The 44,401-nt window shown below is 64.1% G+C and carries 38 protein-coding genes and 1 pseudogene (1 of these 39 cut by a window edge); 28 read left to right on the top strand and 11 right to left on the bottom strand.

Going from position 1 to position 44,401, the window contains the following annotated elements:
* The 8 genes and pseudogenes from garD to dnaJ form a co-directional block, all read left to right on the top strand.
* Nucleotides 1-240 (top strand): annotated as a pseudogene (garD, locus tag AC1DEK_RS14035) (galactarate dehydratase); the annotation flags it as partial.
* Between the two features lie 95 nt (nt 241-335).
* Nucleotides 336-1,331 (top strand): Bug family tripartite tricarboxylate transporter substrate binding protein, encoded by a 996-nt coding sequence (locus AC1DEK_RS14030; RefSeq protein ID WP_478125826.1) that lies wholly within the window; start codon nt 336-338, stop codon nt 1,329-1,331.
* 128 nt (nt 1,332-1,459) lie between these two features.
* The gene (gene asd, locus AC1DEK_RS14025; RefSeq protein WP_478125825.1) at nt 1,460-2,308 is read left to right on the top strand and encodes an archaetidylserine decarboxylase; all 849 of its coding nucleotides are present in this window, start codon (nt 1,460-1,462) and stop codon (nt 2,306-2,308) included.
* Between the two features lie 183 nt (nt 2,309-2,491).
* Nucleotides 2,492-2,839 (top strand): winged helix-turn-helix transcriptional regulator, encoded by a 348-nt coding sequence (locus AC1DEK_RS14020; protein ID WP_478125824.1) that lies wholly within the window; start codon nt 2,492-2,494, stop codon nt 2,837-2,839.
* Between the two features lie 90 nt (nt 2,840-2,929).
* Nucleotides 2,930-3,280: an FKBP-type peptidyl-prolyl cis-trans isomerase gene (locus AC1DEK_RS14015; protein WP_478125823.1), complete on the top strand. Its 351-nt coding sequence runs from the start codon at nt 2,930-2,932 to the stop codon at nt 3,278-3,280.
* 131 nt (nt 3,281-3,411) lie between these two features.
* A complete protein-coding gene (grpE, locus tag AC1DEK_RS14010) occupies nt 3,412-3,978 on the top strand; it encodes a nucleotide exchange factor GrpE (RefSeq protein WP_478125822.1) in 567 nt (188 codons plus the stop codon).
* 103 nt (nt 3,979-4,081) lie between these two features.
* Nucleotides 4,082-6,016: a molecular chaperone DnaK gene (gene dnaK / locus AC1DEK_RS14005; RefSeq protein ID WP_478125821.1), complete on the top strand. Its 1,935-nt coding sequence runs from the start codon at nt 4,082-4,084 to the stop codon at nt 6,014-6,016.
* A 100-nt stretch (nt 6,017-6,116) separates the two neighbouring features.
* On the top strand, nt 6,117-7,247 hold the full coding sequence (dnaJ, locus tag AC1DEK_RS14000) for a molecular chaperone DnaJ (RefSeq protein WP_478125820.1): 1,131 nt from the start codon (nt 6,117-6,119) through the stop codon (nt 7,245-7,247).
* Nucleotides 7,248-7,526: 279 nt separating this feature from the next.
* Here dnaJ and AC1DEK_RS13995 read toward each other — a convergent pair whose 3' ends face one another.
* The 3 genes from AC1DEK_RS13995 to AC1DEK_RS13985 form a co-directional block, all read right to left on the bottom strand.
* Complete coding sequence (locus tag AC1DEK_RS13995; RefSeq protein WP_478125819.1) at nt 7,527-8,231, bottom strand: molybdate ABC transporter substrate-binding protein; 705 nt, start codon at nt 8,229-8,231, stop codon at nt 7,527-7,529.
* The gene (locus tag AC1DEK_RS13990) at nt 8,228-9,223 is read right to left on the bottom strand and encodes a tripartite tricarboxylate transporter substrate binding protein (RefSeq protein WP_478125818.1); all 996 of its coding nucleotides are present in this window, start codon (nt 9,221-9,223) and stop codon (nt 8,228-8,230) included. The genes AC1DEK_RS13995 and AC1DEK_RS13990 overlap by 4 nt, the downstream gene beginning before the upstream one ends.
* Nucleotides 9,224-9,404: 181 nt before the next feature.
* Entirely contained in the window at nt 9,405-10,076 is a 672-nt protein-coding gene (locus tag AC1DEK_RS13985; protein WP_478125817.1) for a FadR/GntR family transcriptional regulator, read from the bottom strand.
* Between the two features lie 120 nt (nt 10,077-10,196).
* Here AC1DEK_RS13985 and AC1DEK_RS13980 point away from each other — a divergent pair, with 120 nt between their 5' ends.
* The 5 genes from AC1DEK_RS13980 to AC1DEK_RS13960 all read left to right on the top strand — a co-directional run bounded on the left by AC1DEK_RS13980 (nt 10,197) and on the right by AC1DEK_RS13960 (nt 17,336).
* Nucleotides 10,197-11,069: a fumarylacetoacetate hydrolase family protein gene (locus tag AC1DEK_RS13980; protein WP_478125816.1), complete on the top strand. Its 873-nt coding sequence runs from the start codon at nt 10,197-10,199 to the stop codon at nt 11,067-11,069.
* Nucleotides 11,070-11,096: 27 nt separating this feature from the next.
* Nucleotides 11,097-12,068: a tripartite tricarboxylate transporter substrate binding protein gene (locus tag AC1DEK_RS13975; protein WP_478125815.1), complete on the top strand. Its 972-nt coding sequence runs from the start codon at nt 11,097-11,099 to the stop codon at nt 12,066-12,068.
* Between the two features lie 518 nt (nt 12,069-12,586).
* Nucleotides 12,587-14,509, top strand: coding sequence for a PrkA family serine protein kinase (locus tag AC1DEK_RS13970; RefSeq protein WP_478125814.1), 1,923 nt, complete (start codon nt 12,587-12,589; stop codon nt 14,507-14,509).
* A gap of 29 nt (nt 14,510-14,538) precedes the next feature.
* The gene (locus AC1DEK_RS13965) at nt 14,539-15,822 is read left to right on the top strand and encodes a YeaH/YhbH family protein (RefSeq protein WP_478125860.1); all 1,284 of its coding nucleotides are present in this window, start codon (nt 14,539-14,541) and stop codon (nt 15,820-15,822) included.
* Nucleotides 15,708-17,336: a SpoVR family protein gene (locus tag AC1DEK_RS13960; RefSeq protein ID WP_478125859.1), complete on the top strand. Its 1,629-nt coding sequence runs from the start codon at nt 15,708-15,710 to the stop codon at nt 17,334-17,336. Before AC1DEK_RS13965 ends, AC1DEK_RS13960 begins: the two co-directional genes overlap by 115 nt.
* A gap of 9 nt (nt 17,337-17,345) precedes the next feature.
* Here AC1DEK_RS13960 and AC1DEK_RS13955 read toward each other — a convergent pair whose 3' ends face one another.
* Both AC1DEK_RS13955 and aroQ read right to left on the bottom strand, forming a co-directional pair.
* Nucleotides 17,346-17,981 (bottom strand): DNA-3-methyladenine glycosylase I, encoded by a 636-nt coding sequence (locus AC1DEK_RS13955; protein WP_478125813.1) that lies wholly within the window; start codon nt 17,979-17,981, stop codon nt 17,346-17,348.
* Nucleotides 17,981-18,436 (bottom strand): type II 3-dehydroquinate dehydratase, encoded by a 456-nt coding sequence (gene aroQ / locus AC1DEK_RS13950; protein ID WP_478125812.1) that lies wholly within the window; start codon nt 18,434-18,436, stop codon nt 17,981-17,983. The genes AC1DEK_RS13955 and aroQ overlap by 1 nt, the downstream gene beginning before the upstream one ends.
* Here aroQ and AC1DEK_RS13945 point away from each other — a divergent pair.
* The 8 genes from AC1DEK_RS13945 (at nt 18,435) to AC1DEK_RS13910 (ending at nt 28,505) form a co-directional block, all read left to right on the top strand.
* Entirely contained in the window at nt 18,435-18,974 is a 540-nt protein-coding gene (locus tag AC1DEK_RS13945) for an RbsD/FucU family protein (protein WP_478125811.1), read from the top strand. The genes aroQ and AC1DEK_RS13945 overlap by 2 nt on opposite strands.
* A gap of 2 nt (nt 18,975-18,976) precedes the next feature.
* The gene (locus AC1DEK_RS13940; RefSeq protein WP_478125810.1) at nt 18,977-19,813 is read left to right on the top strand and encodes an amidohydrolase family protein; all 837 of its coding nucleotides are present in this window, start codon (nt 18,977-18,979) and stop codon (nt 19,811-19,813) included.
* A gap of 43 nt (nt 19,814-19,856) precedes the next feature.
* Entirely contained in the window at nt 19,857-20,963 is a 1,107-nt protein-coding gene (locus AC1DEK_RS13935; protein WP_478125809.1) for an S-(hydroxymethyl)glutathione dehydrogenase/class III alcohol dehydrogenase, read from the top strand.
* Nucleotides 20,964-20,997: 34 nt separating this feature from the next.
* Nucleotides 20,998-21,864, top strand: coding sequence for an S-formylglutathione hydrolase (fghA, locus tag AC1DEK_RS13930; RefSeq protein ID WP_478125858.1), 867 nt, complete (start codon nt 20,998-21,000; stop codon nt 21,862-21,864).
* A gap of 12 nt (nt 21,865-21,876) precedes the next feature.
* Nucleotides 21,877-22,485, top strand: a complete 609-nt coding sequence (locus tag AC1DEK_RS13925) for a 3'-5' exonuclease (RefSeq protein ID WP_478125808.1) — start codon at nt 21,877-21,879, stop codon at nt 22,483-22,485.
* Nucleotides 22,486-22,601: 116 nt separating this feature from the next.
* The gene (locus AC1DEK_RS13920) at nt 22,602-25,808 is read left to right on the top strand and encodes an efflux RND transporter permease subunit (protein ID WP_478125807.1); all 3,207 of its coding nucleotides are present in this window, start codon (nt 22,602-22,604) and stop codon (nt 25,806-25,808) included.
* 4 nt (nt 25,809-25,812) lie between these two features.
* Nucleotides 25,813-27,021 carry an efflux RND transporter periplasmic adaptor subunit gene (locus AC1DEK_RS13915; protein WP_478125806.1) on the top strand — a complete coding sequence of 403 codons (1,209 nt, stop codon included), beginning with the start codon at nt 25,813-25,815 and terminating at the stop codon, nt 27,019-27,021.
* Entirely contained in the window at nt 27,021-28,505 is a 1,485-nt protein-coding gene (locus tag AC1DEK_RS13910) for an efflux transporter outer membrane subunit (RefSeq protein WP_478125805.1), read from the top strand. Before AC1DEK_RS13915 ends, AC1DEK_RS13910 begins: the two co-directional genes overlap by 1 nt.
* Here AC1DEK_RS13910 and AC1DEK_RS13905 read toward each other — a convergent pair.
* Nucleotides 28,456-29,550 carry a PA0069 family radical SAM protein gene (locus AC1DEK_RS13905; protein WP_478125804.1) on the bottom strand — a complete coding sequence of 365 codons (1,095 nt, stop codon included), beginning with the start codon at nt 29,548-29,550 and terminating at the stop codon, nt 28,456-28,458. The genes AC1DEK_RS13910 and AC1DEK_RS13905 overlap by 50 nt on opposite strands.
* Nucleotides 29,551-29,682: 132 nt before the next feature.
* Between AC1DEK_RS13905 and AC1DEK_RS13900 the strand changes: the two genes are divergently transcribed.
* Together AC1DEK_RS13900 and AC1DEK_RS13895 are read left to right on the top strand one after the other, a co-directional pair.
* Nucleotides 29,683-30,039, top strand: coding sequence for a DOPA 4,5-dioxygenase family protein (locus AC1DEK_RS13900; protein WP_478125803.1), 357 nt, complete (start codon nt 29,683-29,685; stop codon nt 30,037-30,039).
* Between the two features lie 179 nt (nt 30,040-30,218).
* A complete protein-coding gene (locus tag AC1DEK_RS13895; RefSeq protein ID WP_478125802.1) occupies nt 30,219-35,981 on the top strand; it encodes an autotransporter-associated beta strand repeat-containing protein in 5,763 nt (1,920 codons plus the stop codon).
* 44 nt (nt 35,982-36,025) lie between these two features.
* Here the strand turns inward: AC1DEK_RS13895 and AC1DEK_RS13890 are convergent, their stop codons facing one another.
* The gene (locus AC1DEK_RS13890) at nt 36,026-36,682 is read right to left on the bottom strand and encodes a glutathione S-transferase (RefSeq protein ID WP_478125801.1); all 657 of its coding nucleotides are present in this window, start codon (nt 36,680-36,682) and stop codon (nt 36,026-36,028) included.
* Nucleotides 36,683-36,797: 115 nt separating this feature from the next.
* Between AC1DEK_RS13890 and AC1DEK_RS13885 the strand changes: the two genes are divergently transcribed.
* Complete coding sequence (locus AC1DEK_RS13885; RefSeq protein ID WP_478125857.1) at nt 36,798-38,015, top strand: polyhydroxyalkanoate depolymerase; 1,218 nt, start codon at nt 36,798-36,800, stop codon at nt 38,013-38,015.
* A 35-nt stretch (nt 38,016-38,050) separates the two neighbouring features.
* Nucleotides 38,051-39,115 (top strand): adenosine deaminase, encoded by a 1,065-nt coding sequence (gene add / locus AC1DEK_RS13880; protein WP_478125800.1) that lies wholly within the window; start codon nt 38,051-38,053, stop codon nt 39,113-39,115.
* 1 nt (nt 39,116) lies between these two features.
* Here add and AC1DEK_RS13875 read toward each other — a convergent pair whose 3' ends face one another.
* Entirely contained in the window at nt 39,117-39,557 is a 441-nt protein-coding gene (locus AC1DEK_RS13875) for a CBS domain-containing protein (RefSeq protein WP_478125799.1), read from the bottom strand.
* Between the two features lie 137 nt (nt 39,558-39,694).
* Here AC1DEK_RS13875 and AC1DEK_RS13870 point away from each other — a divergent pair, with 137 nt between their 5' ends.
* Together AC1DEK_RS13870 and AC1DEK_RS13865 are read left to right on the top strand one after the other, a co-directional pair.
* Entirely contained in the window at nt 39,695-41,005 is a 1,311-nt protein-coding gene (locus tag AC1DEK_RS13870) for an O-acetylhomoserine aminocarboxypropyltransferase (RefSeq protein WP_478125798.1), read from the top strand.
* Nucleotides 41,005-41,811, top strand: coding sequence for an alpha/beta fold hydrolase (locus AC1DEK_RS13865; protein ID WP_478125797.1), 807 nt, complete (start codon nt 41,005-41,007; stop codon nt 41,809-41,811). The genes AC1DEK_RS13870 and AC1DEK_RS13865 overlap by 1 nt, the downstream gene beginning before the upstream one ends.
* 33 nt (nt 41,812-41,844) lie before the next feature.
* On the opposite strand, the gene AC1DEK_RS13860 is transcribed toward AC1DEK_RS13865, so the two are convergent.
* From AC1DEK_RS13860 to AC1DEK_RS13850, 3 genes are all read right to left on the bottom strand, one after another.
* Complete coding sequence (locus AC1DEK_RS13860; RefSeq protein ID WP_478125796.1) at nt 41,845-42,507, bottom strand: NAD-dependent epimerase/dehydratase family protein; 663 nt, start codon at nt 42,505-42,507, stop codon at nt 41,845-41,847.
* A 22-nt stretch (nt 42,508-42,529) separates the two neighbouring features.
* The gene (locus tag AC1DEK_RS13855; protein ID WP_478125795.1) at nt 42,530-42,913 is read right to left on the bottom strand and encodes a thioredoxin family protein; all 384 of its coding nucleotides are present in this window, start codon (nt 42,911-42,913) and stop codon (nt 42,530-42,532) included.
* Between the two features lie 70 nt (nt 42,914-42,983).
* Nucleotides 42,984-44,192, bottom strand: a complete 1,209-nt coding sequence (locus tag AC1DEK_RS13850; protein ID WP_478125794.1) for a YihY family inner membrane protein — start codon at nt 44,190-44,192, stop codon at nt 42,984-42,986.
* Between AC1DEK_RS13850 and AC1DEK_RS13845 the strand changes: the two genes are divergently transcribed.
* A protein-coding gene (locus tag AC1DEK_RS13845) for a DUF2069 domain-containing protein (protein WP_478125793.1) crosses the window boundary here: on the top strand, nt 44,179-44,401 show its 5' end (the start). Its footprint extends 275 nt past the window's final position; 223 of the gene's 498 nt are visible here — the first part of the coding sequence; its start codon is at nt 44,179-44,181; the stop codon falls past the right edge of the window. The two genes, AC1DEK_RS13850 and AC1DEK_RS13845, sit on opposite strands and share 14 nt — an antisense overlap.

Here is a 44,401-nt window from a genome sequence, read left to right as displayed (position 1 = left end):
GGCCTGGCGCAGGTGCCGGTCATCAAGGTCGCCACGCGCGAAGACCTCGCGCGCCGCTGGCACGACTTGATGGACATCAATGCCGGAACCATCGCCACCGGAGAGAAGACCATCGCCGACGTCGGCTGGGAGATGTTCAGGCTGATGCTCGACGTCGCCAGCGGCCGCAAGAAGACCTGGGCGGAGCAGTGGAAGCTGCACAACGCGCTCGTGCTTTTCAACCCGGCGCCGGTGACCTGAACCAAGTCCACAGCAAGATCACAGCAACACCACGCAACCAAGTTCCGCGACCTCCAACAATCACAAGCGCGGCATTCCAACCCCGGAGACAAATCATGCGACGTCGCACCCTCATCCAAACCGCCACTCTCGCTTCGCTCGGCGGAGTCCTTGCGCAACTGCCCGCCTTCGCAGAAGGCCAGTGGCCGACGGGAAAGGCCATCACCTATCTCGTACCTTTCCCCGCGGGCGGCACGACCGACGTGCTCGGCCGCCTGATCGCCCAGAAGCTGGGACCGGCGCTCGGCACCAATGTCATCGTCGACAACAAGGGCGGCGCCGGCGGCAGCGTCGGCTCCGAGGTGGCCTCCCGGGCCGCGCCCGACGGCTACATGCTGCTGGGCGGCACGATCAGTTCGCACGCGATCAACGTGAGCCTCTATCCACGGATCGGCTACGACCCGATCAAGTCGTTCACCCCGGTCACGCTGATCGGCACCAACCCGGTGGTGCTGGTCGTCAACCAGGCCAGTCCATACAAGACGCTGAAAGACGTGCTTGCGGCCAGCAAGGCCAAGCCAGGCGGCTTGTCGTCGGCTTCGGCCGGCACGGGCACCTCGCAGCATCTGGCGCTCGAACTGCTGGCCTACAAGTCCGGCGTCAAGTTCACGCACATCCCGTACAAGGGAAGCGGCCCGGCCATCCAGGACGTGATCGGCGGACAGGTCGACATGATGTTCGACACCACGGTGGTCGCCGGTCCGCACATCCAGAGCGGCAAGCTGCGCGCCATCGCCGTGACTTCCGCCAAGCGGCTGCCTTCGATGCCGGATGTGCCCACGGTGGCAGAGTCGGGCGTGCCCGGACTCGCGGATTTTGAAGTCGTGTCGTGGCAGGCGATCTTCGTGCCCGCCGGCACACCCGCACCGATCGTCGACCGCCTGCACAACGAGATCCGCAAGATCCTCGCGCAGCCCGACATGCAGGAAAAGCTCAAGAGCTTCGGCATGGAGCCGGCCGACATGACGACCGCGCAGATTGCTGCCTTCCAGAAGGCCGAGGTCGAGAAGTGGGCGCAGGTGATCAAGGCCGCGAACATCAAGGCGGAATGAGCTGGCCCCACGCTCCGTCACTTCGTGTACTCGCTGCCCCCCGAGGGGGCCGCAGGCCGCCTTGGGGCGGCCCGGCGTCGGCCTGAGCGGTCTATAGAATCGTCGATCCCCTTGTCGAAAACGCAGCCTTGTCCGATCGCTTTGCCGTCCTTCCGCAGTACCTGCTCCCCAAGCAAGCGCTGACCTCTTTCGCCGGATGGGTTGCCGGCAAGGAGCGCGGCGCCGTGACGACCTGGATCATCCGGCGCTTCGTCGCCAAATACGGCGTCGACATGGGCGAAGCCCTCGACAGCGACATCGCCAGCTACCCGAGCTTCAACGCCTTCTTCACGCGTGCCCTGAAGCCCGGCGCGCGCCGGATTGCACAGGCAGATCTGGTGTCCCCCGTCGATGGCGCCATCAGCCAGTTTGGCGCGATCCAGGGCGACCAGATCTTCCAGGCAAAGGGCCACAGGTACTCGACGACCACGCTGGTCGGCGGCGACGCCACACTCGCCGCGCAATTCGCGCACGGCAGTTTTTCGACGCTGTACCTGAGCCCCAGGGATTACCACCGCATCCACATGCCATGCGACGGCCGCCTGCTGCGCATGATCCACGTGCCCGGCGACCTTTTCTCCGTGAATCCGACCACGGCGCGCGGCGTGCCCGGCCTCTTCGCGCGCAACGAGCGTGTGGTTTGCGTCTTTGAGACGGCACGCGGCCCGTTCGTGCTGGTGCTGGTCGGCGCAACCATCGTCGGCAGCATGGCGACGGTATGGCATGGCGTCGTCAATCCGCCGCGCGGCGGGGAAGTGCGCGAATGGCACTACGCCGACAAGCAGATCACGCTTGGGCAAGGCGAGGAAATGGGCCGCTTCCTGCTTGGCTCGACGGTCGTGATGCTGTTTCCGGCGCCGCCGGTGGTGTTCAACCCGGCCTGGGCGCCGGCGCGGCCGGTGCGCCTCGGCGAGGCCATGGCGAACTACGCCGACTAGGCCAATCCAGCCACGCGGTGTAGCCAAAGGGCTACAGCCCGCAGCAGGCTTGCACCGACAGCTATAAAACTTGTAGCAGCCTACCTTTCGGGCTATAGTCGCCGGCCATTTCGGGTGGTCACGTACCCGTCACAAGAAAAACAGGCGGACATCAGCCCGCCGCTCCCCGAGGAGATGAAGTCGATGAGCAGCAAGGAAAACGCAGCCGTCAGCCAATTGCTCGCGCTGCTGGAAGCTCGCTACGCGCTGCGCGTCCTCTGGGCTCTTCGGGACGGACATGCGCAAACCTTCCGGCTTTTGCAGGACAGCGTCGGCAGCATCACACCCAACACGCTCAACACCCGCATCAAGGAGCTCCGCGAAGCGGGCCTCGTCAATCACGGAAGCGAGGGCTACAGCCTGACCCTCAGCGGACAGGATCTGCTCAAGCGCCTTTCCGACCTTCAAGCCTTTGCCGGCAAGTGGCAGCAGGGGCGGCAGCAGGGTCAGCAGCAGGGGCAAGTCAAGAAAACGCCGCCCTCCACGCCCTGAGCCAACGCGCCCTTCTTCGGGCCCTGGCAAGCGGCTGGCCCGGGCTCGTTAAACTGCGCGGTTTCCTTCCACATTCCCAAGGAGCGCACCATGCCCACCACTCCCTCTGGCCTCCAGTACGAAGACACCACCGTCGGCGACGGCGCCGAAGCAAAGGCTGGCCACCACGTACACGTGCACTACACCGGCTGGCTCTTCAACGACGGCGTGCAGGGCGCCAAGTTCGACTCCAGCCGTGACCGCAACGACCCGTTTGCCTTCTCGCTCGGCGCCGGGCAGGTCATCAAGGGCTGGGACGAAGGCGTCGCCGGCATGAAGATCGGCGGCAAGCGCACCTTGATCATTCCGGCCGCCCTGGGCTATGGCGCCCGCGGTGCCGGCGGCGTCATCCCGCCGAACGCGACGCTGAAGTTCGACGTCGAGTTGCTCGACGCGCACTGAGCCGATCCGGGCTCCTCAAAATGCGCCTCACGGCGCATTTTTTTGCCTTGAAAACCCCTGCGGCAGGCCCAAGATGCCTGTCTATCCATCGTTTTCGTTGATTCCCGGCCTGGCCGCCGGCTTTTATGAGCATGTCAGACCCGCAAAACCCCCCATCGAATCCTGAAATCCTGCAAGGCGAGCCCAGCCCCGAAGAGCTGGAAGCCGCGCAAGCCGCCAACGAAGCCGACGCGCTGGACGCCGCCCAGGCCGAAGTCGCCGCGCTCAAGGCAAAGAACGCAGAGCTGACCGACCAGGTCCTGCGCGCGCAAGCCGACGTGCAGAACGCTCGCCGCCGCGCCGACGAAGAAGTCAGCAAGGGCCGCAAGTTCGCGATCGAAGGATTTGCGGAAAGTCTTCTGCCTGTGCTGGACAGCCTCGAAGCCGGTCTCGCGGTGCAGGAGGCGACGATCGAGCATCTGCGCGAAGGCACCGAAGCCACGCTGCGGCAACTCAAGAGCGCGCTCGAGCGCAACAAGGTCATTGAAATCGCGCCGCCCGCCGGAAGCAAGTTCGACCCGCACCTGCACCAGGCGATTTCAGTTGTGCCCGCTGCGGGACAAGCGCCCAACACCGTCGTGGGCGTCCTGCAAAAGGGCTACACGATCGCCGACCGCATCCTTCGCCCCGCGCTCGTGACCGTCAGCAGCCCGAGCTGAAACCCACAAGAAACCCACAGGAAAACCCCGTTTCATCCCTTGAATCGCACCCGGTTATCCACAAGTTCACAACAACCTTATTTCAGATCCCAGGAGCAACAACATGGCCAAAATCATCGGCATCGACCTCGGCACCACGAATTCGTGCGTGTCGATCATGGAAGGCAACGTCACGCGTGTGATCGAGAACTCTGAAGGCGCCCGTACGACGCCTTCGATCGTGGCCTACCAGGAAGACGGCGAAGTGCTGGTCGGCGCCTCGGCCAAGCGTCAGGCGGTCACCAACCCCAAGAACACGATCTACGCCGTCAAGCGACTGATCGGACGCAAGTTCGAGGAAAAAGAAGTCCAGAAGGACATCGACCTGATGCCCTACAGCATCACCAAGGCCGACAACGGCGACGCCTGGGTCGAAGTGCGCGGCAAGAAGCTCGCTCCCCAGCAGATCAGCGCCGAAATCCTGCGCAAGATGAAGAAGACCGCCGAAGACTATCTCGGCGAAACCGTGACCGAAGCGGTGATCACCGTGCCGGCCTACTTCAACGACAGCCAGCGCCAAGCCACCAAGGACGCCGGCCGCATCGCGGGCCTGGACGTCAAGCGCATCATCAACGAGCCGACGGCGGCAGCACTGGCCTTCGGCCTGGACAAGCAAGACAAGGCCGACCGCAAGATCGCCGTGTATGACCTCGGCGGCGGCACCTTCGACATCTCCATCATCGAGATCGCGGACGTCGACGGCGAAAAGCAGTTCGAAGTGCTGTCGACCAACGGCGACACCTTCCTGGGCGGTGAAGACTTCGACCAGCGCATCATCGACTACATCATTTCCGAGTTCAAGAAGGACCAGGGCGTCGATCTGAGCAAGGACGTTCTCGCACTGCAGCGCCTGAAGGAAGCCGCCGAAAAGGCCAAGATCGAACTGTCGAACAGTGCCGCGACCGACATCAACCTGCCCTACATCACGGCCGATGCATCGGGTCCGAAGCACCTGAACATCAAGCTGACCCGCGCCAAGCTCGAAAGCCTGGTCGACGAACTGATCGAGCGCACCATTGCGCCCTGCCGCACCGCCATCAAGGATGCCGGTGTGAGCGTGACCGAGATCAGCGATGTCATCCTGGTCGGCGGCATGACCCGCATGCCGAAGGTGCAGGACAAGGTCAAGGAGTTCTTCGGCAAGGACCCGCGCAAGGACGTGAATCCCGATGAAGCCGTCGCCGTCGGCGCTGCCATCCAGGGCCAGGTGCTCTCGGGCGACCGCAAGGACGTGCTGCTGCTGGACGTGACCCCGCTGTCGCTCGGCATCGAGACGATGGGCGGCGTGATGACCAAGATGATCACGAAGAACACCACGATCCCGACCAAGTTCGCGCAGACCTTCTCCACGGCCGAGGACAACCAGCCGGCGGTGACGATCAAGGTGTTCCAGGGCGAGCGCGAAGTCGCTTCGGGCAACAAGCTGCTCGGCGAATTCAACCTCGAAGGCATTCCGCCGGCATCGCGCGGCACGCCGCAGATCGAAGTCAGCTTCGACATCGACGCCAACGGCATCCTGCACGTCGGCGCCAAGGACAAGGGCACCGGCAAGGAAAACAAGATCACCATCAAGGCCAACTCGGGCCTGTCGGAAGACGAGATCCAGAAGATGGTGAAGGATGCCGAACTGAACGCGGCAGAGGACAAGAAGAAGGTCGAACTGGCGCAGGCCCGCAATCAGGGCGAAGCCATGGTCCACAGCGTGAAGAAGTCGCTCGGCGAACACGGCGCGAGCCTGGAAGCCGGCGAGAAGGAAAAGATCGAAGCCGCGATCAAGGACGTCGAGGAAGCCCTCAAGGGTGAAGACAAGTCCGCGATCGAGGACAAGACCAACACGCTGATGACCGCCAGCCAGAAGCTCGGCGAGAAGATGTACGCCGACGCGCAGGCTGCGGCCGGCGCCGCAGGCGGCGCGGCCGGCGCCAACCCGGAAGCTGCAAGTGCTCCGGCGGACGACAACGTGGTCGACGCCGAAGTCAAGGAAGTCAAGAAGGGCTGATCTGCATGCCCTGAACCAAGGCTGGACCCGCTGCAAGGTGGTCCAGCCTTTTCCGCTTCCTGACCCTGCTTCCTGAAGACGACTCCGCCCGACCTCGACCATGGCCACCAAACGCGACTACTACGAAACCCTCGGCGTTCCCAAGAACGCCAGCGAAGAGGAAATCAAGAAGGCTTATCGCAAGCTTGCGATGAAGCACCACCCCGACCGCAACCACGGGGACTCCAAGGACGCCGAGATCAAGTTCAAGGAGGTCAAGGAAGCTTACGAAATGCTGTCGGATCCGCAAAAGCGCGCCGCGTACGACCAGTACGGCCACGCGGGTGTCGACCCCAACATGCGCGGCGGCCCGGGTGCGGAAGGGTTCGGCGGCTTCGCTGAAGCGTTCGGCGACATCTTCGGGGACGTCTTCGGGCAGCGCGCCGGTCGCCAGGGCGGGCGGCAGGTGTATCGCGGCAGCGACCTGAGCTACGCGATGGAAGTCACGCTCGAGGAAGCGGCCGACGGCAAGGACGCCCAGATCCGCATTCCCACCTGGGACGATTGCGGCACCTGCAAGGGCACCGGCGCCAAGCCGGGCACCAAGCCGATCACTTGCACGACCTGCCACGGCCAAGGCGCGGTGCAGATGCGCCAGGGCTTCTTCAGCGTGCAGCAGACCTGCCCGACCTGCCATGGGTCCGGCAAGATCATTCCGGAACCGTGCACGACCTGTCATGGCCAGGGAAAGATCAAGAACAACAAGACGCTGGAAGTGAAGATCCCGGCCGGCATCGACGACGGCATGCGGATTCGCAGCACCGGCAACGGCGAGCCCGGGACCAATGGCGGGCCGCCGGGCGATCTCTATATAGAGATACGCCTCAAGAAGCATGAGTTGTTCGAGCGCGACGGTGACGATCTTCACTGCGTCGTGCCGGTCAGCATCACGACGGCGGCGCTTGGCGGCGAAATCAGCGTCCCGACGCTCAAGGGGCCGGCCGCGATCGACATTCCCGACGGGACCCAGAGCGGCAAGCAGTTCCGCCTGCGCGGCAAGGGCATCAAGGGCGTGCGGTCGAGCTACCCGGGCGACCTGTATTGCCATGTGCGCGTCGAAACGCCGGTCAAGCTCACGGAGCACCAGCGCAAATTGCTGAAGGAACTCGACGAGTCGCTCAAGAAGGGTGGCGAGAAGCACAGCCCCACCGACAAGGGGTGGTTCGACAAGGCGAAAGAATTCTTTAGTTAGGTGTTGCTCGCCCCCAGGCTGCGCGCACTTCGTGTCGCTTCGCCTACCCCCTGACCGGGGGCAACACCGGCGGCCTGGCGAAGCCAGTTCCGCGGTGTTTCACGAAAGGCGGGGCTGGAGAGGGCTTGGGCTGGTTAGAACATTAACGCTTCGCCGGGTTGGCGGTAGCCAGCGCGATCTGGCCAACCAGTTGCGGGCGCCGACAGCCAGCCGGCTCAGCGTTTGCAGAATCGTCATGCGCTTTTCTCCGTCGGTTGGATCATGAAAAGTTCCCGTCCGCTAGGGGCCGGGTGCGGTGAATTCGAAGCCGCCCTGCGCGCGAAGGCAGCGCGACCGGGGGCCTGCGATCAAGTCCACGAAACGCCGTGCAAGTTCGGGCTGCTGCGCCTTCGCGCTGACTGCGGCCGTGTAGACGGTGGCCAATTCAAAGGCATCCGGCAGAGGCCCCACGAGTGCGACGCCCGGCGTGTAGTTGATTTCGGTGATCTGGGTGCAACCGATGGCGCCCGGCCCGACGTGGGAGGCGAGTTCTTTCATGGCTGTGGCGCCGTTGGGAAACGTGCGCAGGCGCGACGCTACTGTCTCGGCGATCCCGAGCTTCCCAAGAACCGCCGCGAAATGGATGCCGGCGGTCGAGCGCAATGCATCCGGAAAATAGATCGCCTTCGCGGTCAGCAAACTGGCTTTCAGCGCCTCGGGCGAGCCGACTTGCGGCAACGGCTCGCCCTGTCGGACGGCGATGCCGGTGCGAACGCGCCCTAGCGCAGCTTCCGAGTCTTGCACCAGCCGACGCTCGGCCTGCAGATCGGCAACCATGGCGGCCGTGGCGATCATCACGTCGCAAGGCTCTCCGGCAAGCAGCGCTTCCTTCATGGCGCCGACCGCGCCGAAACGGCCCTCGACCTTGGCGCCGGTGAGTTCCAGGAACACGCCTTGCAGCGCCCTCACCAGCCCCTGGGCCGCCCCCGCACACAGGATGTTCATTGGTCCGCCTTTGCGCCCGACACCTTGACGACCCGCGCCCATTTCGCGATGTCCTGATTCATATATCGCGTGAAATCGGCGACGTTCATCTGCATGGGTGTCGCGCCTTGCGCTTTCCAGGCCCGAATCACGTCGGGGTTCGACGCGATTTTCTGGACCTCGGCGTTCAGGCGGTCGACGACGGCGGCGGGCGTACCTTTGGGCGCCATCAGGCCCAGCCAGATCGTCGCTTCGTATTTGGGCACGCCGGCTTCGTCCACGGTCGGCACGTCGGGCATGACGGCCGAACGCGTGAGGCCGGTGGTTGCGATCGCCTTCACGCGGCCGCCGCGCACATGCTCGGTCATGGTCGGTACGGCGTCGAACATCATGTCCACCTGGCCGCCCAGCACGTCAGTGCGCGCACCGGCGCTGCCCCTATAGGGGATGTGGAGGATCGACACCCCTGCCATGGCCTTGAAGAGTTCGCCCGCCAGGTGATAAGGCGTGCCGGGGCCGGAAGACGCATAGGTCAGCGCGCCGGGCTTGGCCTTTGCCAACGCGATCAACTCGCCCAGGTTGTTGACCGGCAACCCGCTGCGAGTGACCAGCACGAGATCCGACGAGTTGATGGGCGTCACCGGGACAAAGTCGCGCATCAACTGATAAGGCTTGTTCGGGATGAGCGATTCGTTGACCGTATGCGCGTTCGACATCAGGAGCAGCGTGTAACCATCCGGCGGGCTCTTTGCCGCAGCCTCGGTGCCGATGACCGATCCCGCGCCCGGCCGGTTGTCGACCACGAACCCTTGCCCGAGGGCCTCCTGCAGGCGCACCGCAACAATTCGTGCGTAGACGTCGGCCGGTCCGCCGGCGGCAAACGGCACGATGATCCGCACCGGATGCGACGGATAGTCCTGCGCATTGGCCGCCACGAACGGGGCCGACGCAATCAAGGCTGCAGCCCAGCAGTGCGGCGCGAGGCGCAGACATCGACTCCATAGTGTGTTCACGATTGTCTCCAGGAGCGCCCCGGCCCGGGAGGCTCAGTCAATTGGTATGAATTGGTATGCCTCCACGCCAATCCAGGCCAATATACCGGCGGGCTCGGACCGGGTCAACGCGAGGGCGGGTTTCCGCTAGTCCAATGGCGCGCAGGCTCGCTGTCCCAGCGTTACGGTGCGCCACGCACCGTCAATAGCCGAGCAAGTTTTTCCGCACATGAACTAGGTGGCCGAGGCAGAGTTCGCTCGCTCGCGCACCGTCGCGATCCTTCAACGCCGCCACAAGGTCGCGATGCTCGCGCTGGTAGGCGAGCCGGCGTTCGGGCGTTGCGCTGCGCCGCTTCAGCATGCCCCATTCGCTCTGCGCACGGACTTCGTTCATGCGTTGGAAGACAGTGGAAATGAACGCGTTGTGAGCGGCATCAGCGATCGCCTCATGCAGCTTGCCGTCCCACAATTCGAACTCCTCGATGGTGGCGGCGGCCTCGCCTCGCTCGCAGCAGTTTTCCATTCTTTCGAAGTCTGCAGTGGTCGCGTTGCCGATCACCATGGCGATGATGGCGGGTTCGAGCACCAGTCGGGCGCTCATCAGCTCGGCCGGACTGGTTGCCAGCGGCGACTCGCCACTGCTGATGTCGGCGAGCGCGCGGCCCACTTCGTCGCTCACGTAGGTGCCGCTCCCGACCGTCTGAGTGATCAACCCCCTGCCCTTCAGGTCCGCGAGCACGCGGCGAACGGTCGACCGGCTGAGCCCATATTGGCTGCTCAACTCCCGTTCCGTCGGCAAGCGATGGCCGGCCCGCCACGCGCGCGACTTCAGGTTTTCGAGGATGGCTTCCCGCAAGTTCAGGGCACTGTGCACGATCGCAGGTGGATTGAAATGAAGAGAGCGCGCCGACCCTGGCGGTCCGGACGCGGGCTGGGCTCTATTGTGGACTTGGTATCCGATTGGTAGCATTTGGTCGCCATAGAGGAGATCATTGTGCGCATTGCAACCTATCAATATCAAGACCGCAGGCACGTCGGCCTTGTCTCGGACGATCGACTGACCGTCACGCCGCTTCAACTCGACCCCGCCGCGGCCCTTCGCGGGGCGTTGCCCCTCATCGAAGCACACGCTTCTGGCGCATCCGCGCTGCCGACTGCGGGCAGCCCCATGGCTCTGGGTGACGTCAAGCTGGAAGCGCCGATCCCGCTGCCGCGCCGGAACATCTTCTGCGTCGGCCGCAACTACCACGCGCATGCAAAGGAGTTGTCGGGCTCGGTGTTCAAGAACAGTGCGGCCAGCGTCGATGCGTGGCCCATCGTCTTTACCAAGGTGCCCGAGTGCGTCGTCGGGCCCGACGACCCGGTGCAATTGCCCGGCGAGGCCATTTCGGCGCAGATCGACTACGAAGCGGAACTGGCGGTGGTGATCGGCAAAAGCGGCCGCAACATTTCGCGGGCCGACGCGATGTCGCATGTGTTCGGCTACACCATCGTCAACGACGTCACGGCGCGCGACGTGCAAATGCGGCACCAGCAGTGGGACCTGGGCAAGTCCTTCGACACCTTCTGCCCGATGGGGCCCTGGATCGTGACTGCCGACGAGCTTGATGGCACGCGTACCCGGGTGCGCTGCTGGGTCAACGGCGAGCCGCGGCAGGACGGCCAGACCACCGATCTCATCTTCGACATTCCCACGCTGATCGAAACCTGCTCCCGCGGCATCACGCTGCACGCGGGGGACATGATCGCGACCGGCACCCCCGCCGGAGTCGGCATGGGTCTGACGCCGCCGCAGTACCTCAAGCCGGGCGACGTCGTTCGCATCGAGATCGACGGGCTGGGCGTGCTCGAGAACCGGTTCGTGTGATTACCCGACACAACGGAGACAACAAACATGCACCCCTCACGACGTGCGCTGCTGGGCGCCGCGCTGATCACCGCTGCTGCGAGCGCACTCGCGCAAGGCTCATGGCCTGAAAAACCGATCACGATGATCGTGCCCTTTCCGCCCGGCGGCGTCGCCGATACCGTGGCGCGGCCAGTTGCCGAAGCCTTGTCACGCGAGCTCAAGCAGCCGGTCATCGTCGAGAACAGGGCCGGCGCCGGTGGCGCGGTCGGCATCGGCTACGTCGCGCGAGCACCGGCGGACGGTTACACAGTGCTGATGAGCCTGTCCTCCATCTCCATCCTTCCGGAAGCCGACGTCATCCTGGACCGCAAGCCCGCTTACCAGATGAGCCAGTTCAAGCCGATCGCGCGCTTTACCGCCGATCCGACCGTACTGGTCGTGCGCGCGGATGCGCCATGGAAGACGCTCGCCGACTTTGTCGCGGACGCACGCGCCAAGCCCGGTGCCTACAACTACGGGAGCTCCGGCAACTACGGCACCATGCATGTGCCGATGGAAATGCTGAAGAACGCCGCAGGATTTCGCATGACGCACATTCCTTACACCGGAGCGGGTCCGGCGGTCGTTGCGCTTCTCGGAGGCCAGGTCGATGCGGTCGCGAGCGGACCGTCCACGGTGGTGCAGCAGATCAAGGGCGGCAGACTGCGCGCGCTCGCGCATTGGGGCGATCAGCCGCTGGCGGCGCTTCCGGATGTGCCGAGCCTTTTACAGTCCGGCTACAAGGTGAAGTTCGCGCAGTGGTCGGGGCTCTTCGTTCCTGCGGGAACGCCCGAAGACATCGTTCGCAAGCTCAGGGCCGCATCTGCAAAGGTTGCAGCGGACCCTGCCGTCGCGCAAGTGATCGAAAAGGCGGGAAGTCCGATCGCCTATCTGGATGCGCCAGAGTTCCAGACCTACTGGAATGCGGATGCAAGCGCCATGACAGAGGCTGTGCGAAAGATCGGCAAGGTCGAATGACCCTTCGAAAATCGGCGAAAAAAGGCGGCCCAATGGCCGCCTTTTTGTTGTGCGCCGGCCATCTTGTGAATACCGATGCGAGATTCTCACCTCTTCAGTGTTTATTCGTAAGCCGGCAGCACGGCTCAAGCGTTGCAAACCCATAGAAATAGATCTTCAAGATATATGGAAAGCACCGACAGCCGCACGCGACGAAACCGGACAGGTTACGCTGGTGTGGACGCGTGAGCATCTTGTGCATCTCGTGCGGGAGGTCCGCCATGCGCGTCATGCGGACTTGGAAATTGCGATTGATCGAGGTTCGTGCAACTTTTACTCTGAACTTTCCAACTTCGTTGTGGTTCTTATCCGAAAAGCAATTTGCTGGACGCGTTCTTTGTTCTATGCTTTGAGCGAGTTCCTGCTTGAGGAGTTAATCCAAAGCGTGCACACATCACCTGGCACCATTCCTGCGAACGATGCAACGTGTGCAGCACGGAGACTCCGGGCAGCGCCCCGCTGACTCGATGGAGGTGTCTATGGATGTCATCAGTAACTTCGCCGCTCGTTACGAGCGTACGCGCGAAGAGGTCCTGTCCCTGCAGGAATATCTTGAGGTCTGCAAGCGGGAGCCCATGGCGTACGCCACCGCGGCCGAGCGCATGCTCGAAGCCATCGGCGAGCCCGAACTGGTGGACACTCGAAACGACCCTCGCCTGTCGCGAATCTTCGCGAACAAGGTGATCAAGATCTACCCTGCGTTCCGCGAGTTCTACGGCATGGAAGATGCCATCGAACAGGTGGTGTCGTACTTCCGGCACGGCGCGCAGGGCCTCGAGGAAAAAAAGCAGATCCTCTATCTGCTTGGCCCCGTGGGCGGCGGCAAGAGTTCCATCGCGGAGCGTCTCAAGCAGCTCATGGAACACGTGCCCTTCTACTCCATCAAGGGCTCGCCGGTGAATGAATCGCCGCTCGGTCTCTTCGATGCGTCGGAAGACGGCGAGATCCTCGAGAAGGAATACGGCATCCCGCGCCGCTACCTGCAACGCATTCTGTCGCCATGGGCGGTGAAGCGGCTCGAAGAGTACGGCGGGGACATCCGCAAGTTCCAGGTGGTCAAGCGCTACCCCTCGGTGCTGCGGCAGATCGCGGTCGCCAAGACCGAGCCTGGCGATGAGAACAACCAGGACATCTCGTCGCTGGTCGGCAAGATCGACATCCGCAAGCTGGAGGACTACGCGCAGGACGATCCTGACGCCTACGCCTACTCCGGCGGCCTCTGCCTCGCCAACCAGGGCCTGCTCGAATTCGTCGAGATGTTCAAGGCGCCCATCAAGGTGCTGCATCCGCTGTTGACGGCCACCCAGGAAGGCAACTTCAAGGGCACTGAAGGCTTCGGCGCCATTCCGTTCGACGGCATCGTGCTCGCGCACAGCAACGAGAGCGAGTGGAAGGCCTTCCGCAACAACAAGAACAATGAAGCGTTTCTCGATCGGATCTACATCGTCAAGGTGCCGTACTGCCTGCGTGTGTCCGAAGAGATCAAGATCTATGAGAAGCTGGTGCGCAACTCATCACTGGCGCATGCGCCCTGCGCGCCTGGAACGCTACGCATGATGGCGCAGTTCTCGGTGCTCACGCGCCTGAAGGAGCCCGAGAACTCCAGCATCTTCAGCAAGATGCAGGTCTACGACGGCGACAACCTGAAGGACACCGACCCCAAGGCCAAGTCCATTCAGGAGTACCGCGACTACGCGGGTGTCGACGAAGGCATGAGCGGTGTCTCGACACGCTTCGCGTTCAAGATCATCTCGAAGGTCTTCAACTTCGACAGCAGCGAGGTCGCGGCGAATCCGGTGCACCTGATGTATGTGCTCGAACAACAAATCGAGCGCGAGCAGTTCGCGCCCGAGACCGAGCAGAAGTACCTGTCGTACATCAAGGAGCTGATGGCGCCGCGCTATGCGGAGTTCATCGGCAAGGAGATCCAGACGGCGTACCTCGAAAGCTACTCGGAGTACGGCCAGAACATCTTCGACCGTTACGTCACCTACGCCGACTACTGGATCCAGGACCAGGAGTACCGCGACCAGGACACGGGAGAAGTCTTCGACCGTGGATCGCTCAACGCAGAACTGGAAAAGATCGAAAAGCCCGCGGGCATCAGCAATCCCAAGGACTTCCGAAACGAAATCGTCAACTTCGTGCTGCGCGCGCGCGCCGGCAATGCAGGCAAGAACCCGCTGTGGACCAGCTATGAAAAGCTCCGCACGGTGATCGAGAAGAAGATGTTCTCGAACACCGAAGAGCTTCTGCCGGTCATCAGCTTCAATGCCAAGAGCAGCGCCGACGAGCTCAAGAAGCACGAGGATTTCGTCAATCGCATGGTGCAGAAGGGCTACACCGCCAAGCAGGTGCGTCTGCTGTGCGAATGGTATTTGCGCGTACGCAAGAGTTCATGATGAGTTGAAGAAGGAGGTCTGGCGTGGCAATGCTGCAGCAGATCATCGACCGTCGGTTGTCAGGCAAGAACAAGTCCATCGGCAACCGCGAGCGTTTCCTGCGGCGCTATCGCGAGCAGATCGGCGAAGCCGTGCGGCGCGCGGTCAGCGGCCGCGGCATCCGCGATCTCGAGCAGGGCGAGGACATCACGCTCCCCAAGCGCGATGTGTCGGAGCCTGTGTTCGGTCACGGCCAGGGCGGCGACCGTGAATATGTGCATCCGGGCAACAAGGAGTACGTCAAGGGCGATCGCATCGAACGGCCGCAGGGCGGCGGCGGCTCTGGCAGCGGCTCGCAGGCCGGTGACGGCGAAGGCGGCGAGGACGATTTCGTCTTCCGCCTGACAAAGGAAGAGTTCATGCGGGTCTTCTTCGAAGACCTCGCCCTGCCCCATCTGGTTCGCACGCAGCTGGCCGAAGTCCCCGAGTGGAAGAGCCATCGGGCTGGCTTCGTAAGCGACGGCAACCCGAGCAACCTGCATGTCGTGCGCTCGATGCGTGGCGCGCTGGCGCGACGCATCGCGCTCGGCGGCGACTCCCGGCGCGAGATCCGCGAACTCGAAGCGCACCTGCTTCATCTGCAGCGCAGCCCCCGTGTCGCCGATGCCCTCGTGCAGCGTGAAATCCGCGAAACCGAAGCCAAGCTCGAAGAGTTGCGCAGCAAGGCCAAGCACGTGCCTTTCCTCGATCCGATCGACCTGCGCTATCGCAATCGCGTGCGGGTGCCGGTTCCTTCCGCCAAGGCGGTGATGTTCTGCCTGATGGACGTCTCGGGTTCAATGGACGAGTCGCGCAAGGACATGTCCAAGCGCTTCTTCATGCTGCTGTACATGTTCCTGACGCGGCACTACGAGAAGATCGACCTGGTCTTCATCCGCCACCACACACAGGCTGCCGAAGTCACCGAAGAAGAGTTCTTCCACGCGACGGAGACGGGCGGCACAGTCGTTTCGAGCGCACTGACGCTGATGCTCGACATCGTTCGGGCGCGCTATCCGAGCAGCGAATGGAACATCTACGGTGCGCAGGCCAGTGACGGCGACAACTGGCACCAGGACAGCGGCCGTTGCCGCGAACTCCTGAGCGAACACCTGTTGCCGCTGGTGCGCTACTACGCCTATGTGCAGGTTGCCGAAGCCGAACAGAACATGTGGGAGGAATACAGCCAGCTGATCGACTCGCACAAGAACTTCGCGATGCGCAAGGTTTCCGACGCGCAGGACATCTATCCGGTGTTCCGCGAGTTGTTCAAGAAAGAAAGAGGACCGGCGTGAACGAAAAGACACGAACGCCCTTGCCCAGTCCTTCGGACTGGACTTTCGAGCTGATAGAGCAATACCACGGCGAGATCGCCCGGGTGGCGCGCGGCTACAAGCTGGACACCTACCCCAACCAGCTCGAGATCATCACCGCCGAGCAGATGATGGACGCCTATGCCTCAGTGGGCATGCCGGTCATCTATCGCCACTGGTCATACGGCAAGCAGTTCATCTCGACCGAGAAGAACTATCGCCGCGGCCACATGGGACTGGCCTACGAGATCGTCATCAACTCCGATCCGTGCATCGCCTATCTGATGGAAGAGAACACCATGGCGATGCAGTCGCTGGTGATCGCCCATGCCGCCTACGGCCACAACAGCTTCTTCAAGGGCAACTATCTCTTCAAGATGTGGACGGACGCGTCCTCGATCATCGACTATCTCGTCTACGCGCGGCACTACATCAGCGAATGCGAGGAGCGCCATGGGGTGTCGGCGGTCGAAGACCTGATCGACTCCTGCCATGCGCTGATGAATCACGGGGTCGACCGCTATCGCCGTCCTCAACGGCTGTCCCTCAGCCAGGAACAGGCACGCCGCGAGGAACGCGAGCATCACCTCCAGCAACAGGTGAATGACCTCTGGCGCACGCTGCCCAAACGCGCCGGCCGCACCGCCGAGGAAGAAGAAGCAGCCAAGCGCTTCCCGGCAGAGCCGCAGGAAAACCTTCTCTACTTCATCGAGAAAAACGCACCATTGTTGGAGCCTTGGCAACGCGAAGTGGTGCGTATCGTGCGCAAGATCGGGCAGTACTTTTATCCGCAGCGGCAGACGCAGGTCATGAACGAGGGCTGGGCAACCTTCTGGCACTACACGCTGCTCAACACGCTCTATGACGAAGGCCTGCTGGCGGACGGTTTCATGATGGAGTGGCTGCAGTCGCACACCAACGTTGTCTTTCAGCCGCCGATCGGCCATCGGGCTTACAGCGGCATCAACCCTTATGCGCTCGGTTTCGCGATGTACACCGATCTGCGGCGCATCTGCGAGAAGCCGACCGAAGAAGACAAGCGCTGGTTCCCGGACATCGCTGGATCCGACTGGCAGACGTCGCTCGACTATGCGATGCGCAATTTCAAGGACGAGAGCTTCATCGGGCAGTTCCTGTCGCCCAAGCTGATGCGGGACTTCCGCTTTTTTGCGGTCAGCGACAAAGAAAGCGAATCCGAGCTCGAGGTGTCGGCCATCCACGACGACAGCGGCTACCGCCAATTGCGCGAATCGCTGTCACGCCAGTACGACCTGAACCATCGCGAGCCCAACATCCAGGTCTGGAGCGTGAACCTGCGCGGCGACCGCTCTCTCACGCTGCGCCACACGCAGCACAACAACCGTCCCCTGCACGACGACTCGCAAGAGGTGCTCAAGCACGTCGCGCGGCTGTGGGGCTTCGACGTACACCTCGAAAGCGTCGACAGCCAAGGCCGGATCAGCCACCGGAAAGTGTCGGGGCCGCAGGCGGCTTGAGGCAGTTGCTCAGCGCGGAAGCTTCAGCTTGGCGCGGGCGGCCAACGCCGACTCGCGCGCATGGCAGCCTTCGACGTGATCGTTGACCAGGCCCATCGCCTGCATGAATGCATAGACGGTCGTCGGGCCGACGAAGCTCCAGCCGCGCTTCTTCAGGTCTTTCGACATCGCGATCGACTCGGCGGATGTGGTCATCTCTCGCAGCGCGTCATGCGTGATGCGCTTCGGCCGCGTCGCCACATCCGGCTCAAAGCGCCACGCGTAGGCCGCGAGAGAGCCGAATTCCTCTCGCAGTTCGATCACGCGCTTGGCGTTGTTGATGGTTGATTCGATCTTGCCGCGATGCCGCACGATGCCAACATCGGCCAGCAGGCGCTCGATGTCCTTGGCGCCAAAGCGCGCCACGCGCTCGGCATCGAACTGCGCAAAGCCGCGCCTGAAGGCTTCGCGCTTGTTGAGAATCGTCAGCCAGCTCAAGCCCGCCTGAAAGCCCTCGAGGCACAGCTTCTCGAAAAGCCGGCGATCGTCCGTGACCGGAAAGCCCCACTCGCTGTCGTGATAGTCCTGGTAAGTCTGGGTCGATTCGCACCAGCGGCAGCGCAGGGTGCCATCGGGTGCCTCGAAGAGCCCTGCTTGCGTGCTCATCAGGCGGCGGCGCTCACGCGCACCAGCGCTTCGATCGCGAGCGGATAGCCCTTCACGCCGAACCCGACGATGATCCCGCGCGCGGCTGGCGAGATGTATGAGTGATGCCTGAATTCCTCCCGCGCATGCACGTTCGAGATATGAAGCTCGACAAGCGGAACGCTCGCCCCCTTGATCGCATCGTGCAACGCCACGGACGTGTGTGTGTAGGCGCCCGGGTTCATCACCACGCCGAGCATGCGGCCAGCGGCGACCTCCCGACCGGCTTCATGGATCCAGTCGATGAGCATGCCTTCGTGATTGCTCTGGCGGCACTCGATCTCCACACCGACCTTGGCCCCCGCTTCCTGGCACATCCGCTCGACATCCGCGAGAGTTTCGTGCCCGTATTGCGCAGGCTCACGCGTTCCGAGCAGATTGAGATTGGGGCCATTGAGGACGAGGATCTTTATCATGGCCCGTTTTTATCAGGTGTCGCAGCGCTCTACCACCAGTGCCAGTGCTACTGAACCTCTGGCCCTGGCCTCTGGATCCGCGGTAAAACACGCCATGCTGAAAACACTGGACCCCCTGCTCGGCGCCGACCTGCTTTACCTGCTGGCCTCGATGGGCCATGGCGACGAGATTGCCGTCGTCGACGCCAACTTTCCGGCAGCGGCTTGTGCGCGCAGGCTGGTGCGCATGGACGGCTGCGCCGCCGTGCCGGTGGTTCAGGCCGTGCTGAGCATTTTGCCGATCGACGATTTTGTCGACGCGCCGCTCGCCACCATGGCGGTGGTCGGGTCACCTGACGAAGTCCCGGACATCGTGCGCGAATTTCAGACGGCGGCCGAACAGGCGGAGGGCCGCGCGCTCAGCGCCGAATCGCTGCCTCGCGAAAGTTTCTATGCCAGAGCCCGCGAAGCCTTCGCGATCGTGCAGACCGGGGAAACGCGCCTGTACGGCAATGTGCTTTTGCGAAAAGGCGTCGTACGCGCAAAAGCCCAGGCTTGACCATGCGCATCGATTCGCACCAGCACTATTGGTCGCCGGCCTTTGGCGACTACGGCTGGCTGGAAGACACGCCTGCGCTGCACCCGATCCACCGAGATTTCGCCCCGGCCGATCTCGCACCCTTCCTCGATGCGGCCGGCATCGAAGGCACGGTGCTGGTGCAGGCGGCGCCGACAGAGGCCGAAACGTGGCGCCTGCTGACGCTGGCCGCTGACCCGGCCAGCCGTGTGCGCGCAGTCGTAGGCTGGACGGATCTTGCGGCGGCAGACGCGCCCCAGCGCATCCGCCGACTTGCGCAAGCGCCCTTGTTCAAGGGATTGCGTCCGATGCTGCAGGACTTGCCTGATGCGCAATGGATTCTCGACCCGCGCCTCGGACCGGCGATCCAGACGATGACGGAGCTTGGTTTGCGCCTGGACCTCCTGATCAAGCCTCACCAGATCGGACCCGCATTGGCGTTCGCGCAGCGCCATCCCGAGTTGCCGATGGTGATCGACCATGCCGCCAAGCCGGACATCGCACACGGCCAGTTCGAGTCCTGGGCCGGCGACATCGCGGAATTCGCGCGCTCCACGCCCGTTTTCTGCAAGCTTTCGGGCCTCGCCGCAGAGGCCGGACCCGGCTGGGGCACGGCCACCCTGCGCCCGTACGTTGATCATCTGCTTCGGCATTTCGGCCCCTCGCGGCTGATGTGGGGCAGCGATTGGCCGGTGTTGAACCTCGCAGGCAGCTATCAAGCGTGGATGAGCGCCACGCTCGAATTGCTCGACGCCCTTTCGCCTGCCGAACAGGATCAGATACTGGGTGCGAATGCGGCCAGGTTCTATGGCATAAAGTGACGCATCGGGGACGTCCCCGCATCTTCACTTTTCCTGTCTTGCCATGAAAACCAAAGCCGCCGTCGCGTGGAAATCCGCCGCGCCCCTGACCATCGAAACCGTCGACCTCGAGGGCCCCCGCTTCGGCGAAGTGCTGGTCGAAATCAAGGCCACGGGCATCTGCCACACCGACTACTACACGCTCTCCGGCGCTGACCCGGAAGGCATCTTCCCCGCCATCCTCGGCCATGAGGGCGCAGGCATCGTGGTCGACGTCGGCCCCGGCGTCACCACCCTCAAGAAGGGCGACCACGTCATCCCGCTCTACACGCCGGAATGCCGCCAGTGCAAGTTCTGCCTGTCGCGCAAAACCAACCTGTGCCAGCTCATCCGCGGCACGCAAGGCAAGGGCCTGATGCCTGACGGCAGCAGCCGCTTCAGCATCGACGGCAAACCCATCTTTCACTACATGGGCACCAGCACCTTCAGCAACTACACAGTGGCGCCCGAGATTTCGCTGGCCAAGATCCGCGAAGACGCACCCTTCGACAAGGTCTGCTACATCGGCTGCGGCGTGACCACCGGTATCGGCGCGGTGATCTTCACGGCCAAGGTGGAAGCAGGCGCGAACGTTGTGGTCTTCGGTCTCGGCGGCATCGGCCTGAACGTGATCCAGGGCGCCAGGATGGTTGGCGCCGACAAGATCATCGGCGTGGACCTGAACCCCGCGCGCGAGGCAATGGCACGCAAGTTCGGCATGACGCATTTCATCAACCCGAAGGACACGCCCAATGTGGTGGACGCCATCGTGCAGCTCACCGATGGGGGCGCCGACTACAGCTTTGAATGCATCGGCAACACGCAGGTGATGCGCCAGGCGCTCGAATGCACGCACAAGGGTTGGGGCCGAAGCATCATCATCGGCGTGGCCGAAGCGGGCGCGGAGATCAGTACGCGGCCGTTCCAGCTCGTCACTGGCCGCAAGTGGGAAGGCTCGGCCTTCGGCGGGGCGCGCGGACGCACCGATGTGCCGAAGATCGTCGACTGGTACATGGAAAACAAGATCAACATCGACGATCTCATCACGCACACCATGCCGCTGGAAGACATCAACAAGGGCTTCGACCTGATGAAGCGCGGCGAATCGATTCGCGGAGTCGTTCTTTACTAGTCGGGCAAGGAGCACGGCCATGAAGCGCATGGAAATGACCGACAGCCTGAAGACTCTCTCTGAACACCGTTGCTTTGGCGGGGTGCAAAGCTTTCACGAACACCCGTCCCGCGAGATCGGCCTGCCGATGCGGTTCTCGACTTTTCTGCCGCCGCAGGCGGAACGCGGTCCGGTGCCGGCGCTTGTCTATCTTGCCGGCCTGACCTGCAACGAGGAAACCTTCATGGTCAAGGCGGGCGCGCAGCGCGTGGCCGCTGAACTCGGGCTCGCTCTCATTGCACCGGACACCAGCCCAAGAGGACCGAAGGCAGAAGGCATCGAAGGCGCGTCTTCGAGTTGGGACTTCGGCATCGGCGCCGGTTTCTATCTCGACGCGACGTCCGCTCCATGGGCCGAACACTGGCGCATTGAAAGCTGGCTGATGAACGAGCTGCTGCCTCTGGCAACGCAGGCGCTGCCCATCGATGTGAAGCGCATCGGCATCTTCGGCCACTCGATGGGCGGACACGGCGCGCTCACGCTCGCGTTGCGGCATCCCGGCCGATTCAAGTCGCTTTCGGCGTTTGCGCCGATCTGCGCACCGAGCCAATGCCCGTGGGGCGAAAAGGCGTTCAGCGGCTACCTCGGGGAGGATCGCGATGCGTGGCTCGCCCATGACGCATCGGCACTGATGCAATCGCAGACCGAGCCGCCCTTCCCCGGCGGCATCCTCATCGACCAGGGGCTTGCCGACAAGTTTCTCGCCGAGCAGTTGCATCCGCATGTGTTCGAGGCCGCCTGCCGCGCGGCCGGCCAGCCTCTCACGCTGAGGCGCCATGAAGGCTATGACCACGGCTATTACTTCATCCAGAGCTTTGTCGCCGAGCACCTCGCGCGCCACGACAAGTTGCTGCGAGCCTGAGCGGCTTCCTGAATGAACGACAGCCTTCACCCGCTACCCGAACGCGAGCAGATCGCGCTGCTTCAACCCTTCGAAGGCCTTGGCCTTCGGGACATCAGGGTGGTCGCCACGCAGCAAGACGCCGAAGCCGCGGCCACCGCGCTCCTGGCCAGTCGCGTCGTGGGCTTCGACACCGAATCGAAGCCGACCTTCGCGAAGTTCGAAGTCTCCAGCGGGCCGCACGTCGTGCAGTTCGCGACACCGTCCGAGGCATGGCTGTTCCAGCTGCACCGCACCGAACTGCATGGCGTGCTCCGCGAGTTGCTGGCCTCGGCGGATCTGCTGAAGGCCGGCTTCGGGCTCTCCAGCGACTTGAGCCTGATCCGTCAGCGGCTGGACATCGAGCCTCGTTCCGTGTTCGACATCGATTCGGAATTCCGCCGCCGCGGTTATCGCAAGTCCATTGGCGTGAAGACCGCAATCGCGCTTGTCTTCGATCAGCGCTTCGTCAAGTCGCGCAAGGCAACCACTTCGAACTGGGCCAACCGGCAGCTCACCGATGCGCAGCTGCGCTATGCAGCCAACGACGCCTATGCGGCAATCCGCGTGTTCGATGCCCTCGGGTTGCGCCAAGGCGCTTGAGCGAAGCCAGAGAGCCAGCCAAGCCAGCCGAGGGAACGTAAAGGTGCTGCGCCGGCTCAATGGCGCAGGTCATCTCTCTTTATGATGGCGGCCTCTTCTTGCAGAAGTAACAAGTCGTGTCCATGGTCCAACTGGCTCTGCGTCGTCCATACACCTTCATCGTGATGGCGATGCTGATCGTGTTGGCCACTCCATTCGTGCTGCTGCGGATGGCGACCGACATCTTTCCGGAAATCAACATTCCGGTCATCAGCATCATCTGGAACTACGGCGGCCTGCCGGCGCAAGAGATGGGGCAGCGCATTTCGGGCCAAACCGAGCGCGGGCTGACGACGACAGTCAGCGACATCGAGCACATCGAATCGCAATCCCTGGCCGGCGTGTCGGTCATCAAGGTGTTTTTCCAGCCGACCGCGAGCATCGAGACTGCCATTGCGCAGGTCGTCGCTTCGATGCAGACGCAGGTGCGCCAGTTGCCGCCGGGCATCACGCCGCCGCTGGTGATCAAGTATTCGGCATCGAGCATTCCGGTGGTTCAGCTGGCGTTGTCCAGTCCCACCAGGGCCGAGAACGCGCTGTTCGACGCCGCCATCAACCAGTTGCGGCCGCAACTCATCACGGTGCCGGGCGCGGCGGTTCCTTTTCCGTACGGTGGCAAGAACCGGGTGATCTCGGTCGATCTCGACACGCAGGCGCTGCAGGCGCGCGGCCTCTCGCCGGCCGACGTCGTCAATGCGGTCAACGCGCAGAACCTCATCCTGCCCTCGGGGACCGTCAAGTTCGGTGCCACCGAATACAGCGTGCGCATGAACGGTTCGCCCGAAGCCATCGCGGGCCTCAATGATTTGCCGGTGCGCACCACGGGCGGCGCCACGACCTACCTGCGCGACGTGGCCTATGTGCGCGACGGCTTTTCGCCGCAAACCAATGTGGTGCGACAGGACGGCGTGCGCGGCGTGCTGCTGTCGGTGCTCAAGAACGGCGGCGCCTCGACGCTGGACATCGTCTCCAACATCCGCGCCCTGTTGCCGGCCGCTGCGCAAGGAATGCCGGCGGACATCAAGGTGACGCCGCTGTTCGACCAGTCGGTCTTTGTCAAAACCGCAGTGAAGGGGGTTGTGTTCGAGGCCCTCATCGCCGCGGCGCTGACTGCGGCGATGGTGCTGCTCTTCCTCGGCAACTGGCGCAGCACGCTGATCATCGGGCTGACCATTCCGCTGTCGATCCTGGCGTCGATCCTCGTGCTCTATGCCTTGGGCCAGACGCTCAATCTGATGACGCTCGGCGGCCTTGCGCTCTCCGTCGGCATTCTGGTCGACCAGGCGATCGTGACCATCGAGAACATCGAGCGCCACCTGCACATGGGCACGGAACTGAACGAAGCCATCCTCGTCGGCGCGGGCGAAATCGGGCCGGCGGCATTCGTCTCGACACTGTGCATCTGCATCGTCTTCGTGCCGATGTTCTTTTTGTCGGGCGTGGCGCGATTCCTCTTCGTGCCGCTGGCGGAGGCCGTCGTGTTCGCCATGCTGGCGTCCTACCTGCTCTCGCGAACGCTGGTGCCAACGCTCGTCATGCTGCTGATGGGCGGCGTCCATGCCAAGGCGGCCGCCGACGCGAACCCGAGCATGCTGCAACGCGTCTACCGGAGCTTCGACGCGCGGTTCGAGCGAGTACGCCGCGCCTATACGCTGGTGCTCTCGGCCGTGCTGTCGCGCCGCAACCGCTTCATCGCCCTCTTCCTGGGCTTCTGCCTGCTGTCGTGCCTGCTGTATCCGGTGCTCGGCCGGGACTTCTTCCCGAGTGTGGACGCAGGCCAGATCCGCCTGCACATGCGCGCACCCACCGGCACCCGCATCGAGGAAACAGCCCGACTTGCGGATCAGGTGGAAGCCGTCATCCGCGAACTGGTGCCCCACGACCAGCTCGAAACCATCCTGGACAACCTGGGCGTGCCCAACAGCGGCATCAATCTGTCCTACAGCAACGCCGGCACCATCGGGACGCTCGACGGCGAGATCCTGCTTTCGTTGCGCGAAGGCCATCGCCCCACCGAGGAATTCGTATCGCTGCTGCGTGCCGAATTGCCCAAGCGTTTTCCGGGTACGGAGTTCTTTTTCCAGCCGGCGGACATCGTCACGCAGATTCTCAACTTCGGCTTGCCAGCGGCCATCGACGTGCAGTTCAGCGGCAACGACCTCAACGGCAATGCAGCACGCGCGGCGGAGTTGGTGAAGGCCATCCGGCAGATCCCCGGCGCAGTCGATGCCCACGTCCATCAGCGCCTGGACGGACCAGGTCTCAATCTGCAGATGGATCGGACGCGCCTACAGCAGTTCGGATTGACCGCGGCCAACGTCGGGCAGAACGTGCTGATCGCGCTGTCCGGCAGTTCGCAGACGGCGCCGGCCTTCTGGCTCAACCCTCAGAACGGCGTGGCCTACAGCGTTGCGGTGCAATCGCCCCAATACACAGTGGACTCCCTCGATTCCCTGCTCAACATTCCGGTGGCGTCCGGCTCGGGTGGCGCGGGGAGCGGCGCGCCTCAATTGCTCGGCAATCTCGTCGACGCGCAAGCGGGCCGGCAACCGGCGGTCGCATCGCGCTACAACATCGCGCCGGTGATCGACGTCTATGTCAGCGTGCAGGGCACGGACCTCGCGAGCGTCGCTTCGAAGGTCAAAGCGCTGGTGGACGACATGCGGCCCAAGCTCTCGCGCGGCAGCCAGGTGACCCTTCGCGGGCAGGTCCAGACGATGCAGTCGTCCTTCATCGGCCTGGGGGTCGGACTGGCGATGGCGATCGTGCTGGTCTATCTGCTGATCGTGGTGACCTTCCAGTCGTGGATCGATGCGGCCATCATCATCACGGCGCTGCCGGCTGCGCTGGCCGGCATCGCATGGATGTTGTTCATCACGGGCACCACGCTCAGCGTGCCGGCGTTGACCGGCGCGATCATGACCATGGGCGTGGCGACCGCCAACAGCATCTTGTTGATCGCATTCGCGCGAGAGCGATTGGCGGCAGGCATACCGCCGTTGTCGGCCGCACTCGAAGCGGGCGCGACGCGCATCCGTCCGGTGCTGATGACGGCGCTGGCGATGATCATCGGCATGATCCCGATGGCGCTCGGCCTCGGCGAAGGCGCCGAGCAGAACGCGCCACTGGGCCGCGCAGTGATCGGCGGCCTGCTCTTCGCGACGGTGTCGACACTCTTCTTCGTGCCGGCCGTCTTCGCAGAAATCCACAGCCGCCGCGCTCATCGCCAGGCGGCGCGCCAAGCCACACCACCTTCGCTCGGGGCCGAGCCCCAGGAGACCTGACCCCATGACGGAGCAACGCCACGCGGCACTGGGCATCCACCCCATCGCCGCCGACGAAGACGGCGATCACCACGAGTTGCCCCGCAGGCGCCAGATCGTCCGGCGCACGCGCATCGCCGTGCTGATCGTGCTGGCGCTTCTCACCATCGGCGCGGCGCGGATCGTGTTCGTTCGCATGAGCAATGCGCGCGCACTCGAAATAGGCACCGCCGAGCGCGCAGCCCAATACGTCAAGACTGCACTGCCCCAAACACCCGCCGCCGGCCAGACACTCGCGTTGCCGGGCACCTTGCAAGGCTATGTGCAGTCGCCGATTTCGGCGCGCGCCAGCGGTTACCTACGCCGGTGGACCAAGGACATCGGCAGCCATGTCGAAAAGGGCGATCTGCTCGCGGAGATCGAAACCCCCGAGATCGACCAGCAGCTTTCGCAGGGCATCGCCGCGCGCCAGCAAGCCGCGTCCAGTCTCGACCTGGCGAAGAGCACCGTCGCGCGTTGGGAAAACCTGCGCAAGAAGGATGTGGTTTCGCAGCAGGACCTTGACGAACGCCGCAGCGCCCTCGCGCAGGCCACCGCCAACGTCGCGGCGGCGGACGCCAACGTCCAGCGCCTGAAGCAGACCGAAGGATTCAAGCGCGTGCTGGCGCCCTTCGCCGGAATGATCACGCGGCGCAATGTCGACGTCGGCGACCTGATCGACGCGGGCAGCGGGCGGTCCTTGTTCCTGCTCGCGCAGACCGACCCGTTGCGCGTCTACATCAACGTGCCGCAAGCCTATGCGCAACTCATCAAGGCGGGGCAGCCTGTGATCGTCACGCAAGCCGAACTGCGCGACCAACGCTTTCAGGGCGAGGTGGCACGGACGTCGGGCGCCATCGACAGCGCCACCCGGATGATGCAGGTCGAGGTCTCGCTGCCCAACAAGGACGGCGTCTTACTGCCTGGCGCTTACGTGCAGGTGTCGCTGCCGCTTGCCGCGAGCAAATCACTGACGATTCCGGCCAACGCGCTGCTCTTCAGGGCCGAAGGCACCCGGGTTGCGGTCGTCGATGCACAAGGAAAAGTCCACCTGCGCCCGATCAATCTCGGACGCAACTATGGCGAGACCGTGGAAGTGCTCGATGGAATCTCGGGCACCGATCGGCTGGTGCTGAATCCTTCCGACTCGCTGGCCGAAGGCGACGTTGTCGTGGTGGCCAAGGAACCAGCGTGATGTTCGTGCGAGCCGCGCTGATCGCGCTGGCGGTTGCAGCCGTGGCTGGATGCGCCGTCGGGCCGGACTACAAGAAGCCATCCTTCGACGTGCCCGTGAGCTGGCAAGTCGAAGAACCATGGCGGCAGGGGACGCCTAGCGATGCATCCGACAAGGGGCCGTGGTGGGAGCGCTTCGGCGATGCGCAGCTCAATGCGCTCGAACAGAAGGCGCTCGCTGACAGCCCCACGCTCGCCGCATCCAATGCGAGGCTTGCGCAGGCCCGCGCCACGCTCGCAGGGAGCGAGGCCGCCCGCTATCCACAACTGGGTGTCGGCACGCGCGCCCAGCGGTTCAAGATTTCGGCCAACCGTCCTTTGACCAACTATGCGGTGCCGAACCTGTCGACGGTGCAGAACGATTTCAACGTGATCTTCACGGCCAGCTATGAAGCCGATCTGGCGGGACGCGTGCAGCGATCGGTCGAAGGCGCAACGGCATCGGCTGCGCAATCGGCGGCCGACCTCGAAAACACGCGACTGCTGCTCACGACGGATCTCGCGTCGAGCTACTACAACCTGCGATCGACGGACATCGAACTCGACGTGCTGGCGCGATCGATCGAGCTTCAGCGGCGAGCGCTCCAGTTCGTCACTGACCGGCATGACTTGGGCGCGGTGTCGGGTCTGGACGTCGCGCAGCAGCAGGCGCTGCTCGACAACACGCTCGCGCAGGTCGACACGCTGAAAAAGCAGCGCTCCCAGTTCGAGCACGCGATTGCCACGCTGTCGGGAACGCCGGCGCCTTCGTTTTCCATCGCCCCGGATGTGAAGCCGCTGGCGCCGCCGGCGATTCCGATCGGCGTTCCCTCGGACGCGCTGGAGCGCCGTCCGGACGTCGCGGCGGCGGAACGCGCCATGGCCGCCGCCAATGCGCAGATCGGCGTTGCGACGGCGGCCTTCTATCCGAGCGTGATGCTGCTGCCCACCGGCGGCGTGGACAGCAGCACGCTCGCCACGCTCTTCGACGCAAGAAGCCTGCTCTGGTCGCTCGGCGTCTCGGCAACGCAGACGATCTTCGACGGCGGGCGCATCCGGTCGAATGTCGATTTCACTCGCGCGGGGTATGACGTCGCCGTGGCCAACTACCGGCGCATCGTGCTCACCGCGATGCAGGAAGCGGAAGACGGCATCACCGGCGTCGCGTCGCTCGACCATGCGTCGACGCAGGCTTTCACTGCCGTCGAAAGCGCGCGCCGCGTGCTGGACATGGCCTCCACCCGCTACCAGGGCGGCGCCACGACCTTCCTCGACGTCATCACAGCGCAGCAGGCCGTGCTCTCGACGGAGCGCCAAGCCGCGCAGATCATGGGGCAGCGCATGCAAACCTCGGTATTTCTCGTGAAGGCGCTGGGCGGCGATTGGTGCGGGGTCGAGCCGCGCGGTTCGGCGGAACTTAAAACAGACTGCCCTGCCCCACTGCGCCAGGTGGTCGGAACGCGCTGAGGTCGAGCACGATGCGATCGCGATTGAACCCGATGCGGGCCGTCGCCTTTTCGAACCGCTGACGAATCAGGTCCGCCCACAGTCCGCTGCCCTTCATGCGCGTGGCGAAATCGGCGTCGTAGTCCTTGCCGCCGCGCATTTCGCGGATGCGCGCCATGATCCGGTCCGCGCGCTGCGGGTAGTGCAGTTCGAGCCATTGCTTGAACAACGGCGCGACCTCCCATGGCAGCCGGACGACCGTGTAGAAAGCGCAGCGCGCGCCGGCATTCCAGGCGGCTTCGAGAACCTGTTCCATGTCTTCGGTCACGAAGGGAATCTGCGGCCCCACGCTCACGCCCACCGGAACGCCCGCTTCGGCTAGCGTGCGCACGGTGCGCAAGCGCCGATGCGGCGCGGCGGCGCGCGGCTCGAGCTTGCGCGCGACCTCGCCATCGAGCGTGGTGATGGTGACGTACACCGCCGCCAGATGCTCGGCCGCCATGGGTGCGATCAGGTCCAGGTCGTGCTCGACCGCGCTCGATTTCGTGACGAGGCCGAAGGGATGGTGCGTCTCCTTCAGCAATTCGATGACCGAACGAGTGAGCCGGAGTTCACGCTCAATGGGCTGGTAGCAATCGGTCGCAGTGCCGATCGCAAGGTGGCTGGGCCTGTAGCCCTTGCGGCCCAGCTCGCCGCGAAGCACCTCGACGATGTTGCGCTTGGCGATCAGCTTGGTTTCGAAGTCGAGTCCCGGCGAAAGATTGAGATAGCTGTGCGTGGGCCGGGCGAAGCAGTAGATGCACCCGTGTTCGCATCCCCTGTACGGATTGAGCGAACGGTCGAACGGAACGTCCGGGGAATCGTTGTGGCTGAGCACGGATTTGACGTCCTCGAAGCGGACCTCCGTGGCGAGCGGAGGCAATGCGTCTGCGTCGGCGGCGCCCTCTTCCAGAGTGCCCCAGCCATCGTCGAACGCATTGCGCGCGTCGCGCTCGAACCGATGCGCAAGGCGCGTGGCCGCACCTCGGCCCTTGAGGGCATGAAGAGGGATGATGGTGTCGGTCATGGCGGCGCCCCCGAAATACTGTATGGACAAACAGTATTTCACCATTTCAAGATTGCCGCAGCAAGCGCGTGTGGCGGCCGCAAGTACGTCACACGGCGTAAGCTCTGGCTCTCCTGCCCCGCCTGACCAACGATGCCGCGTCGACCTGAAAACCTCTATCCGCAATACCACGCGCACATCTATTTCGGCCCCGCAACGGTCGCGCAAGCGAAGCAGTTGGCCGAGGATGCCGGGCGCAGTCTGCTGGTCGTGGTCGGCAGGGTGCACGAGCGGCTCGTCGGTCCGCACCCGCACTGGAGTTGCCAGCTTGCTTTCGACGCTGCCGAATTCGACGAAGTAATCGGCTGGCTGGACGAGCACCGCAACGGGCTCGATGTGTTCGTCCACGGCGTCACCGGCGACGACTACACGGACCACACGGCGCACGCGATGTGGCTCGGCAACGAGTCGCCGCTCGATCTGCGCATGTTCCGCAAACCGGCGGACTGAACCAGGCCCACAAGCAACAGCGTTTCAGCGCCCCTGCGGGTGGGCTTTCGATCGCCTTGTCGCGGCGGCTTTACGTCCGACCCGCAAAAATATCTAGTACTTAATATTTAACAAAAGATACACTCCGACGCGTCTGAATACGAAATGTTCCATTTTTAAGCAACAAGAGTCGTGTCTCAATGAACCGTATCTATCGCCTCGTCTTCAATCGCTCGACGGGAAGCCGTCAAGCTGTCTCCGAACTCGCCCGGACATCCGGTCCCGGCGGTTGCGCAACCGGAAGCGCTGCCAGCGCGGCCTTCGGCGCCGCGGGAGCCGCCGTCCTGATGGCGGTCACCGCCCTGGCGCCTACCGCGCATGCGGATACCAACCTGCTCGTCGGCGCCGGTGGCGCAGGCGGCATTTCGAGCACCAATGCGGGGAACGGCGGCGCAGGTGGCATCGGTGGCGGAGGCGGTGGTGGATCGGGTGGTGCGATCGCCGGCGGCGCCGGCGGCGGTTTCGGCTCGGGCGGCGGCGGCAATGGATTCGTCATTGGCGGTGACATCGGAGTGCCCGGCAATGGCGGCGCCAATGGCGCTGGCGTCACCGGCGGCAACGCGTTGGTGGGCGACACCGTCCAGCCCAACTCTTTGACCTTGACCGGCACCACCGACGTGACCGGCTCCGTCTGGGTCGGCGGGGGTGGCGGCGGCGGGAGCGGCGGCGGGGGGACGACGCCTGGTGCCGTCGGTGGGGCCGGGTCGAATGGCGTCCTCGATGTGAGCGCTGGCGCCGTCCTGAATGTCGCCGGTGCAATCAACCTCGGCGGCTCAGGCGGCGGCGGCGGCGGCAGCACGCCCAATGGGGGAACCGGCGGTACGGGCGGCGCGGGCGGCAACGGCACGTTGTCGATCAGCGGCACGGTCAATGCCTCGGGTGACGTGAACTTTAGCGGCGTTCAAGGCGGAAACGGTACGAGCGGCATCGCCGGTGTCGGCGGTGCGGCCGGCACAGGCAATCTGACGATCAACACAGGCGGAACCCTGCAGATCGGAACCGGCGGCACCACTGGCTCACTGAACGGCGACGTGACGGACAACGGACGGTTGGTCTTCAATCGGTCTAACGCATACGACTACGCAGGCGTAGTTTCAGGCAGCGGCAGCCTGGTGCAGCAGGGCACGGACGTCTTGACGCTGAGTGGCAACAACACCTATAGCGGCGGCACGACCGTCAACAGCGGCGTGCTTCAGGTCAGCGCCGACAACAACCTCGGCGCTGCGACCGGTGGCCTCGCGATCGACAACGCCACATTGCGCTACGGGTCCGGCTTCGCCAGCGCACGCGCAGTGACGATGGGCGCGGATGGCGGCACCTTCGACACCAACGGCAACGACGCTTCGCTCAACGGCGTGATCAGCGGCGGCGCTCTCACCAAGACCGGTGCTGGCGCCCTGACCCTGTCTGGCAACAACACCTATAGCGGCGGCACTGTGCTGAACGCCGGAATACTGCAGGTGTCCTCGGACAGCAACCTGGGCTCGACCGGCCCCAATGCCGGCCTGACCTTCGATGGCGGCACCTTGCGTCTGCCGGCGCCTCTTCCGCTGCCGGCCGTGAACCCGCCGCCCTTCGTTTCGGCGCGTGACATTGCCGTGAACGTCAACGGCGGCACCATCGATGTGAACGACAGCCAAGGCAATATCTTCAGCGGAGAACTCAGCGGAGGTGGCACCCTGACACTGAAGAACGGCGGATCGAACACTGGAGATCCGACGCGCCTGACGTTGAGCAGCAGCAACAACACCGCATTCACGGGCGCCATCCAGCTTGGAACGAGCGGTCAGGTCGGCCGCATCAATGTCGAGGTGACCGGCTCGGGCACGCTGGGCACGAACAGCAACCTGGTCGACATCTACAACAATAGCGAACTCGACTTCAACGGTGGCGGTGCCAGCGCCGGCAACCTGAAAATCACGACCCATGTCAGCCCCAACAAACTGGGGCTCAACTCCGGCGTCACCTTCTCGAACGGCGCCAGCGCGGGGACGGCCACAATCATCAACGCAGCGGGTAGCGCGTTGATCCTCTTCCGGGATGCCACGGCAGCCGCGTCCACCCTGGTCAACGGCACCGACTCGCGCATCTATTTTTTGGGCACCAGCACGGGCGGCAGCGCGGCGATCGCCAACAACGGCGGGCGCGTTTACCTGCAGGACTCCTCCGATCTCAGCGGAGCAGCCATCGCCAATGGCGTCGCCGGCACTGTGAACATCAGCGAAGCGACAAGCGGGATATCGATCGGCGAGCTTTCCGGCGACGGGAACGTCGTGCTCGGCGGCAAGGTCTTGACAGTCGGTGCGCGGGGCACCAATAGCACGATCGGCGGAGTCATCTCCGATACTGGCCCAGGGTTCGTCGACAAGGACGGAGGTGTGTACAACCCCCCGGTCAGTGCGACCGGAGGCTCGCTCGTCAAGACGGGCGCCGGCACGCTGACCCTGACGGGCGTCAACACCTACAACGGCGGCACGACGGTCAACGGCGGCGTGCTACAGGTCAGCGCCGACAACAATCTCGGCGATGCGGCCGGTGGGCTTGCGCTCGACAACGGCACGTTGCGCTACGGAGCGGGCTTCGCCAGCGCGCGCGCAGTGACCATGGGCGCGGGCGGCGGCACCTTGGACACCAACGGCAATGACGCTGCGCTCAGCGGCGCGATCAGTGGCGGCGCTCTCACGAAGGCCGGCGCCGGCACCCTGACCCTCGCGGGCGCCAACACCTACAACGGCGGCACCACTGTCAATGGCGGCGTGCTTCTGGTCGGCGCAGACAACAACCTCGGCGCTGCGACCGGTAGTCTTGCGCTCGACAACGCCACATTGCGCTACGGAGCCGGCTTCGCCAGCGCACGCGCAGTAACGATCGGCGCGGGTGGCGGCACCTTCGACACCAACGGCAATGACGCTTCGCTCAGCGGCGTAATCAGCGGCAGCAGCATCACCAAGACAGGCGCCGGCACCCTGACCCTCGCGGGCGCCAACACCTACAACGGCGGCACCACCGTCAGCAGCGGCGTGCTTCAGGTCAGCGCAGACAACAACCTCGGCGCTGCGACCGGTGGTCTTGCACTCGACAACGCCACATTGCGCTACGGAGCCGGCTTCGCCAGCGCACGCGCAGTGACGATCGGCGCAGGCAGCACCTTCGACACCAACGGCAATGACGCTTCGCTCAGCGGCGTGATCAGCGGCAGCAGCTTCACCAAGACAGGCGCCGGCACCCTGGCCCTCGCGGGCGCCAACACCTACAGCGGGGGCACGACTGTCAAAGCCGGCGTGCTTCAGGTCAGCGCAGACAACAACCTCGGCGCCGCGACCGGTGGCCTGGCGCTCGACAACGCCACGTTGCGCTATGGGTCCGGCTTCGCCAATGCACGCGCAGTCACGATGGGCGCGGGTGGCGGCACCATCGACACCAACGGCAATGACGCTGCGCTCAACGGCGTGATCAGCGGCGGCGCTCTCACGAAGGCCGGCGCCGGCACCCTGACCCTCGCGGGCGCCAACACCTACAACGGCGGCACCACTGTCAATGGCGGTGTGCTTCAGGTCGCCGCGGACAACAACCTCGGCGATGCGGCTAGTGGGCTTGTGCTCGACAACGGCACGTTGCGCTACGGCGCCGGTTTCGCGAGCGCACGCGCAGTGGCCATGGGCGCGGGCGGCGGTACGTTGGACACCAACGGGAACAACTCTTCGCTCAATGGCGTGATCAGCGGCGGCGCTCTCACGAAGACTGGCGCCGGCACGCTAACCCTAACCGGCGCCAACACCTATAGCGGCGGCACGACCGTCAACGCCGGCGTGCTCCAAGTCAGCGCCGACAGCAACCTCGGCGCCGCGACCGGCGGACTTGCCCTGAACAACGCCACATTGCGCTACGGAGCCAGCTTCGCCAGCGCACGCGCAGTGACGATCGGCGCAGGCAGCACCTTCGACACCAATGGCCATGACGCTTCGCTCAATGGCGCAATCAGCGGCAGCAGCCTCACAAAGACAGGCGCGGGCACGCTGACCCTCGCAGGCGCCAACACCTACAGCGGCGGCACCGCTCTCCAATCAGGTCAGATCAACCTAGGCAGCAGCACCGCCCTGGGCACCGGCGCGCTCTCGATGGACGAAGGCACCACATTGGGCTTCACCGTCAACGGTTTGACAGTCGCCAATGCCGTGGTGCTCACCGGAATCACCGACCCCATCATCGACACAGGCAGCTTCACTGAAACGCTGACCGGCGCGATCTCAGGTGCCGGCGCCCTGACGAAGAACGGCAGCGGCACGCTGGTGCTCTCCGGCGCCAACAACTACAGCGGCGCAACGGCCGTGGCGGCAGGTACGTTGCGCGCGGGCGCGGCCAACGCGTTCAGCGCGACTTCGGCGCACACGGTGGCTTCCGGCGCGACGCTGGACACCGGCGGCTTCAGCCAGACCGTTGCATCCCTGACCAACAGCGGCACTGTCTCGCTGGTGGGCGCTGCGCCGGGCTCGACCCTGACCATCAACGGCGCCTATTCCGGCAACGCCGGCGTCATCCGCCTGGGAACTGCGCTGGGTGACAGTGGCAGCGTGACCGATCGATTGATACTGAACGGCGCAGGCGCCAGCGCGAGCGGCAAGACCACCGTGCAGATCACCAACCTCGGTGGCCTCGGCGCACGAACCGCGGGCAGCGGCATCAACATCATCAGCGCCCAGAACGGCGCGACCACGACCGCCCAGACGACCAAGGACGCATTCGCATTGGCAAACGGCCACGTTGACGCGGGCGCCTTCGAGTACCGGCTCTATGCCGCCGACAACAGTGGCGCAGGCGAAAACTGGTACTTGCGCTCCGACGGCGGCCCCGTCACGCCGACCACTGCAACGGGCGCCGCAGTCGCTCCCGCAGCGGCATCTGGGCCCGCATCCATAGCGGCAACGCCACTGCCGGCCTATCGCGCCGAAGTGCCTCTCTATGCTGCGCTGCCGAGCGTGCTGCGCCAAAGCGATCTCACGATGCTGTCGAACCTGCATCGCAGGATGGGCGACGAAACGGTCACGACCGAAGCTTCCGGCAGCACTTCCAATCGCCGCGGGTGGGCCCGTGTCATCGACGGGACCACCACCATCGAACAAAGCGGCATCACCGCGCCGGAAAGCAATGCCAGCACGCAAGGAGCGCAGGCCGGCGTCGACCTTTACACCGACACCACCTGGCATGCCGGGTTGTATGCCGGCTACCTGCGCGCCGACACCCATGTGGACGGCTTCTACGGCCTGAACTCCCTCAGCCGCGGCTATGCCGGCAATCTGCGCGCGGACACCACCTACCTGGGCGGCTACGCCACCTATGCCAATCCGCAGGGACAGTACGCCGATTTCGTGCTGCAGTACGGCCATCAGGACATTACGGGCACGCCCCCGCTCGGCTTCGCAAGCGACAGCAGCGGCAACAGCGTGACCGCGTCAGCCGAAGTGGGCCAGCGATTCGCACTGGGCAGCGGCTGGGGAGTCGAGCCGCAGGCCCAGTTGATCGTCAACCGCCAGGCGCTGGGGAATGCACGGATCAGCGGCGCGGTCGTGGACCAGGACACGGCCACAGCGGTGATCGGGCGCATCGGCGTGCGCATCACCGGCGACTACACCACCGGCATCGGTCGACTGCAGCCGTACGGACGACTCAACGTCTGGCATGGCTTCGGCGGCACCGATACGACCAGCTTCATCGCTCCGGTCGCGACCACGCCGATCTCCAACGAAATCGGCTACACGTCCACCGAGGCGGCCATCGGCTTCACCCTTGGCCTGACGCCGGCGACCAGCGTGTACGGCGAACTCGGCAAGCTCTTCCACTCCGGCGGGGACACGCGAGTGAGCTCCTCGGTGCAGGGATCGATCGGCCTGAAGGTGAAATTCTGATCTGCGGGTTCCGAATCCGGCCGGCATGAACCGGTCGGACGGATTCAGAACTCAGCGTCGAGCTCGTCGATTTCTTCGGGCTCCTGCTTGGCCGCCTTGATCCACTCCTGCATCGCGGGCAGTTCGGCGATGCGCTTGCAGTAGGCGGCGCAGGTTCGATCGAGGTGTACGTCGTAAGTCATGAAGCGCGTCACCACCGGCGCATACATCGCATCGGCCATGCACGGTGTCTCGCCGAAAAGGAATGGACCGCCGTAAGCCGAAAGGCACTCGCGCCAGATCTCGACGATGCGGTCGATATCGGTCTGCGCACGCGACCAGATCTTGAAGCCCGGAAACTTGGCCTTGACGTTCATCGGCAGCGATCCGCGCATCGCGCTGAAGCCCGAATGCATCTCACCGCAAATTGCCCGGCAATGCGCGCGCGCCTTGGCATCGGCGGGCAGAAGGCCGGCCTTGGGCTTGATCTCGTTGAGGTATTCGCCGATGGCAAGCGTGTCCCACACCTTCACGTTGCCATGCTGCAGTGACGGCACGAGCATCGAAGCCGAGAGCAGCAGCATCTCCGCCTTCATTGCCGGGTCATCGGGCGGGATCACCTTTTCCGAAAAATCGAGTCCGGCAAGGCGGCACATCAGCCAGCCGCGCAGCGACCACGCGCCGTAGTTCTTGCTGCTGATGGTGAGAACGGGTTTGGCCATGCTGACGCTCCTCATTGCCGGATCGGCCATGCAGCCGTGCAAGGCTTGTGCCAGAAAGGTGCGCCTCGCGCGTCGTGCCGCGGAACTTGGCCCGCAACTTGCCTGCGTCACGGGCATGCTGTATCGGGCCTATCAAACCAACGCCGACTTGCTTTCGCCGTCACGGCTTGCGGCGCAATACCTCGGCAGCGCGCTGTGGCATCCGCATTCGGACCGCAGCATGGCTCGCCGCATCTCGGCGGCGATGGAGGTCTATTCACGCTTGCGGCTCACGCACACACGTCCGGCCTACGGCATCGACAGCGTCATGGTCGACGGCGAAGAAGTCGCCGTCCACGAAGAAGCTGCGTTGGCTGCCCCCTTCGGGACCCTTCTGCACTTTCGCAAGGACACCACGGCGGTGCATCCGCCGGTGTTGCTGGCCGCACCACTGTCGGGCCATTTCGCCACGTTGTTGCGCGAAACCGTGCGCACGCTGCTGCGCGACCACGATGTCTATGTGACCGACTGGCACAACGCGCGCGACGTGCCGCTCTGGCATGGCGGTTTCGGGCTGGACGAGTACACGCTGCAGATCATTGCGTTTCTGGAGGCGATCGGTCCGGGCGTGCACATGGTGGCCGTGTGCCAGCCCTGCGTCGCGGCGCTGGCTGCCACCGCGCTGATGTCCGAAGACGACAACCCGGCGACACCGCGCAGCCTCACGCTGATGGCAGGCCCGGTCGATTGCCGCATCAATCCGACCATGGTGAACAAGCTCGCCACCGACCGCTCCATCAGCTGGTTCGAGCGCAACCTGATCAGCCGCGTGCCTTGGCCGCACGCAGGAATGATGCGCCGCGTGTACCCCGGCTTCCTGCAGCTCAGCGCGTTCATGAGCATGAACCCGGATCGGCACAAGCAGCAGTTCAGGAAGCTGTACCAGCATCTGATCGACGGCGAAATCGAACAGGCCACGACCATCCGCACGTTCTATGACGAATACCTGGCGGTGAACGATCTGCCGGCGGAGTTTTATCTGGAAACAGTGGAGCGGGTCTTCCAGACCTACGATCTGCCGCGCGGAGAACTCACCGTGGGCGAGCGCAAGGTCAACCCCGCAGCGATCCGCCGCACTGCGCTGCTGACGGTTGAAGGCGAGCGCGACGACATCTGCGCGGTCGGCCAGACGGTGGCCGCGCAGGACCTGTGCACTGGCGTGCGACCGTATCTCAAGACCCATCACCTGCAAGCCGGCGTCGGGCACTATGGTGTCTTCAGCGGCAGCAAATGGAACACACAGATCTACCCGCGCGTGCGGGAGACGATTCATGCGGCTGCGGAGTTGCACTAGCGCAGGAGCCGGCCCGCCGGCCTAGACTGTGCGTCATGACCCAGCCCGCGCACGACCCCGCTTCACCGCTCGAATCATTCCTTCACGCGATTCCAAAGGTCGAACTGCATTGCCATCTGTTCGGCACCGTTCGGCATGACACTTTCGCCGCACTCAATCGCGCTGCCGGCGCGCCACTGGCCGACGATGAAATCGAGAGCTTCTACACACGGGGTGAAAAGCCGGTCGGCGTCTTGAGGGTGCTCCGAGCACTCGATTCGCATCTGGTTCGCAGTGCGGACGACCTGCATCGGCTCACGCTCGAATACCTTCAGGATGCCGCCAGTCACAACGTTCGCTACAGCGAGTTCTTCTGGAATCCGACCGGGACCGTGCATCAATCAGGCATCGGCTATCGAAAGGCGCAAGACGCGATCGTGCGCGCCATCCACGACGCCGAACAGCAGTTCGGCATCACAAGCCGCCTGATCGCGGCCATCGATCGAGAGGCCAGCCCCGAAGCAGCTGTCGAGATGGTGCAATGGGTCGTTGGCAACCGCTGCGATGAAGTCATCGGCATCGGCATCGACTACCGCGAAAACGATCGTCCGCCGGAACTGTTCATGCAGGCTTACAGCGACGCGCGACGCGCCGGTCTGAAGACCACCGCGCACGCCGGCGAATTCGGCATGCCGTGGACGAATGTGCGTACCGCGCTCGACGTACTGAAGGTCGATCGCATCGACCACGGCTACACCGTCGTCGACCGCCCCGAATTCGCGCGGGAGTGCGCGGAGCGGGGCGTGATCTTCACGGTCGTGCCGACCAACTCGTACTACTTGCGGACCCTGCCGCCCGAGCGATGGGCGCTTGACCATCCGATCCGCCGCATGCCTGGGCTCGGCCTTCGCATTCACCCCAATACGGACGACCCGACCCTGCACAAGGTCACGCCCACGCAAGCGTGGTTGATGATGGTTCGAGATTTCGGGTTCAGCCGCGACGACCTCCGAGGCTTCATGCTGAATGGCCTGGACGGCGCGTGGATCGACGAGGCGCAGCGCCGGAAATGGCGCGGAGAATGGAGCGCCGAGTTCGACGCCCTTCGCACCCGCTTTTGAGCTATTCCTCCGCGGGCCAGTCGCGGATGTACGCCTTGAGCATCTTGTTCTCGAAGTTCTGGCTGTCCACCACGGCCTTTGCGACGTCGTAGAAACTGATCACACCCATGAGCATGCGCTTGTCCATGACGGGCATGTAGCGCGCGTGGCGCTCCAGCATGATGCGGCGGATTTCGTCGAGGTCGGTTTCCAGCGTGCAGGTAACGGGATGGTCGTCCATCGCCTTGCGAATCAGGGTGCCGCCGACCTGGCCGCCGTTGGCGACGATGGCGAGGATCACTTCGCGGAAGGTCAGCATGCCGACCAGATCGCCATGCTCCATGACGACGAGCGAGCCGATGTCCTTCTCGGCCATGGTGGTGACGGCGTCGGCCAGGGGTTGATCGGGCGTGGCCGTGTAGAGCGTGTTGCCCTTGACGCGCAGGATATCGCTGACTTTCATCGTGTTGCTCCTCACTTGCTCGGCGGCGTGCCGATTTGAATATAGCCCACAATCACCGCCCATCCACAGGCCCACGACGGCGTCGCAGGGATTGCGCGCGTAACGGGGCATTGCAGCAACGTCACTGAAAGGTCCTCATGCCCGGCTATTCCGACCCCGGCTTCGACACGCTGGCACTGCACGCCGGCGCAGCGCCCGACCCCGCCACCGGCGCACGCGCGGTACCGATCCACCTGACCACCTCCTTCGTCTTCGAGTCGAGCGACCACGCGGCGGCGCTCTTCAACCTGGAGCGCGCAGGCCACGTGTATTCGCGCATCAGCAATCCGACGAACGCGGTGCTGGAACAGCGCGTCGCGGCGCTCGAAGGCGGCATCGGCGCGATCGCCACCGCGAGCGGACAGGCGGCCCTGCATCTGTCGATCGCGACCCTCATGGGCGCCGGTTCGCACATCGTGGCGAGCACCGCGCTTTACGGCGGCTCACAGAATCTTTTGCACTACACGATGCGCCGATTTGGCATCCAGACCACCTTCGTCAAGCCGGGTGATCTCGACGGCTGGCGGGCCGCCATCCGGCCGGAAACCAAGCTGCTCTTCGGGGAGACGGTCGGAAATCCCGGCCTTGACGTGCTGGACATCCCCGCGGTCAGCGAGATCGCCCACGCAGCCAAAGTGCCGCTGCTGGTGGACTCGACGCTGACTTCTCCCTACCTCATCAAGCCCTTCGACTGGGGCGCTGACCTCGTCTACCACTCGGCCACGAAGTTCCTGTCGGGCCATGGCACCGTCATTGGCGGAGTCGTGGTCGATTCCGGCAACTTCGACTGGGAGCGCTCGGGCAAGTTTGCGGAGCTGACCGAGGCCTACGACGGCTTTCACAACATGGTCTTCAGCGAGGAAAGCACCGTCGGCGCGTTCCTGCTGCGGGCTCGGCGCGAAGGGCTGCGCGATTTCGGCGCATCGATGAGCCCGCACACCGCATGGTTGATCCTGCAAGGCATCGAGACATTGCCGCTGCGCATGGAACGCCACATCGACAACACGCAAAAGATCGTGGAGTTTCTTGCCTCGCACCCGTTCGTCGCCCGTGTGGGGCATCCACTGCTCGAATCGCACCCCAGCCATGCACTCGCGGGCAAGCTACTACGCCATGGCGCAAAAGGCGCCGGCTCTGTCTTCAGCTTCGATCTCAAGGGCAACCGCGAACAGGGCAAGAAGTTCATCGAAGCGCTCAAGCTCTTCAGCCATCTCGCCAACGTGGGCGACTGCCGCAGCCTGGTGATTCATCCAGCGAGCACGACGCATTTCCGGATGACTGACGAAGCACTCGCAAGCGCGGGTATTTCGCAGGGGACGATCCGCCTGTCGATCGGCCTGGAAGACCCTGCCGACCTCATTGAGGATCTCAAGCGCGCGCTGAAAGCGGCAGAAAAGGCGGGTACCTGATGGAACTGCTCGTCAATGGCCACGCCACCTATTGCTACACGGGCGGCAAGACGCTCGACCCTGCAAAACCTACGGTTGTCTTCATCCACGGTGTGCTCAACGATCACAGCGTCTGGATTCTCCAGAGCCGCTGGTTCGCCAACCATGGATGGAACGTGCTGGCGGTGGATCTGCCCGGCCACTGCAAGAGCGAAGGGCCGCCGCCGGCGACCGTCGAAGACGCGTCCGGCTTCGTCATCGGCCTGCTCGATGCGGCCGGGGTCAAGAAGGCGGCGCTGGTCGGTCACAGCTTCGGCTCATTGATCGCGCTCGAAACCGCTGCGCGCGCGCCGGAGCGCGTCAGCCACCTCGCGCTGGTCGGCACGGCCTATCCGATGACGGTGTCGCCCGCCCTGCTCGATGGAGCGCTCAACGATCCGCAGCGGGCGATCGCGATGGTCAACAACTTTTCGCATTCGCTTCTCGCACCGCCACCGTCATCGCTCGGTCCAGGGACTTGGCTCTACGGCGGCTCTCGCGCGCTGATGCGGCGAGTGCTGGCAAGCAATACAAGCGCCAATGTCTTTCACATGGGCTTCAGGGCCTGCAACGACTATGCCAATGGCGAAGAAGCGATGGCAAAGGTGCAATGCCCAATGCTCTTCGTGCTGGGTGCCGCCGACCAGATGACGCCACCACGCGCTGCGAAAACTCTGATTGCGAAAGCGCGCGGCGCCAAAGTCGTGACAGTGAATGCCGGGCACGCACTGATGTCCGAAGCGCCGGACGAAGTGCTGTTCGCGCTGAACGCTTTCCTCAAGAACTGAGGGCGGGCGGCTGCTGTGGTTGCCTCGGCAGCTTCAGCGAAGCGCGTTGATGTCGGGCACTTCGATCAATGGTGCGGGGCCACCGCGCTTGGCAACCACGAGCATCGCGCGTCCAACCTGCACGGTCGTCGTGACCCGGTCGGGCATCCACCGGCGAAGCAGGCCAAAGATCGGCCGGGCGATCACGTACACGGCCTGGTAGAGCGCCGTCTTCGACCGCACGCGATGCATCGGCTCGATGAACCCCGGCCGGAACATGTACGCCGCCTTGAAGGGAAGCCGCATCAGCGCGTTTTCCGTCGCGCCCTTGACGCGCGCCCACATGACCCGGCCGCGCTCCGTGCTGTCGGTCCCCGCGCCCGACACATAGACGAAAGTCATCTGCGGATTCAGGCGCGCCAGCGTTTGCGCCGCCGCCAAGGTGAGGTCGTAAGTGATGCGGCGGTAGTCTTCTTCTTTCATGCCGACCGAGGAAACGCCCAGGCAGAAAAAGCAGGCGTCGAAATCGGTGAGTTGGTCTTCGACGGCCGTGTAGTCGGTCAGGTCCGGCAGGATGAGTTCGCGCAGCTTGGGATGTTGCTCGCCGAGCGGTCTGCGGCCGACGCTCAGCACTTGGGTTACATCGCCGTCGACAAGGCACTCGCGCAGCACGCCCTGCCCCACCATTCCGGTGGCGCCAAAAATCATGATTCTCATCGGGCGCTTTCGACGGATCGCTTCAGGCGACCGAAAAGGTTTCAGGTTCGCGCCTCAGCGCACTCAGGAGCGTATGAACTTCGGGAGTGGAAGCCTGCGGCGGCTGCAAAGCGGTGAGCAGGCGCGCAAGCGTTTCGGCGTGCGGCAGCAAGGGGCCGAGAAAGCGCGTGCCGTCGCGGTTCGCGATCAGCATCGTCGGAAAGGTCTCGACGTCGAAGTCGTCCGCCACGTCTGCATGGTCCTCCACATCGACCCAGGCGAAGCGAAACTGCGGATGCGCGCGCGCCACCTGCTCGAACAGCGGCCGGTATTCGCGGCAGGCGCCGCACCATTCGGCGCACAGGCAAACGACCCACAGCGGATCGCCAGTCGTCTCGGAGGCTGCTGAAGTTGTTGAGTCGGTCAAGGCCAGTTCGGTCGTTGATGCGGTCGGAGTCGTCGACGGATGGTCGGGATCGACGGAGCGTTCGCCGCCATTATCGATAGACCAGCAGATCCTGCAGCCGGAGCCCGATCAAAGGGCCTTTGCGCCAGAGGCTGTCGAGCGGCGGTGCCTGCGGCATGAGCAAATCCACGAGCAATGGCTCTACCGGCGTGATGGCCGGTTCCGCCAGCAGCACGAAGCGCGGATCCTCGTCGTTCTTGTCCTCGGCAATCTGCGCGATCCAGTCGATGGCCACCAATGTTTCGAGCACCGGCGCAAGCTGGAGTGCATCGACGCGCATCCGCGCCACCAGTTCAGCCGCGCCCAGTCCCTTTACCGGCGTTGCCCTGACATCGGCCAGGTGCTGCAGGGCTTCGATGGCCAGTTGCAAGGGCCATCCCGCCGCGCCGCCGCGGCGCGCCACGCCGGCCAACAGGCTCGGCAGATAGGCTGAGATCACCGCGCCAAAAAGCACGATCAACCACGCCACATAGATCCACACCAGCAGGATCGGCACCGTCGCAAAGGCGCCATACAGCACTGAATAAGTGGGCACCAAGCTGAGGTAATAGCCCAGCACGCGCTTTGAAATCTCGATCGCCGCCGCGACGAACACCCCGCCAGCCCACGCATGCGTCCACTTCACGTGCGTGTTCGGAACAAAGCGATAGAGCGCCGCCACACCGCCCGCCAGCAGGAAGAATTCGAAGGCATCGAACAGAAGCTTGACCACGCTGCCGCCGAATACTTCGCGCGAAGCCGAAAAGAAAGCCGCCGTGGTGCTGAGACTCAACGCAAGCACCAGTGGCCCCAGCGTGATGGCGGCCCAGTAGATCAGCACCCGCTGGGCAAACGGCCTCGGGCTGCGCACGCGCCAGATGTTGTTGAGCGTCTTGTCGATGGTGAGGATCAACGCGACGGCAGTGACGAGCAACACGACGAGGCCCGCTGCGCCCAGTCCGCTCGCCTTGCTGGCAAATTGATTCAGGTAGCCGAGCACCTGCCGCGCGATGTTGTCGGGGATCAGACTCTCGATCAGCCACCGCTGCACCCGGCCCTGCATCTTCGCGAACATCGGGAAAACCGTGAAGAGCGCGAGTGCCACCGTAAAGAACGGCACCAGTGCGATCGTCGTGGTGAAGGTCAGGCTACTCGACGTGAGACCGAGCCTGTCTTCCCGAAAACGTTCGCGGAGCACCGCTGCAGTGTTGGCCCAGGGAAAGTTTTGCAGGTCCCTCCAGAAATTCATGGCCGGTATCATGCCGTACTGGCTCACCCCAGCCGCGCAGAGCCGGTTCTGCGGTATTTCTGGATCGGTGACGCCCCTACTTTTTTCTCTTGTGATCAGTTCCTCCGCCCCTTCCGCATCCGTTTCCGCGACCCGCTGGCTGGCCGTCGGCAGCCTCGTCGGGCTGATTGTGCTTGGGCTCGCCTGGGAACTGTGGCTGGCGCCCTTGCGCCCCGGCGGCT

The sequence above is a fragment of the Variovorax sp. 10N420 genome (genome assembly GCF_056394705.1).
This window is presented reverse-complemented; position numbering and strand designations above follow the sequence as displayed.

Excerpts from the sequence above, each read along its gene's own strand:
- AC1DEK_RS13935 (WP_478125809.1), top strand. The coding sequence starts at position 19,857 with ATGAAAACCAAAGCCGCCGTCGCGTGGAAATCCGCCGCGCCCCTGACC.
- AC1DEK_RS13965 (WP_478125860.1), top strand. The coding sequence starts at position 14,539 with ATGCTGCAGCAGATCATCGACCGTCGGTTGTCAGGCAAGAACAAGTCC.
- AC1DEK_RS13895 (WP_478125802.1), top strand. The coding sequence starts at position 30,219 with ATGAACCGTATCTATCGCCTCGTCTTCAATCGCTCGACGGGAAGCCGT.
- AC1DEK_RS13910 (WP_478125805.1), top strand. The coding sequence starts at position 27,021 with ATGTTCGTGCGAGCCGCGCTGATCGCGCTGGCGGTTGCAGCCGTGGCT.
- AC1DEK_RS13860 (WP_478125796.1), bottom strand. The coding sequence starts at position 42,507 with ATGAGAATCATGATTTTTGGCGCCACCGGAATGGTGGGGCAGGGCGTG.
- aroQ (WP_478125812.1), bottom strand. The coding sequence starts at position 18,436 with ATGATAAAGATCCTCGTCCTCAATGGCCCCAATCTCAATCTGCTCGGA.
- AC1DEK_RS13865 (WP_478125797.1), top strand. The coding sequence starts at position 41,005 with ATGGAACTGCTCGTCAATGGCCACGCCACCTATTGCTACACGGGCGGC.
- add (WP_478125800.1), top strand. The coding sequence starts at position 38,051 with ATGACCCAGCCCGCGCACGACCCCGCTTCACCGCTCGAATCATTCCTT.
- AC1DEK_RS13900 (WP_478125803.1), top strand. The coding sequence starts at position 29,683 with ATGCCGCGTCGACCTGAAAACCTCTATCCGCAATACCACGCGCACATC.
- AC1DEK_RS13970 (WP_478125814.1), top strand. The coding sequence starts at position 12,587 with ATGGATGTCATCAGTAACTTCGCCGCTCGTTACGAGCGTACGCGCGAA.
- fghA (WP_478125858.1), top strand. The coding sequence starts at position 20,998 with ATGACCGACAGCCTGAAGACTCTCTCTGAACACCGTTGCTTTGGCGGG.
- AC1DEK_RS13890 (WP_478125801.1), bottom strand. The coding sequence starts at position 36,682 with ATGGCCAAACCCGTTCTCACCATCAGCAGCAAGAACTACGGCGCGTGG.
- grpE (WP_478125822.1), top strand. The coding sequence starts at position 3,412 with ATGTCAGACCCGCAAAACCCCCCATCGAATCCTGAAATCCTGCAAGGC.
- AC1DEK_RS13925 (WP_478125808.1), top strand. The coding sequence starts at position 21,877 with ATGAACGACAGCCTTCACCCGCTACCCGAACGCGAGCAGATCGCGCTG.
- dnaJ (WP_478125820.1), top strand. The coding sequence starts at position 6,117 with ATGGCCACCAAACGCGACTACTACGAAACCCTCGGCGTTCCCAAGAAC.
- AC1DEK_RS13955 (WP_478125813.1), bottom strand. The coding sequence starts at position 17,981 with ATGAGCACGCAAGCAGGGCTCTTCGAGGCACCCGATGGCACCCTGCGC.
- AC1DEK_RS14030 (WP_478125826.1), top strand. The coding sequence starts at position 336 with ATGCGACGTCGCACCCTCATCCAAACCGCCACTCTCGCTTCGCTCGGC.
- AC1DEK_RS13875 (WP_478125799.1), bottom strand. The coding sequence starts at position 39,557 with ATGAAAGTCAGCGATATCCTGCGCGTCAAGGGCAACACGCTCTACACG.
- AC1DEK_RS13975 (WP_478125815.1), top strand. The coding sequence starts at position 11,097 with ATGCACCCCTCACGACGTGCGCTGCTGGGCGCCGCGCTGATCACCGCT.
- AC1DEK_RS13850 (WP_478125794.1), bottom strand. The coding sequence starts at position 44,192 with ATGATACCGGCCATGAATTTCTGGAGGGACCTGCAAAACTTTCCCTGG.
- AC1DEK_RS13885 (WP_478125857.1), top strand. The coding sequence starts at position 36,798 with ATGCTGTATCGGGCCTATCAAACCAACGCCGACTTGCTTTCGCCGTCA.
- AC1DEK_RS14015 (WP_478125823.1), top strand. The coding sequence starts at position 2,930 with ATGCCCACCACTCCCTCTGGCCTCCAGTACGAAGACACCACCGTCGGC.
- AC1DEK_RS13995 (WP_478125819.1), bottom strand. The coding sequence starts at position 8,231 with ATGAACATCCTGTGTGCGGGGGCGGCCCAGGGGCTGGTGAGGGCGCTG.
- dnaK (WP_478125821.1), top strand. The coding sequence starts at position 4,082 with ATGGCCAAAATCATCGGCATCGACCTCGGCACCACGAATTCGTGCGTG.
- AC1DEK_RS13915 (WP_478125806.1), top strand. The coding sequence starts at position 25,813 with ATGACGGAGCAACGCCACGCGGCACTGGGCATCCACCCCATCGCCGCC.
- AC1DEK_RS13905 (WP_478125804.1), bottom strand. The coding sequence starts at position 29,550 with ATGACCGACACCATCATCCCTCTTCATGCCCTCAAGGGCCGAGGTGCG.
- AC1DEK_RS13945 (WP_478125811.1), top strand. The coding sequence starts at position 18,435 with ATGGCCCGTTTTTATCAGGTGTCGCAGCGCTCTACCACCAGTGCCAGT.
- AC1DEK_RS13870 (WP_478125798.1), top strand. The coding sequence starts at position 39,695 with ATGCCCGGCTATTCCGACCCCGGCTTCGACACGCTGGCACTGCACGCC.
- AC1DEK_RS13940 (WP_478125810.1), top strand. The coding sequence starts at position 18,977 with ATGCGCATCGATTCGCACCAGCACTATTGGTCGCCGGCCTTTGGCGAC.
- AC1DEK_RS14020 (WP_478125824.1), top strand. The coding sequence starts at position 2,492 with ATGAGCAGCAAGGAAAACGCAGCCGTCAGCCAATTGCTCGCGCTGCTG.